58 protein-coding genes, 1 other RNA gene, 1 pseudogene and 1 riboswitch (1 of these 61 running past the window's edge) are annotated in these 57,671 nt (G+C 44.1%); of the genes and pseudogenes, 26 read left to right on the forward strand and 34 right to left on the reverse strand.

Going from position 1 to position 57,671, the window contains the following annotated elements:
• The 5 genes and pseudogenes from G519_RS0102890 to gloA2 all read left to right on the forward strand — a co-directional run.
• Positions 1-397: pseudogene (locus G519_RS0102890) on the forward strand (group II intron reverse transcriptase/maturase); the annotation flags it as partial.
• An 824-nt stretch (positions 398-1,221) separates the two neighbouring features.
• Positions 1,222-2,445, forward strand: coding sequence for an MDR family MFS transporter (locus G519_RS0102900; RefSeq protein ID WP_029193398.1), 1,224 nt, complete (start codon positions 1,222-1,224; stop codon positions 2,443-2,445).
• A gap of 110 nt (positions 2,446-2,555) precedes the next feature.
• Positions 2,556-2,650: riboswitch (cyclic di-GMP riboswitch) on the forward strand.
• A gap of 105 nt (positions 2,651-2,755) precedes the next feature.
• Positions 2,756-3,061 (forward strand): hypothetical protein, encoded by a 306-nt coding sequence (locus G519_RS41520; RefSeq protein WP_051253026.1) that lies wholly within the window; start codon positions 2,756-2,758, stop codon positions 3,059-3,061.
• 136 nt (positions 3,062-3,197) lie between these two features.
• The gene (locus tag G519_RS0102915; protein ID WP_029193399.1) at positions 3,198-4,112 is read left to right on the forward strand and encodes an exopolyphosphatase; all 915 of its coding nucleotides are present in this window, start codon (positions 3,198-3,200) and stop codon (positions 4,110-4,112) included.
• A gap of 76 nt (positions 4,113-4,188) precedes the next feature.
• The gene (gene gloA2, locus G519_RS0102920; protein WP_029193400.1) at positions 4,189-4,584 is read left to right on the forward strand and encodes an SMU1112c/YaeR family gloxylase I-like metalloprotein; all 396 of its coding nucleotides are present in this window, start codon (positions 4,189-4,191) and stop codon (positions 4,582-4,584) included.
• A gap of 193 nt (positions 4,585-4,777) precedes the next feature.
• Here gloA2 and G519_RS0102930 read toward each other — a convergent pair whose 3' ends face one another.
• A complete protein-coding gene (locus tag G519_RS0102930; RefSeq protein WP_029193401.1) occupies positions 4,778-5,929 on the reverse strand; it encodes a THUMP domain-containing class I SAM-dependent RNA methyltransferase in 1,152 nt (383 codons plus the stop codon).
• 135 nt (positions 5,930-6,064) lie between these two features.
• Between G519_RS0102930 and G519_RS0102935 the strand changes: the two genes are divergently transcribed.
• Positions 6,065-6,700 carry an O-methyltransferase gene (locus G519_RS0102935; protein ID WP_029193402.1) on the forward strand — a complete coding sequence of 212 codons (636 nt, stop codon included), beginning with the start codon at positions 6,065-6,067 and terminating at the stop codon, positions 6,698-6,700.
• A 237-nt stretch (positions 6,701-6,937) separates the two neighbouring features.
• Here the strand turns inward: G519_RS0102935 and G519_RS49875 are convergent, their stop codons facing one another.
• A complete protein-coding gene (locus G519_RS49875) occupies positions 6,938-7,156 on the reverse strand; it encodes a hypothetical protein (RefSeq protein WP_127527721.1) in 219 nt (72 codons plus the stop codon).
• A 92-nt stretch (positions 7,157-7,248) separates the two neighbouring features.
• Positions 7,249-8,022, reverse strand: coding sequence for a metallophosphoesterase family protein (locus G519_RS0102945; protein ID WP_029193403.1), 774 nt, complete (start codon positions 8,020-8,022; stop codon positions 7,249-7,251).
• 154 nt (positions 8,023-8,176) lie between these two features.
• Here G519_RS0102945 and G519_RS0102950 point away from each other — a divergent pair, with 154 nt between their 5' ends.
• Together G519_RS0102950 and G519_RS0102955 are read left to right on the forward strand one after the other, a co-directional pair.
• Positions 8,177-9,454 carry a CapA family protein gene (locus G519_RS0102950; RefSeq protein WP_029193404.1) on the forward strand — a complete coding sequence of 426 codons (1,278 nt, stop codon included), beginning with the start codon at positions 8,177-8,179 and terminating at the stop codon, positions 9,452-9,454.
• Between the two features lie 17 nt (positions 9,455-9,471).
• Positions 9,472-10,098: a fumarylacetoacetate hydrolase family protein gene (locus tag G519_RS0102955; protein WP_029193405.1), complete on the forward strand. Its 627-nt coding sequence runs from the start codon at positions 9,472-9,474 to the stop codon at positions 10,096-10,098.
• Between the two features lie 66 nt (positions 10,099-10,164).
• Here the strand turns inward: G519_RS0102955 and G519_RS0102960 are convergent, their stop codons facing one another.
• Complete coding sequence (locus G519_RS0102960; RefSeq protein WP_029193406.1) at positions 10,165-11,352, reverse strand: HD domain-containing phosphohydrolase; 1,188 nt, start codon at positions 11,350-11,352, stop codon at positions 10,165-10,167.
• 205 nt (positions 11,353-11,557) lie between these two features.
• Between G519_RS0102960 and G519_RS0102965 the strand changes: the two genes are divergently transcribed.
• Positions 11,558-12,370 (forward strand): DUF92 domain-containing protein, encoded by an 813-nt coding sequence (locus tag G519_RS0102965; protein WP_029193407.1) that lies wholly within the window; start codon positions 11,558-11,560, stop codon positions 12,368-12,370.
• Positions 12,371-12,504: 134 nt separating this feature from the next.
• Here G519_RS0102965 and G519_RS0102970 read toward each other — a convergent pair whose 3' ends face one another.
• The 5 genes from G519_RS0102970 to G519_RS0102990 all read right to left on the reverse strand — a co-directional run bounded on the left by G519_RS0102970 (position 12,505) and on the right by G519_RS0102990 (position 16,593).
• Positions 12,505-12,822, reverse strand: coding sequence for a LapA family protein (locus G519_RS0102970; RefSeq protein WP_029193408.1), 318 nt, complete (start codon positions 12,820-12,822; stop codon positions 12,505-12,507).
• Positions 12,823-12,981: 159 nt separating this feature from the next.
• Complete coding sequence (pepF, locus tag G519_RS0102975) at positions 12,982-14,772, reverse strand: oligoendopeptidase F (RefSeq protein ID WP_029193409.1); 1,791 nt, start codon at positions 14,770-14,772, stop codon at positions 12,982-12,984.
• 245 nt (positions 14,773-15,017) lie between these two features.
• Positions 15,018-15,200 (reverse strand): hypothetical protein, encoded by a 183-nt coding sequence (locus G519_RS0102980; RefSeq protein ID WP_029193410.1) that lies wholly within the window; start codon positions 15,198-15,200, stop codon positions 15,018-15,020.
• Between the two features lie 88 nt (positions 15,201-15,288).
• Entirely contained in the window at positions 15,289-16,128 is an 840-nt protein-coding gene (locus G519_RS0102985; protein ID WP_029193411.1) for a TerC family protein, read from the reverse strand.
• A gap of 273 nt (positions 16,129-16,401) precedes the next feature.
• A complete protein-coding gene (locus G519_RS0102990; protein WP_244279997.1) occupies positions 16,402-16,593 on the reverse strand; it encodes a hypothetical protein in 192 nt (63 codons plus the stop codon).
• A 254-nt stretch (positions 16,594-16,847) separates the two neighbouring features.
• On the opposite strand from G519_RS0102990, the gene G519_RS0102995 reads away from it, so the two are divergent.
• Positions 16,848-17,564, forward strand: a complete 717-nt coding sequence (locus tag G519_RS0102995) for a methyltransferase domain-containing protein (RefSeq protein ID WP_036631942.1) — start codon at positions 16,848-16,850, stop codon at positions 17,562-17,564.
• Between the two features lie 127 nt (positions 17,565-17,691).
• Positions 17,692-17,889, forward strand: coding sequence for a cold shock domain-containing protein (locus tag G519_RS0103000; protein WP_029193414.1), 198 nt, complete (start codon positions 17,692-17,694; stop codon positions 17,887-17,889).
• A gap of 177 nt (positions 17,890-18,066) precedes the next feature.
• Here the strand turns inward: G519_RS0103000 and G519_RS0103005 are convergent, their stop codons facing one another.
• The 7 genes from G519_RS0103005 to G519_RS0103035 form a co-directional block, all read right to left on the reverse strand.
• A complete protein-coding gene (locus G519_RS0103005) occupies positions 18,067-19,392 on the reverse strand; it encodes a GntP family permease (RefSeq protein WP_029193415.1) in 1,326 nt (441 codons plus the stop codon).
• Between the two features lie 80 nt (positions 19,393-19,472).
• Complete coding sequence (locus tag G519_RS0103010) at positions 19,473-20,186, reverse strand: GntR family transcriptional regulator (RefSeq protein ID WP_084160003.1); 714 nt, start codon at positions 20,184-20,186, stop codon at positions 19,473-19,475.
• Positions 20,187-20,197: 11 nt separating this feature from the next.
• The gene (locus G519_RS0103015; RefSeq protein ID WP_029193417.1) at positions 20,198-21,214 is read right to left on the reverse strand and encodes a sugar kinase; all 1,017 of its coding nucleotides are present in this window, start codon (positions 21,212-21,214) and stop codon (positions 20,198-20,200) included.
• Positions 21,207-21,962 carry a 2-dehydro-3-deoxy-phosphogluconate aldolase gene (gene dagF / locus G519_RS0103020; protein ID WP_029193418.1) on the reverse strand — a complete coding sequence of 252 codons (756 nt, stop codon included), beginning with the start codon at positions 21,960-21,962 and terminating at the stop codon, positions 21,207-21,209. The genes G519_RS0103015 and dagF overlap by 8 nt, the downstream gene beginning before the upstream one ends.
• 15 nt (positions 21,963-21,977) lie before the next feature.
• Positions 21,978-23,072 carry a DgaE family pyridoxal phosphate-dependent ammonia lyase gene (locus G519_RS0103025; protein WP_029193419.1) on the reverse strand — a complete coding sequence of 365 codons (1,095 nt, stop codon included), beginning with the start codon at positions 23,070-23,072 and terminating at the stop codon, positions 21,978-21,980.
• Positions 23,050-24,150 (reverse strand): amidohydrolase/deacetylase family metallohydrolase, encoded by a 1,101-nt coding sequence (locus tag G519_RS0103030; protein ID WP_029193420.1) that lies wholly within the window; start codon positions 24,148-24,150, stop codon positions 23,050-23,052. The genes G519_RS0103025 and G519_RS0103030 overlap by 23 nt, the downstream gene beginning before the upstream one ends.
• 258 nt (positions 24,151-24,408) lie before the next feature.
• On the reverse strand, positions 24,409-25,026 hold the full coding sequence (locus tag G519_RS0103035; protein WP_036631944.1) for a TetR/AcrR family transcriptional regulator: 618 nt from the start codon (positions 25,024-25,026) through the stop codon (positions 24,409-24,411).
• A 127-nt stretch (positions 25,027-25,153) separates the two neighbouring features.
• Here G519_RS0103035 and G519_RS0103040 point away from each other — a divergent pair, with 127 nt between their 5' ends.
• Positions 25,154-27,385, forward strand: coding sequence for an MMPL family transporter (locus G519_RS0103040; RefSeq protein ID WP_029193422.1), 2,232 nt, complete (start codon positions 25,154-25,156; stop codon positions 27,383-27,385).
• Positions 27,386-27,431: 46 nt separating this feature from the next.
• Here the strand turns inward: G519_RS0103040 and G519_RS0103045 are convergent, their stop codons facing one another.
• The 6 genes from G519_RS0103045 to G519_RS41525 form a co-directional block, all read right to left on the reverse strand.
• Positions 27,432-28,079: a nitroreductase family protein gene (locus tag G519_RS0103045; protein WP_029193423.1), complete on the reverse strand. Its 648-nt coding sequence runs from the start codon at positions 28,077-28,079 to the stop codon at positions 27,432-27,434.
• An 85-nt stretch (positions 28,080-28,164) separates the two neighbouring features.
• A complete protein-coding gene (locus tag G519_RS0103050) occupies positions 28,165-29,259 on the reverse strand; it encodes an efflux RND transporter periplasmic adaptor subunit (RefSeq protein WP_029193424.1) in 1,095 nt (364 codons plus the stop codon).
• A 13-nt stretch (positions 29,260-29,272) separates the two neighbouring features.
• Complete coding sequence (locus tag G519_RS0103055; protein WP_029193425.1) at positions 29,273-30,625, reverse strand: ABC transporter permease; 1,353 nt, start codon at positions 30,623-30,625, stop codon at positions 29,273-29,275.
• On the reverse strand, positions 30,622-31,311 hold the full coding sequence (locus G519_RS0103060; protein ID WP_029193426.1) for an ABC transporter ATP-binding protein: 690 nt from the start codon (positions 31,309-31,311) through the stop codon (positions 30,622-30,624). The genes G519_RS0103055 and G519_RS0103060 overlap by 4 nt, the downstream gene beginning before the upstream one ends.
• 25 nt (positions 31,312-31,336) lie before the next feature.
• Positions 31,337-32,521: an MFS transporter gene (locus G519_RS0103065; RefSeq protein ID WP_036631947.1), complete on the reverse strand. Its 1,185-nt coding sequence runs from the start codon at positions 32,519-32,521 to the stop codon at positions 31,337-31,339.
• A 22-nt stretch (positions 32,522-32,543) separates the two neighbouring features.
• Positions 32,544-33,878: a hypothetical protein gene (locus tag G519_RS41525; RefSeq protein WP_051253028.1), complete on the reverse strand. Its 1,335-nt coding sequence runs from the start codon at positions 33,876-33,878 to the stop codon at positions 32,544-32,546.
• A 226-nt stretch (positions 33,879-34,104) separates the two neighbouring features.
• On the opposite strand from G519_RS41525, the gene G519_RS0103075 reads away from it, so the two are divergent.
• The 5 genes from G519_RS0103075 (at position 34,105) to serS (ending at position 38,733) form a co-directional block, all read left to right on the forward strand.
• A complete protein-coding gene (locus tag G519_RS0103075) occupies positions 34,105-34,419 on the forward strand; it encodes a hypothetical protein (protein WP_029193428.1) in 315 nt (104 codons plus the stop codon).
• Between the two features lie 28 nt (positions 34,420-34,447).
• A complete protein-coding gene (locus tag G519_RS0103080; RefSeq protein WP_029193429.1) occupies positions 34,448-35,080 on the forward strand; it encodes a hypothetical protein in 633 nt (210 codons plus the stop codon).
• Between the two features lie 31 nt (positions 35,081-35,111).
• Positions 35,112-36,137: a tetraprenyl-beta-curcumene synthase family protein gene (locus G519_RS0103085; protein ID WP_084160004.1), complete on the forward strand. Its 1,026-nt coding sequence runs from the start codon at positions 35,112-35,114 to the stop codon at positions 36,135-36,137.
• Positions 36,138-36,173: 36 nt separating this feature from the next.
• Positions 36,174-37,142, forward strand: a complete 969-nt coding sequence (pfkA, locus tag G519_RS0103090) for a 6-phosphofructokinase (RefSeq protein ID WP_029193431.1) — start codon at positions 36,174-36,176, stop codon at positions 37,140-37,142.
• Positions 37,143-37,449: 307 nt separating this feature from the next.
• Positions 37,450-38,733 carry a serine--tRNA ligase gene (serS, locus tag G519_RS0103095; protein ID WP_029193432.1) on the forward strand — a complete coding sequence of 428 codons (1,284 nt, stop codon included), beginning with the start codon at positions 37,450-37,452 and terminating at the stop codon, positions 38,731-38,733.
• Between the two features lie 56 nt (positions 38,734-38,789).
• On the opposite strand, the gene G519_RS0103100 is transcribed toward serS, so the two are convergent.
• Positions 38,790-39,743, reverse strand: a complete 954-nt coding sequence (locus G519_RS0103100) for a D-2-hydroxyacid dehydrogenase (RefSeq protein WP_029193433.1) — start codon at positions 39,741-39,743, stop codon at positions 38,790-38,792.
• A gap of 172 nt (positions 39,744-39,915) precedes the next feature.
• On the reverse strand, positions 39,916-41,097 hold the full coding sequence (locus G519_RS0103105; RefSeq protein WP_029193434.1) for a putative glycoside hydrolase: 1,182 nt from the start codon (positions 41,095-41,097) through the stop codon (positions 39,916-39,918).
• A 109-nt stretch (positions 41,098-41,206) separates the two neighbouring features.
• On the opposite strand from G519_RS0103105, the gene G519_RS0103110 reads away from it, so the two are divergent.
• Positions 41,207-42,361, forward strand: a complete 1,155-nt coding sequence (locus G519_RS0103110) for an MFS transporter (protein WP_036631949.1) — start codon at positions 41,207-41,209, stop codon at positions 42,359-42,361.
• Positions 42,362-42,407: 46 nt separating this feature from the next.
• On the opposite strand, the gene G519_RS0103115 is transcribed toward G519_RS0103110, so the two are convergent.
• The 5 genes from G519_RS0103115 to G519_RS0103135 form a co-directional block, all read right to left on the reverse strand.
• Complete coding sequence (locus G519_RS0103115; RefSeq protein ID WP_029193436.1) at positions 42,408-42,644, reverse strand: Sec-independent protein translocase subunit TatA/TatB; 237 nt, start codon at positions 42,642-42,644, stop codon at positions 42,408-42,410.
• A gap of 124 nt (positions 42,645-42,768) precedes the next feature.
• Positions 42,769-42,963 carry a hypothetical protein gene (locus tag G519_RS0103120; protein ID WP_029193437.1) on the reverse strand — a complete coding sequence of 65 codons (195 nt, stop codon included), beginning with the start codon at positions 42,961-42,963 and terminating at the stop codon, positions 42,769-42,771.
• A 129-nt stretch (positions 42,964-43,092) separates the two neighbouring features.
• Positions 43,093-43,914, reverse strand: coding sequence for a YitT family protein (locus G519_RS0103125; protein WP_029193438.1), 822 nt, complete (start codon positions 43,912-43,914; stop codon positions 43,093-43,095).
• A gap of 177 nt (positions 43,915-44,091) precedes the next feature.
• Positions 44,092-44,784 carry a DUF4247 domain-containing protein gene (locus tag G519_RS0103130; RefSeq protein WP_029193439.1) on the reverse strand — a complete coding sequence of 231 codons (693 nt, stop codon included), beginning with the start codon at positions 44,782-44,784 and terminating at the stop codon, positions 44,092-44,094.
• Between the two features lie 50 nt (positions 44,785-44,834).
• Positions 44,835-45,371, reverse strand: coding sequence for a DUF4178 domain-containing protein (locus tag G519_RS0103135; protein ID WP_029193440.1), 537 nt, complete (start codon positions 45,369-45,371; stop codon positions 44,835-44,837).
• 280 nt (positions 45,372-45,651) lie between these two features.
• On the opposite strand from G519_RS0103135, the gene G519_RS0103140 reads away from it, so the two are divergent.
• From G519_RS0103140 to ssrS, 3 genes are all read left to right on the forward strand, one after another.
• Positions 45,652-47,256, forward strand: a complete 1,605-nt coding sequence (locus G519_RS0103140) for a DEAD/DEAH box helicase (protein ID WP_029193441.1) — start codon at positions 45,652-45,654, stop codon at positions 47,254-47,256.
• 368 nt (positions 47,257-47,624) lie between these two features.
• Positions 47,625-48,470, forward strand: coding sequence for a YesL family protein (locus tag G519_RS0103145; protein ID WP_029193442.1), 846 nt, complete (start codon positions 47,625-47,627; stop codon positions 48,468-48,470).
• Between the two features lie 50 nt (positions 48,471-48,520).
• A non-coding RNA gene (ssrS, locus tag G519_RS48375) (6S RNA) lies at positions 48,521-48,702 on the forward strand.
• A 54-nt stretch (positions 48,703-48,756) separates the two neighbouring features.
• Here ssrS and xylB read toward each other — a convergent pair.
• Entirely contained in the window at positions 48,757-50,286 is a 1,530-nt protein-coding gene (gene xylB, locus G519_RS0103150) for a xylulokinase (protein ID WP_029193443.1), read from the reverse strand.
• Positions 50,287-50,397: 111 nt separating this feature from the next.
• The gene (locus tag G519_RS0103155; protein ID WP_029193444.1) at positions 50,398-50,892 is read right to left on the reverse strand and encodes a GNAT family N-acetyltransferase; all 495 of its coding nucleotides are present in this window, start codon (positions 50,890-50,892) and stop codon (positions 50,398-50,400) included.
• A 157-nt stretch (positions 50,893-51,049) separates the two neighbouring features.
• Between G519_RS0103155 and G519_RS0103160 the strand changes: the two genes are divergently transcribed.
• Positions 51,050-52,396 (forward strand): Nramp family divalent metal transporter, encoded by a 1,347-nt coding sequence (locus tag G519_RS0103160; protein ID WP_029193445.1) that lies wholly within the window; start codon positions 51,050-51,052, stop codon positions 52,394-52,396.
• 151 nt (positions 52,397-52,547) lie between these two features.
• Positions 52,548-52,937, forward strand: coding sequence for a DUF1499 domain-containing protein (locus tag G519_RS0103165; protein ID WP_029193446.1), 390 nt, complete (start codon positions 52,548-52,550; stop codon positions 52,935-52,937).
• Positions 52,938-52,986: 49 nt separating this feature from the next.
• Here G519_RS0103165 and tpx read toward each other — a convergent pair whose 3' ends face one another.
• Positions 52,987-53,505: a thiol peroxidase gene (gene tpx, locus G519_RS0103170; RefSeq protein WP_029193447.1), complete on the reverse strand. Its 519-nt coding sequence runs from the start codon at positions 53,503-53,505 to the stop codon at positions 52,987-52,989.
• A gap of 161 nt (positions 53,506-53,666) precedes the next feature.
• Here tpx and G519_RS0103175 point away from each other — a divergent pair, with 161 nt between their 5' ends.
• A complete protein-coding gene (locus tag G519_RS0103175) occupies positions 53,667-54,551 on the forward strand; it encodes a LysR family transcriptional regulator (protein WP_029193448.1) in 885 nt (294 codons plus the stop codon).
• 54 nt (positions 54,552-54,605) lie between these two features.
• On the opposite strand, the gene G519_RS0103180 is transcribed toward G519_RS0103175, so the two are convergent.
• On the reverse strand, positions 54,606-55,295 hold the full coding sequence (locus tag G519_RS0103180) for a zinc metallopeptidase (protein WP_029193449.1): 690 nt from the start codon (positions 55,293-55,295) through the stop codon (positions 54,606-54,608).
• Between the two features lie 23 nt (positions 55,296-55,318).
• The gene (locus tag G519_RS0103185; RefSeq protein WP_029193450.1) at positions 55,319-55,759 is read right to left on the reverse strand and encodes a MerR family transcriptional regulator; all 441 of its coding nucleotides are present in this window, start codon (positions 55,757-55,759) and stop codon (positions 55,319-55,321) included.
• Positions 55,760-56,063: 304 nt separating this feature from the next.
• Between G519_RS0103185 and G519_RS0103190 the strand changes: the two genes are divergently transcribed.
• Together G519_RS0103190 and G519_RS0103195 are read left to right on the forward strand one after the other, a co-directional pair.
• The gene (locus G519_RS0103190; RefSeq protein WP_029193451.1) at positions 56,064-57,449 is read left to right on the forward strand and encodes an ammonium transporter; all 1,386 of its coding nucleotides are present in this window, start codon (positions 56,064-56,066) and stop codon (positions 57,447-57,449) included.
• 37 nt (positions 57,450-57,486) lie between these two features.
• Positions 57,487-57,671, forward strand: partial view of a DUF294 nucleotidyltransferase-like domain-containing protein gene (locus G519_RS0103195; RefSeq protein ID WP_029193452.1) — the 5' end (the start) only. The gene runs 898 nt beyond the window's last position; the window shows 185 of its 1,083 coding nt (coding positions 1-185); it begins with the start codon at positions 57,487-57,489; its stop codon lies off the right edge, out of view.

Here is a 57,671-nt window from a genome sequence, read left to right on the forward strand (position 1 = left end):
GAAACCTTTCGACTTCCTAGGGTTTACTCATTACTGGGGCAAAGGCAAGAGTGGACGTTCAAGACTCATGAGGAAAACGAGTGGAAAGAAATTTAGGGCGAAGGTGAAGGAATTCAAGACATGGATTCGGAGTAACCGACATACGTCAGAAGTTGAACTGATGAAAACCATACGAAGCAAGTTAGTGGGACACTACAATTACTATGGAGTGTCGGACAACTTCGACGGTGTAAGATCCTACTTAGACGCAATTAAACGACTGGTGTTAAAGTGGAGAAACCGAAGAAGCCAAAAGATAAGCTTCACGGAGGAAAAATTCGCTAAGTTCGTCGACCGTAACCCATTTCCGAAGCCCAAAATAACCGTGAATCTATTTGCAAAGAAAGCAACTCTGTAAGGTAGCATGAAGAGCCGTATGCCTTAATTGGGCACGTACGGATCTGTGAGGGGTAAGGGGCACAATCCGAGATGGAAAGGCCCCGCCTACTCGACTATTTTGCTCGAAAACGCGTATTTCATGGTTACGCGGAACGAGGATCCGCTAATTCACTTCACAGAGGCATAAAAACCTCAAAAACACCAAAATAGCGTCCCCACGTTCCGCATATTGGCTCAATATCGATATATTAACCGAAATAGAGGCTCCTCGTTCCCCACGAGCTTCAGAACAAGCTGATCGCCTTGCGGATCATATTGCTTCTTTTGGCGGCAGAAGGAGGCCGAGGCTTGCCACCTTTCAGTAGTTGATCCCAGCTTGTTCCCACAAATGGTGATATCTCTTACGCCGGACCCCACCATCTTACCCAATAGGACATTCTCGCCTCCCGCAGTCTGTAACTTGATGCAAAAAGTGCAGGTAATTTCTGCTCAAACTACCCCTTCGCTAGGCAGAAGCTGCAAAAACTACATCAAATTCAGACCGATTCAGGCTCAAAAGCCAGATTCAGTCTGAATTTGATGTACAAAATGCATGATTACTCGTCCAAAGTGTCACTTTTAACAAATTTTGATGTACTTTTTGCATCAATGCTTGTCGCGAAGCACCCCCACCCCCACCCCCACCCCCAACCAATCCAGCCACGAACCCGAACGCCCAATCTCCACAGTTTCGAAAATTAGAATAAATTGGAGACACATATCGTCATTTTTCGTGTATAATTGGAATTCGGTGTCGATTTCTTTGACCTACGGTAAATTAAGCTGCGATAGGAGTCCTTTCAAATGAATCGGTTACGTGGTTTTCTAAGTTCTTATCATCCCATTGTACATACGTTAATTCTTGGAACCGTAATGGCTAGGGCTGCATCCTCCATGAGCTTGCCTTTTCTCGCGATTTATTTATCTAGGCATACGTCGATGAGTGCGGTGATGATCGGAATTGTCATCGGTATGGGTTCCTTGGCTGGGACCGTAGGCGGTTTTATCGGGGGCACCTTGTCGGACCGATTCGGAAGGCGCATTATCATGCTGGCTGCTCTTTTTGGCTGGGCGTTCGTGTTCTTAGGCTTTGGCGTGGTTAAATTACCCATCCTGTTTATGCTGCTCAATATGCTGAACGGCTTGTGCCGCTCCTTTTATGAGCCGGTTTCACAGGCGTTGATGGCAGACCTTACAGAACCTGCGAAAAGACTTAAAGTATTTTCGATGCGGTATATGGCTATCAATGTTGGTGTTGCTGTGGGACCACTTTTGGGTGCTTTTTTCGCTACGATGAATGGTGCGCTGCCTTTTCTCATTACTGGAACCATTTATTTTATTTATGCGGTCACACTTTACGCACTGCTCATCGCTTTTGGCATCAAGAAAATCGAGGGTGAGAAGAAATCTTCGGTTACCTTTGGTTCTGCTTTGCGAGTGATTCGAAGTGATATGACTTTTCGCTTGTATATCCTTGGCGGTATTATTGGAGCTATCGGTTACTCACAGGTGATGGTGACACTTTCGCAATATTTGGAGCGCAACTTTGTAGATGGTGTGAAAATGTTTGCGATCTTAATGAGTGTGAATGCCATAGTGGTTATTGCCATGCAGATTCCACTTACTCGTTGGGCCGAAAAGTATACGCCACTTACTGCCATTATTGTTGGCAACCTAATGTTTGCGTTAGGGGATGTTGGCTTTGCCTTTTCCCACTCGTTGGTATGGCTTATTATTTCGATGGGTATTTTCACCCTTGGCGAGATTCTCAATTACCCCGCTGCTAATATGTTGATTGACAAATTAGCTCCCGAGCATATGCGGGGCACGTATTTTGGCGCTCAAACATTAACAAACATAGGCCACTTTATTGGACCTTGGGTAGGTGGGTTCTTGCTCGTTTCTTTTGGTGGAAATACATTGTATGTTCTTATGGCCGTTCTTACGATTGCCGGATCCATTTTCTACTGGAAAGGCAATATCCGTCAAATATCGGTGAAAAATACGTCGAAAAAAGAAAATTTTTGAAAAATATTGCAAAATTAGTTCTTTGGAACTATTCGATTTCAAAACGAGTTCCCGTATCCTTGAGAGAGTACGTATTTATTGCTTTAGCTCATCTGACATGTAGTAAGACATCTCGACAAAGGCAAAGCTGGCGAAAGCCAGTGACGCAAAGCTAAAGGGGCTTCCTTGTCCTGCAAACCGGACTCGCAGCCAGCCAGCCGCCGAACGATTGGGTATCAACATCAGAACCCCTCCGATCGGTTCACTATGGTGGGGTTTTTCTCTCTGTCATAACAAATTTATGTAAAAATAAAAAGGAGGATCCAGTAGCATGCAAACTGAAGGAATACTACAAGATGAACAAAAAGTAACTTCGCTGTGTGGTAATCATGTTGCCCGTTTGGTGCCTTCCTCGGATGGACCAAAGCTCATGATTAATCGGGAAGAATACGCGTTAAATGAAGCTTGTTGGGATGTTGAAATGTTTCACGGGAGAAACAATAGCATCTTGATTTTCTACTGGAAGGGCGAAGTTAAACTTTCTGTAAAAATGCCGCCGATGCCGCAAATTGAAGCATTTTTGACAAGGCTTTATCAATGTTTATCATCCAAATTAAGAACAGTACAGCCTATCTAGGCGTACTGTTTTTTTTGTTTCTAGCTGTAAGGAAAATGTAAAGACAAAATCATTGTCACAAATTGACAAGTGCTGATATAATGAAATTCATAGATTTAAGTAGTGCTTAGGAACTGTTATTAGGGGGATACATAGCATGAGATTAATCACACGTTCGGATTTTGACGGTTTAGTATGCGCGATGCTTTTCAAAAAGTTAAATATGGTGGATGAAATGAAATTCGTCCATCCCAAAGATATGCAGGACGGTTTGATTGAGGTCTCGGAAAACGATATTTTGGCCAATGTCCCTTATGTAGCGGGCTGTGGCTTGTGGTTCGATCATCATTCCAGTGAACTTGAGCGGATGGGTGAGAAGGTTGAATTCAAAGGGGAGACCCGAATCGCGCCAAGTGCGGCACGTGTTGTTTATGATTACTATGGAGGAAGGGAGACCTTCGGCGATATCGATGATATTATGTGCGGGGTGGATAAAGCGGATTCGGCACAATTTAGTAAAGAAGATATTTTGAATCCGAGCGGATGGGACCTATTATCTTTTATCATGGATGCTAGAACGGGCTTAGGGCGCTATCGCGATTATCGGATCAGCAATTATCAATTGATGGAAGAGCTTGTGGAGCACTGTGCAACGATGTCCGTTCGTGAGATCATGGAATTGCCGGATGTGAAAGAGCGTGTGGCGCGTTATTTTGAATTAGATGCCTTATATCGTGATATGCTTCAAACCTATACACGGACGGAAGGCAATGTTATTATTACAGACCTTCGTGATGTGGAAACCATCTATCCAGGGAACCGGTTCATGGTGTATGCGCTGTATCCGGAGCAAAATATCTCAATTTGGGTCGTAGATGGCCGAAATAAACAAAACTGCGTCTTTGCTTGTGGTCACAGCATTGTGAATCGTACGTCGAAAACGAATATTGGTAACTTGATGCTCCAAAATGGCGGAGGCGGTCATCATGCAGCTGGTACTTGCCAAGTTGACTATGTGCACGCTGAGGAAGTTTTGAAGAAAATTGTTGAAACGATGAGAACAGACGGATAAAATGAATGAAACGGACCGCAGGATGGGGAGTTCCCGGAATGCGGTTTTTCACTAAACGGGGACAGGGGGGAATGGAGTGGAGTTAGCACAAATTCATCATGTGGCAATCATTAGCTCAAATTATGAGCGATCGAAACACTTCTATGTCGATTTACTTGGATTAACGGTCATACACGAAACGTATCGTGTAGAACGTGACTCCTATAAATTGGATTTGCGCATCGGGAAGACCGAACAGCAGATCGAGTTGTTTTCATTTCCGAACCCTCCGCTGCGGATTAACCAGCCTGAGGCAAGGGGCCTTAGGCATTTGGCTTTTGTCGTACATAATATGGACCAAAGCGTTAAAGAACTAGAAAGCAAGGGCATTGCGGTAGAACCGGTGCGGATTGATCCCATTACCGGTGACCAATATACTTTTTTTGCAGATCCGGATGGGCTGCCCTTGGAGTTGGTGGAATATGCGAAATGATCACCAAGAAAGAACAGAACAGGAGCCGAAGCTGAGGTTTGCCAAAGGCTGCCTGTGGAGCATTATTGTGTCCATTCCTTTATGGGCGTTATTGATTTGGTTTTTGTTTATCAAATAAAATCCCTCACTAGCTTGGTCTGACCGCTGCATGCATGCAGTTCGGTCGGATGAGCCGTTGAGGGATTTTTATTTATTATTTGTCTGTGTGTCTGCGCGGTGGCAATGGTCCAAGATACTGGAACAGGTTACATTCGATCCGTCCATTAAATAGTTTGCGCTTCTTATCCGCGCGGCGGTTCATATAGTGCTCGAGCTGTGTGCTCGGGCTTAGGATGAACATGCTCCAGGAAGGCATGGGAGCAGTGAGAGCACCGAGCTGGCGCAGCGCCACCTCGACATCTTGCGCTTCACCAAGCCGCTCTCCATAGGGTGGATTGGTGATTAAGCAGCCGTAGTCGCCGCGCGGGCGGGCTTTGGCTACTGGTTCCACGAGCAGCTTGAACTGCTTCGTCAAGCCGGCGGCCTTCGCTGCAGCCTCTGCCACTTCGATGGCAGAGGGATCGATGTCACTGCCGATGATGTTCAGCGGAACATCATCTTTAACAGCGTCGAAGGCTTCGTCGCGAGCCTTGTCCCACAGCTTGCGCGGGATATTGCCCCACGCCTCGCTAGGGAAGCTGCGCCGCAGTCCTGGCGCGATGTTCCATCCGATCATAGCAGCCTCGATCGGGATCGTCCCAGACCCGCAGAACGGGTCGTAGAGCGGTCTGTCAACCTTCCAACGGCTGAGGAGGATCATCGCAGCCGCCATGGTTTCCTTCAGCGGCGCTTCGGTCACGAGCTTACGGTAGCCGCGCTTGTGCAGGCTGGCGCCGGTCGTGTCGATCGTCAGCGTTGCAATATCGTTCAGGAGTGCGACTTCGATGACGTAGCGTGCCCCGTTCTCAGGGAACCACTCTGTTCCGTAACGCAGCTTCAGCTTTTCGACAACGGCTTTCTTCACGATTCCTTGGCAAGCGGGCACGCTAGATAGTTGTGACTTATGGGAACGCCCTTCAACAGGGAATTCGGCATCGTTCGGAATCCAGTCCGGCCAAGCAAGCGCCTTGGTGCCTTCGAAAAGCTCATCGAAAGTAAGAGCCTTAAATTGGCCCATGAGTACCAAGATGCGATCGGCGGTTCTGAGCCAAAGATTGGCGCGGCAGATGGCCAGCTCGTCGCCAAGAAAACGGACACGTCCGTTCTCGACGGTGACCTCGTTGTAGCCAAGATCACGGATTTCGCGAGCAACGATAGCCTCAAGTCCCATTGGGCAAGTTGCGATTAATTCAATTTGTTGTGGCATGTTTTAATTCCTTCCATCCGGGTTGTGCATCGCTCATAAAACTCATACAATTAACAAGTATAGGACAAATAGGTTACACTTACAAACGAAACACGCAAAGTGAATGCTTTGATGCTTTTCTAAGGAGGAAAAAACATGGAAACCATAACAGCCGAGAGCTATATGGAGGGTTTATACGCAGAAGATACAGTTCTAGAGCGAGTGAAGGAAGTCATACGCACCCAGAATATGCCCGAAATATCGATTGCACCTGGATACGGCAGATTGCTTACTATGCTGGTCACGATGATTGGCGCAACGAAGGTGTTGGAAATTGGTGCTTTAGGCGGTTATAGCGGTATTTGTTTGGCGAGAGGCTTGAAAGAGGGCGGCAAACTTATTTCGCTTGAGTTAAAACAAGAATTTGCGGATGTAGCCAAGCAAAATCTGACCGAAGCGGGTCTTGGCGAGCTTGTTGAGTACCGGATTGGCGAAGCCCTCATTCACCTGAATGAGCTTCTTGAGCAGGGAGAACGATTTGATTTCTTTTTTATCGATGCGGATAAGGTGAATTATCCGATTTATTTGGAGCTCGCCATTAAACTGGCGAACCCTGGCGCTATTATTGCAGGAGATAACACGCTGATGCGAGGAAAAGTCGTTGACGCGAACCAAACCAAAGCCGCGGTCCAAGCGATGCGTACCTTCAACCAGCTGGTCGCCACCGATCCGCGTTTGGAAAGCACCATCCTGCCAGCTTATGATGGCTTGGCTTTAGCACGAGTGAAGTAGTACTCTTTTTACAACATCAATTGCGGACGCAAGACATATCGCTTCTAGAACTTCCACTTTATAAGTAATAGGGGCTGTCTCAAAACGATTTTTCTCATCTTCGTCTCTACTCAATAAGGTAGCCGAAGTGAATGAACGAGTCCCAAATAACATGCAAAAACGCCTCCAAAACCACTACTCAAGTGGGGATGGAGGCGTTTTTGATAGGAAAATTCATGACAGCCACTTTTCATTGCTTTAAGATGCTTTTTGGTCGGATATATGGAAGTCAGACTCGCTTAATTTGCCAGGAGTAATTGGTTTTATTTGCGTTAACGGGGGCACTGGTTGGGATGTGGTACTAGGGTGAGAGACTTCTTGCTTCTTGAAAGAAATAGCACTGATGCCGTTCCAATAAATAAATAATAACTCTGCGCACACGACGATCAAAACAATTTTACGCCAGTTCAGGCTCATGGATGGCATCCTCACTTTCAATGATACGCCTATATTATCATATAGTGGAAGAAATTCCCATGATTAATTTTGCCTGTTCTTTTGCCTAATCCTCATTTATGAACCAGACCTGTAGTAATCTCTAGCTCATACCTATGACTTTCCGGCATTTGTGCAGAGTAAGCCAAGCGAACAGCACGTTCAATATCATAAGGAACACGTACGAATTGAATCGCAAACCCTGCTTCCACTTGGACTTCAGCTTCCCCCTCCAAAACACAGTAGCAGGCTTGCGGAATGCCGTCATACGGTGTTCCTACACTTCCAACATTAAAGAGCATCAAACCGCTGCTGGCTTGCTTCACAGAGCGTTTCTCCGATGGATTTTTGATGGTTATAAGATAGGGAATATGAATGTCACCATAGCCGACAATATCAGGCTGCTTGCCATCTTCAGATTGACCTGTCATCTCCGTATTTTGAAACATGGCGAGGCGTTCTTGCTTGGAGGCCTTGCGTTTCACTCTATGATAGACACTCTGCGCAGAAGCGTGGAACAATCGGAACAATTTGCCGCTTACATTCAAATCAACAGAGAAAGGCAGCTGTTTCAAGTAAGCAAGCCTATCCTCACCAAGCTGCTGCTGATGCCACAATCCGGCAGGCTGTTCTTGCGGGAGGGTAATCCCTAAATCCCAGTTTCCTTGAACAACGGATTCACATACCTCCTTAACACGATCAACGACAGCAACGGAATCGGGCCCTTTACCCACAAGGTCGCCCAAACATATAATACGTTTTATTCTTCGGCGTTTAATATCTAAAAGCACAGCTTCCAGTGCAGGTAAATTTCCATGAATATCCGAAATGATTGCGATTTTCTCCAACGTTTTCGTTCCCTTTCTCTGATGAACTCGAATGACCATAGCCATGCTTCAGTTATACCACAAGGCATATGAATGTGAAAATGTGAGTCTCTTACTATTACCCAACCAGGGATTCTTCTGCTATAATTTGTAGGGGGAAAGGGGAATGTTTTGATTGGAATCCAGACAAGATCGTCACCGTAAACCGAAAAAAGAACGCTCTACGAACAAGAAGACCCCGCTCAAAGTAATTGGGGGACTAACACTCGCCGCAGCAGCTTGTTTTGCTATTGGCATAGGCGCTTCCTATTGGACATCGAACAGTAAATCAGCAGAAGAGCAAGATTCAGCATCATCACCAGTGGCTAGTGTTTCGCCTGTTCCAACCAAACCAACGAATACAGCTAGATCAGCTAGTGCGCAGCCTAGCGCAAAGCCTAGCCCAGAGTCTACGGCAAAAGCGGTTATCCCGACTCCTGCACCTACCGCATCGAGTGAGCCCACGAGCAGTGGCGGGCAAGTGAAGTTAACTTTTGTGGGTGATGTGTTGATGGCCTCCAAAGTGGAAGATATTTTAAAACAAAAAGGCTATGATTATCCTTATACGAATGTAAAAGACTTTCTGAGCAAGCCCGATTATACGATTGCTAATTTGGAAACACCCATAACGACTAGAGGTACAGTTCAAAAAAAGGATTATGTCTATCGTTCTTCACCGATGGCGTTGCCTGCTTTGAAAGCTTCCGGAATTGATATCGTTAATCTAGCGAATAACCATGTGATGGATTATGGGACGGAAGGTTTGCTGGACACGATGGATGCCCTTGATCAAGAGGGAGTTAAGCGAGTTGGAGCGGGCAAGGATTTGGAAGAAGCCTATCGACCGGTCATCGTGGAAAAAGATGGCGTGAAAATTGCCTTCTTCGGCTTCAGTCGAGTCGTTCCAGAAGCCTCATGGAAGGCAGGTCCTGGCCATGCCGGCGTAGCTGAAACCTATAGTTACAAGTTGCCAGTGGAAGCCATTCAGAAAGCAAAAGAAAGCGCTGACCTGGTTGTTGTTGTAACTCACTGGGGAGTGGAAAGAAGCGATAATCCGGATAATAATCAGAAAGACCTGGCTCATCGCTACATCGATGCTGGCGCTGATCTAATCGTAGGCGGTCATCCGCATGTCTTACAAGGCTTTGAGCAATACAAAGGCAAATGGATTGCTTATAGTTTAGGCAATTTCATTTTTACAACCAATGATACCCCGAAGACTTGGGAGACCGTTATTTTAGAAGCTGCATGTTCCAAAGATAAACAATGCGATATCCACCTTGTGCCAATTTTGACTAAAGCAGCACTGCCGACTCCGATGAGTACGGAAGATGGTGCAAAGCTCTTTCAGCGTTTGAGTAAAATCTCGATAGGCGCTCAAGTTGATGCGCAAGGAAATGTTAGCAAGAAATAAGATGAGGAGCAATCAACATGACAGAAGCTGTTCGCAATATCTACTGCGTAGGTCGCAACTACCGGGCACATGCCGCAGAATTGGGGAATGATGTTCCGGATCAACCGATGATTTTTACCAAGCCGACACATGCACTTGCCTCAATGAATGGGGAAGAGTTGACGCTTCCAGGTAATCAAGGTGAGATTCACTACGAAACCGAGCTTGTTTTACATATCGCTAAACCTTATACAGAAGGCATCCAAGTGGATGATATTGTCGACAAGTATGCACTCGGCATTGACTTCACGCTTCGAGATGTTCAGAACGTCATTAAGAAGAAGGGTCAACCATGGCTGCCTGCCAAAGGCTTTCTGAAGTCAGCGCCAATCAGTACATTCCGACCATTCCCAGGAGCTTCAAAGCTGGCAGAATCGAACTTCCAGCTTCGCCAGAATGGACAGGTTGTTCAGAACGGCAACATCAGCAATATGATCTTCGATTTACAAACCATCATTGATTACATTGCCAAGCATTATGGTTTAGGTGCTGGCGATATCATCTTTACGGGTACTCCGGAAGGGGTAGGTCCTGTGCATCAGGGTGATCGTTTGGAGCTGTTGTGGGGAGAAGAAGTATTCGGAGCTGTGACGATTAAGATGTAACAAATCAAAGGGCAGTCTCTTAAGGTCATTAATGACCTGAGAGAACTGCCCTTTCTCATTCCTTGATCAAACTTCAGTTGGATCCTCTAAAGCAGCATCCGAATATTGATCACGAACTTGAAGTATGGAAGGCAATTGTTGGAAAAATGCATCAACCACTTTGGGGTCAAAATGCTCGCCTTGCTCCTCTTTAAACAATTGCAAGATCCGATCGAGCTCCCAAGCTTTTTTGTAAACACGCTCACTGCCTAGTGCATCGAATACGTCTGCAATTGCTGTAATTCGGCCATAGATGTGGATCTCCTCGCCCTTGATTCCGCGTGGGTATCCGCGCCCGTTCCATTTCTCATGATGCTCGTAAGCGACAACAGCAGCCGTCTTCAGAATATGGCGATTGGAGTTTTTGAGCAAGTTATAGCCAATACGTGTATGATTCTGCATTAATTTGAATTCTTCATCCGTTAATTTGCCGGGTTTGGTTAAGATACTATCAGGGATTGCCACCTTACCGATATCATGCATGGGCGAAGCCATTTTCAACAATTCAGCTTCTTCTTGGCTCATACCTAATCCTAAAGCTAGCAGATAAGAATATTCTGCTACACGTTTCACATGATTTCCAGTCTCCTTGGACCTGCTCTCACCAATTTCCCCCATTCGGAAAATAATTTCTTTTTGCGTTTCCTCGATCTCATTCGTAAGCAAAGCAGATTCTAATGACTTACCCGCGTAGGAGGAAGCTAGTGTTAAATATTCCATGTCTTTATCTGAAAATTGTTCGCTTGCCGTCAGCTTATTAATAGCTTGGTAAGCACCCATAATTTCACCTTGGCTGTTTCGGAACGGAATAACCATGAGCGCTTTCGTGCGATAACCCGTTTGTTGGTCCGTTCGGAGAGCTCCATTCAGAAGATAGGACTTATACTCTTCATTTGAATATGCGTCATGTATAAATACAGCTTTATCATTCGTTACAGCATAGCCGACAAGTCCAGCCGTACTAGGAATGCGAATTTCGTCGAGACCGTGAGCCACTTTGGACCATAACTCATTTTTGTTCGTATCAAGCAACCAGACCGTACATCGATCAGAGACAATCATTTCTCGTCCCATATCGGCCATCAGCATAAGTACATTGTCGAGGATTCTTTCGTTCGCAATTTTGGCTGCATAGTCAAAGATGACACGCAGCATCTCTTGAGGATCTAGGTCACTTTTTAACTGGGACGTTGTATTGAATTGATCGTTCTCCATGTCAGCCTCCTAACATTCACCGAACTTAGTTTATCATAAATTTCATAAAAATTGGCTACATCCTGTCGAGTTAACCAAAATTTTAGATGACTTTGTCGTTCTTAACGAAAGGAATGTAAATGTATGGCCACGAATACGACTGTGTTACAATAAAAGAGATTTTTGAACGGTTAATAAAGGGGACGGAAGAATAGGAGTGCTGCATGTGGTGTGGATTTGGGGTTTAGCTGGAAGCTTGATAATCGCAGGAGCGGCCTATTGGAAGCGATCCTTATCCTTATCCGGCCTTGCTGCTGCTGTACTGCTCGGTACGTCGATGTTTGCATTGGGAAGCTTAGCTTGGTTTGGGACACTTATCGCCTTCTTCGTATCCTCTACCTTATTGTCTAAACTCAAGCATCAACGAAAATCCGCAGCAGAAAGCGGTTATGCCAAAGGTGGAAGACGCGATGCCGGACAAGTTGCTGCAAATGGCGGTCTCGGTTTATTGCTATGTATAGGGAATGTGGTATGGCCCAATCCAGCTTGGTGGATTGTATTTGTTGGGGTTATGGCAACTGTCAATGCGGACACGTGGGCTACGGAAATAGGCGGAATGAGTAAATCAACACCGCGTTCAATCATTAACGGCAAGCGTGTTCCGGCTGGCACATCGGGTGGTGTAACTGGATTAGGACTGCTGGCTTCATTGCTGGGAGGAGCATTCATTGGTTTGGTTAGTGGATGGTTCGGTCAAATAGGCGAGTTCGGACATGAGGTAGGGACACTTGCAGCACTAATCATACTGGGGGCATTATCAGGCTTGATTGGTTCTTTGGCTGACTCTTGGCTCGGGGCAACGTTTCAAGTGATGTATCGGTGTCATGTTTGCGGGAAAACCATCGAGAAACCATTTCATTGTGATCAGAAAGCCGCGCAGATTCGCGGTATGAGTTGGATGACCAATGATATCGTCAATGCCGTATCCTCGCTAGTCGGAGGCATGATGTGCTTAGCATTAATTAGTTGGCTATTTTAAAATACTACGAAACAATGGGCTGTCCCAATAATGGTAAATACATTAGAGGGGCAGCTTTTTCATGGATACAAGCATTTCAAGGTAGATACCTCTCAAGGTCTATAACCCTTTTGAGACATCCCCTTGTTGTTTGTTTAATGAATCGTCGAACCACTTGGTTCGGTTTGGTCTTTATCATTCGCTGGTTGCGGGGGAGCTGGGGGGAACAAGGCGTCCTGCAGTTGTTTTTCCAACTGACGCACTTTGCGCTGCAGCTTGTACTGACGTACGATCCCGAAGAGGCCAACAATCAGACCGCCTAACAAGGTTGAGGTTAAAATGACAAGGATCAAGGGTGTAGATGTTTGAGCAAACATGAAATTGACTTGAACCGGTTCGACATTAATGACGGCAAAAACAGCCGTTATGAGGGCGAATACTAAAGCAGATATGAGAATCCATTGCATCTTCATCCATCAATCATCCTTTCACCCAAAATAAACGGCAACGCCGTCCTTCATGGACGGATGCGTTTATCTAGAAATATAGCCGACTTTATCATGTGAAACTTATAAATTCTTATATTTTGAGAAAAGGTTGAAGGCGCACGCCCTCAACCTTTATCAGAACAATTACTTCGTTAACTCTTCCATTTGATCAAGCAGGGAGCTGAAGACACTCATCGCTTGCTTGATTGGTTCCGGTGTGGACATGTCGACACCGGCTTTTTTCAAGATGTTCAGCGAGTAGTCGCTGCCGCCGCTTTTTAAGAAGCCTAAGTAACGGTCTACAGCAGGCTGGCCTTCATCTAGAATTTGTTTCGCGAAGCTGGTAGCTGCCGAGAAGCCTGTTGCATATTTGTACACATAGAAGCTGTTATAGAAGTGAGGAATTCGAGCCCATTCCATCTCGATATCCTGATCCACGACCATGGAATTTCCATGATAAAGCTTATTCAAGCCATAGTAGATTTCACTGAATTCCTGTGGTGTCAGAGAATCTCCATTTTCTGATCTCTCATGTGTAATCATTTCGAACTCAGCAAACATCGTTTGACGGAATACCGTTGTTCTGAACTGATCCGCGTAGTAAGTAAGCAAGTAAAGCTTTTCTTTCGGATCAGTTACACGTTTCAATAAGTAATCCATGAGCAGTGCCTCATTAAGCGTTGAAGCGACTTCCGCAAGGAAAATCGTATACTGCGCATAACGGTACTCTTGGTTCTCATCAGACAAATACGAATGAATGGCGTGACCCATTTCGTGTGTCAATGTGAACATGCTGTTTAAGTTGTCCTTATGATTCAGAAGCACGTAAGGATGTGTGCCATAGGCACCCCAGCTATAAGCGCCGTTGCGCTTATTTTTGTTCTCATACACATCGATCCAGTGGTTATCGAAGCCGTCTTGAAGTATTTTCAAGTAATTTTCGCCTAATGGGGCTAAGCTTTTCTTAATTTCTTCTTTGGCTTGCTGGTAGGTGATGTCCATTTTAAACTCTTCAACAAGCGGAGCAAAAAGGTCATACATATGTAGTTCATCGACTTTAAGCAGCTTCTTGCGGAGCTTTAGATAACGCTGCAGCTGCGGCAAAGAATCGTGAATCGTGGAGATTAAGTTCGTATACACTTCTTTCTTAATATTGTCCCCAAACAGGGTGGATTCAAGAACGGAAGGGTATTTACGTGCCTTGGCATAGAAGATATTTTTATTAATATTCGCGCTAAGCGTTGCGCCAATTGTATTCTTATTGTTGCGATAAGTTTCGTAGACAGCATGGAAGGCGTTTTTTCGAACTTCGGCGTCGCGGCTCTCTAGGAATTGAATGTAACTTCCATGAGTCAGTTCGACTTCCTCGCCTTTTTCGTTCTTAATTTTTGGGAATTTCAAATCGGCATTGTTCAGCATACCGAAGATGGTGCTAGGCGCTCCGGCCATGTTGCCCGCTTGAGCAAGCAGGGCTTCCTGATCCTTGGATAGCGTATGCGGCTTCTGGCGAATCATTTCCTCGAGTGTGTCCTTATAGAAAGATAAAGAAGGATCGTTCACCAGCTGCTGAAGCTTTTCATCCGATAAACTGAGAATTTCGGGTGAAATAAAGGAGAGTGCTTCGCCTACTTCGACACTAATTTTTTTTGCTTTATCAGATAAGGCCTGGTAGGTTGGTTCTGCTGTATCTTCATGGTGTTTCATGTTGGCATACACATACAGTCTTTCTGTTTTCACAGAGACTTCATCTTCCAACTGGAAACACTGCTTTACCGTAGCGGAATCGCTGAGTTTTCCTTGGAAGGCACTGATTTTGCCAAGCGAGGTTTTCACATTCTGAAATTCCTGTTCCCAAGCTTTCTGATCGGGAAATAAATCCTCCAGATTCCATCGGTGCTCGGCCGGTACTTGCTTGCGTTCCAATATTTGAGTCATCGGAGCCCTCCTGTCCTTGTTTTGAGATTGGGGTCTGTTATCCTTTGCATGTAATTCGGCTGCTGGGATCGAGCTTAGAAGAAGTCCCATAGCCGCAGTCACATAAATCCAGCGCATTACGGTCACGCTCCCGGCATATTCCCACATGGGACGTGCTTGCTAAAATCCCATAACATGGTTTTCACCTAGTATGACCGTTAACCCATTCATTTATGATTATATGAAAAAGCTGGAAGGAAGTAAATTTACTTTCCGGCTCCAAAGAAGCTAATTAAGATGAGTACAAACGATAACGAGACCATAACAATCGCCAGTAAGGCTAGGTATCGTTTCATTTGTGCCGGAAGGCTGTCTTTTTTCATAATCAAAATGATGGCTAGGCAGAAGGATACGAGTACAAATGTGATGATAGATCCGGAATCGGTCATTGTTAAATCATCCTTATCCCTATAGAGTATGACACTTGCTAACTATCGCATGTTAGTATCTTTCGCTGTTCAAATGAAAACTCCTTTTTCAGCCGGCATGCGGCATCGTTTCATCCGGATTTTCATCATCGTCATCAGTCTTGACGAGTATGAATTTGCCGCGAGAATCCATTTTGACAGTAAACCGATCTTCGGCAGCAATCTGTGCTTCTTCACTTAATTCCTTAGGAAGTGTCAGCTGACCGCTGTCCCCAACTTCGACCTGGTAGCCAATCATTTTCGACCACTTGCCTGCTGCAAGGACAAGAACGATGAGTAAACCAATGAACAACCATTTGCCAAGCGGATTTGAGTTGAAGTAAGGGGCAAGGAAATTCTCGCCAGTAATCATTTTTCCTGCTGTTAATACGAGCACACCTGCACCGATATAAAGGATCGACGGATGCTTCTCAATCCATTTGATGAATAGCGTACTGCCCCAAACAACGATAGGCACACTAACCAGAAGCCCGATAATGACAAGTATGAAGTTGCCGTGAGCAGCGCCCGCTACAGCGATGACATTGTCGAGACCCATCACAGCATCTGCCACTATAATCGTACGAATGGCAGCCCAGATGCCGTCTTTGGCCTTAATGTCTCCGTGATTCTTCTTTTCACTAAGCAGTTTGTACGAAATCCAGAGGAGAAGGATACCGCCTGCCAGTAGAAGACCAGGAATTTTCAGAAGGGTAACTACGGCTACTGTTGCTAGAGCACGAATGACGATGGCGCCTATTGTACCCAAGAGGATGACTTGTTTTTGTGTTTCTTTTTTCAAATTACGAGCAGCCATACCGATAACGATTGCGTTATCTCCCGCAAGTACCAAATCAATGAGAATAATGCTGAGCAGTGAGACGAAGAAACCTGTTGATAACCAATCCATGAGCGAACACTCCCTTTAGCTGATTTTTGAAAAAAATAGAGCCTAGCACCGATGACCGGTGAAGGCTCTAATTCATCAAAAAAGACCTTCACCAATAAACATGGCAAAGGTCTTGCTAACAACGTTGTCGTTGCCAATAAAGCCGGGATCTGATGAGGATCCGAATTGACGACTTTACTGTATCAGCTACTCCCCTTTGGAGTAATACGTATGAACTTATAAATTAATTATAAGAAGGGGGGATGTGAAAGTCAAGGCATTTGGACCAAAGAATTAAACTTCTTTGAAAGCATCCATGATGGCTTGCCATTCTTCCTCTGTGCCTTCGAATTTGTCTTTGGCAAACCGCTCATTAGCCCAGTGTAACATAGCAGGTCGTCCGATGAATGTGTGGCACTCTTCGCCCCATTGATCGGTGATTTCGGTTAACACGATTTTACTGCCTTGTACCTCGACATTCAGCATGTTCCATTTATCTTTTTTGTAAATAACGTGTTTCTTAAAAGGGTGATTTGACACTTGTTTTCCTCGTTTCTGCATTGAGCTCAAAGATATATGCAATCGTACCACAAAAAGTGGTGATTTCCAAACAGGCAGCGGTCAATTTCTTGTTGCCTCCCATCAGGGTCCCATGATAAAATCCTCCTAATCCTTTCCATAGGGAATGGGCTATTAGGCAGTTAGGCAAGACCAATGAGTCGAGCAGAGGAGAGATGAGCATGGAACAAAAGCGTGTTTATGAACAGGTTGGGGTTGCGATGACCTCAAGATCGTACGCCGAATATGAGAAAATGTTTATGTTGCAGACAGAAAATTTAATAGGTAAACGAGTCTTAGACGTTGCCGGCGGTGCCTCTTCGTTTACGGCAGAAACGCGCCAGCTAGGTGTATTCTCAGAAGCGGCTGATCCTTTGTATGAGAAATCAGTCGAGGCGATTGCTAAGCATGGATTGCAAGAGATCGAGCTAGTTGCAGCCAAGATGGAAAAGTTAGTAGATGTGTATGATTGGACGTATTATGGTTCAGTTGCCAAACATAAAGCTGGTCGCGTCAAAGGCCTCAAGCAGTTTGTAAATGATTTCTCTAGTAAAGATGCTGCTTCCAGGTATCACGCTGCTTGTCTTCCATCACTTCCTTTTGAAGAAGCGAGCTTTGACCTTGTTTTATGCAGTCATTTTCTCTTTCTATATGAAGAACAATTCGACTATGCTTTTCATCAAGCGGCTGTTCGAGAACTGCTTCGTGTCTGTAAGCCAGGTGGCGGAGTGCGCATTTATCCCCTATTGAACTTTCAGCAAGCCGAATACAGCAAGCTGCCAGAATTAATAGATGAGCTCACAAATGAAGGATATTTGGTCCATAAAAGGGAAGCAGAACTGCCTTTTTTACCAAATTCTCATCAATATTTATGCATAATTAAACAGCCCTCTGCATAGTGGAAAACGTTGGTACATCAACAAATATTAGCTTATCCACCGTGTTTTTTTCGTTGATTTATCCCCTTGATAATGGTATAATTTCCTTATTCGTCATAGATGGCGATATTTTTAGGAGGTTGTTCATTTGAAGGGTACAGTTAAATGGTTTAATGCAGAAAAAGGCTACGGTTTCATTTCTGTTGATGGAGGCGACGATGTATTCGTTCACTTCTCCGCAATTCAGGGCGAAGGATTCAAAACATTAGAAGAAGGCCAATCCGTTGATTTTGATATTACTCAAGGCAACCGTGGTCCTCAAGCAGCTAACGTCACCAAATTATAAGAAACTGGGAGTTCCCACTTATAAATAGAGTGTCATAGCACAAACAACAAAAGGCAGTGCCCGTATCCACTCGGCACTGTCTTTTTTGCATTTTGACCACTTTACGATTGAAAATAACCTGTACACTTCCCAAGAGAAGATGTACAGGTTTATTTATTTTTAACGAACAGCTCAATGTTATACGAACATATCGACGATTAGCACGGTTCCAAAGGCAATAAACGAAAGCAGTGTCTCGAGTACCGTCCACGTTTTAAACGTTTCTTTGACCGTTAACCCTAGATATTCTTTGACCATCCAGAAGCCGGCGTCATTGACGTGGGAGAGCATGAGCGATCCTGCGCCTGTCGCGATAACGAGAAGCTCCAGATTCACGCCGGACATATGCTCGACAATCGGCGAAACAATACCAGCCGCTGTCGTCAATGCGACTGTTGCCGAACCTGTCGCGACGCGGATTAATCCAGCAACCATGAAAGCTAGAACAATAGGAGAAAGGGAGATATTCTCGGCCATCTGAGCAATGGATGTACCGACGCCGCTCGCGATAAGGATCTGTTTAAACCCGCCGCCAGCACCGATAATCAAGATAATCGAACCTACAGGCAATAGGCATTCATGGGATAGCTTGCTGATATAATTTTTGTTCATTCCTTGGCGGATGCCTAAGAAGTAGAAGGCTGCAAAACAAGAGATTAGAAGCGCAATCACCGAATTCCCAATAAAGACTAGGAATTTCATAACCCCGACTGGCAGTGATAAATAGGGTGCAACAACCGACAAAACCATCAGTAAAACAGGCAATAAGATAATGAAAAATGAGATACTGGCTCCAGGCAATTTTTCAGGCTCTGTGCTTGCGCTTAGCAGCTCTGGCTCATTCTCGGGAACCACACGTTTATGCACCCATTTAGCAAACAAAGGACCTGCAATAATCGCTGCTGGGATCGCAATGATTAGAGAGTAGATAAGAACTTTTCCGATATCAGCTTTGTAGATGCCGATGGCCGTCATAGCACCAGGATGCGGCGGCACAAGACCATGGACAATGGATAATCCGGCAATGACAGGGAGGCCGATTAACAAAATATTTTGTTTCGTTGATTTGTGAATGGAAATGACCAAAGGCAGCAGCATGACAATTCCGACGTCAAAAAATACAGGGATTCCAATAATAAAACCGGAGAGCAGCATGGCCCAAGGCAATCTTTTTTCACCAAAAACCCGAATGAAAAAATTGGCTACTTGTGTGCCAGCGCCTGAATCTGACATCATTTTTCCTAAAATCGTACCTAGCGCCAATATGCCAACTAAATGGCCTAAAACGTTTCCAACTCCTGTTTCATAAGCACCCACGATTTTATCCATGGATAACCCGGCCATAATCGCTAAGAATAAACTGGCAACGGTTAAGCTAATAAACGCATGCCATTTCCACCAAGCTACTCCTAAAATAACAATCACAATCGCTAACAATGTAACCATTAATAGATACAAATTCATCTATAATCCCTCTTCTCCATGGTGTAGTAAGCGTTATCAATCTGTAGACGAGAAAAGGAACTGCGTTTTCTCCATATTTCTTAACTGTCGTAATTGACTACATAGTTGTGCATGACCGTGCTGTAATAACCTTTACTGTATTCGATCAGATCGCCTCGTTCATCATACGAATAACGCAATCTTTTCAATAGAGGGGTTCCTTCTTTGACATGCAAGATTTCTTCCACATAAGAAGGAGCAGTGGCAGCAGCAAACTCATCTCGATATTTTTCTAAGGCAATTCCGTGCTCCTCAAGCAATTCATACAAGGATTGATCAGTCAAATCGGATAATTCGATATCTGACATTTGCATGGATAGATAGTGGGAGTAGTGAATATAGGGTGTGTCATTCAAGTGATAAAGACGCTCGATGAATAAGCAGCGCTCCCCAAATAATTGATAAGGTTCTGTGCCAACTTCATTCGTTACAACTTCGGCTCGCAACAACTGCTTGTGAATTTGATGGCCTTCTTCAACTAGAACTTCTGTGAAACGCTTCCATTTGGAAAGCTTGGATGTAGAAGCATTTCGAATAACCTTGGTCCCTTTACCGCTGCTCTTTTCCAAATATCCTTCTTGTGCAAGCTCCTTGATGGCATTTCGAATAGTGATCTTACTGACATCGAATTCCTGCTCTAGCTGTGGCTCTGACGGTATATTCGTTCCTAAAGGATACACACCGTGTAAGATGCGATCCTTCAAGATATTCATGATTTGTAAATATAAGGGTCTTTTATTGCGGGATAAATTCACCAATCCAATCACTACCTTTCTACATCGCCTACGGCTTCCGTCATCGCACGAAGAATATCGCTTTCTGATGACATTGGAGTATCGCCTACAATCGTATGCGCAAGCATGCCGGCGGCAGCTGCAAATCCGACTGTTTTCTCCGGTGAAAATCCTTGGATTTCTCCGTGTACGATACCGCTCGTGAAGGCATCTCCTGCACCAATTCTATCATAGATAGAAAACGTGAGCCGTTTAGAAAAGGTGAAGCTTTGGTCCTTAAAGATAAATCCCCGTAAGGAATGTGTATTATCGCCGTTGATGTTACGGTGTGTACCTGCGATGACCGAAATCTGATATTGCCCCGCAACCGCTGGAATCAGCTCCATCAGTTGTTCTTGACTTTCTATCTGATCGGTAGGCATGCCAAGGGTAAACATCGCATCTTTTTCGTTCATCATGACAATGTCAGCCAGCTGCAGCATTTCCTCATAATGCGGTTTCGCCTTCGAGTAGCCGCCTTCACCCCAATGGCCGGGGCGATAGTTACAATCGAAAACGACGGTGCCGCCATGTGCTTTGACCGCTCTCGCCAAATCTTTCATGTGCCGACGCACGTTATCATTCATGGCCAAGGTAATGCCGCAGAAATGGACGATATCAATATTTTTAGCAATTTCAGTAAAATTATAAGTACTTTCAGGTGCTGTGTTGAAGCTGCTCTCCTGACGGTTGGAATACGTCACGCGGCTGGGCCGCGCACCGAATCCATTTTCTAAAAAATACATGCCCAAGTAGTTACCGCCTCGAACAATGAACGATTGCATGATACCTAATTTTCGCAAATACGATTCCGCTGCATCGCCTACTGCATTAGTCGGCAATCGAGATATCAGATACCCCGTGTACCCTAAGCGCGCCAGTGCTGAGCTTACATTCACGCCTGTACCGGAGAAAGAGTAATTCAAACTGCTGGCTTGGGATAAGAGTTCATATCCCGGCACCTGCAAGCGCATCATGACCTCTCCAAAAGCAGCAATTCTTTTAGCCATGTTGATCAACCAGTTTCTTCATGATCTCCAGTAAGTTGCGTACATCTTGGGTTTTCGTCTTCCCAGTAGCTTTGTCGATGATCGATGAATACACGTGAGGGATAACTTGTGGAACCTTAGCTTCCAGCGCGATACTTAGAATCGTTTCGAAATTATCCATGTCGATGCCGCCAGTCGGTTCCAACGCAAAACCTTCTTCTCCGCATGCTTGCGCGACAGCGCGCAATTCGTCTTCACAGCTTAAGCCATTCATCGGGAAATATTTCAAGGCATTGCCGCCCATGTCGCGTACAAGCGCGATAGCTGTTTTCACAGGTACAATCGCATGCTCGGATTGCGCAGCACTCACTGGACCTGTTGAGATATTGACATAGCCAACGCGTCCGGTAGGGGACACCAGGCTGTTAATCCAGCTATCTTGATCGCCTAGATTGGCACGTGTTGCACCAACGGCAGGGAATACCTGGTTAATGTGGCTGCCAGGATAATGCTTCGCAATAGCTGCGACAACGGCAGCTTGACGATTATCGCCAGCGCCAAGTCCGATTGAGACAGCTTCGTCAATGGCTTTTCCGTATTCTTTCATCGCTTCTACAGTTAATTCAACCGTCGGGTAGTCTTTGGAAAGTACGCCGACAAGTACGTAACCTTCTGCTGCTTCAAATATCTCTTTCGCATTTTCTACACTATTAGCCAATACATTCAATGCCGCGCGGCCTTTATAGAAACGTTTTGCAATGTTGGACATGTTAATTGCCTCCTACTATATAAGTTTACGTATTTGTGCAACAATAACCTCAATATCATCGCCTTGAAGCGGACGTGGATCGATATCGAAATATCCCTGTCTTACGCCATAATCGCGCGTGTAGATAGCAATCTCACCGCTCTGCAGCGCTGATACAACTTCCTTGGCCGTAGTGCCTGCTAGCTCGGGATCAATTTGAATGCGTGCGCGGAAAATCGCACGACCGGCTTCATCCTGTACAATGGTTACTTTTAATCCTTTGATTTCACTGAGAGGCATTAATACTTGCAAAGCTGCTTTTTCTTGCTCGCTTTTGTCATCTTTGACGCCGTACTCATCAAGGGCTTGAAGTAAGCCGAAAGTGGTTTCTTTACCAACCTTCATACTTCTTCCAATCCCATGCAGCTGTACTTTGACCCAATCGATATAGCAACGCTTCCCGCCAATAATCCCTGAAGTTGGACCTTCAATGGCTTTTGAACCACTGTAGATGGCAAGATCTGAGTATTTTACGTACTTTTGAATATCTTCTTCTGCAGCTGCATCAACGATAAGCGGAACACCACCCCGCTGTGCAATCTCCCAGGCTTCTTCAACAGAAATCATATTTTTTTGGACGGCATGATGGGATTTCACATAAAGAATAGCAGCTGTATGGTCAGTAATCGCATCTTCGATATGCTCAGCTTTGCCCTCATTGGCGTAGCCAACTTCAACGAGCTTACCGCCTCCCAAGTAGATCATTGTTTCAACAGGTGCTCCGTATTGGACATTGTGACCTTTGAGCATGATGATTTCGCTTTTAGCAATAGGCTCTTGATGTAGACGTTCACTCATGCGGCGATTCCCTTTAGTCACAACAGCCGCGACAGAGAGTGCGATTCCGCTTGAGGCTGAATTGACGACAATCGCGGCTTCGGAACCAAGGATTTTGGCGATATAGTCGCCAGCTTTATCAACGAGATCCGCAATCTCAACGTAATTTTGCCCGCCATGCTTCATGGCTTCCATGACCGTATCTGTCGGAGCAGATACACCTAGAATGCTCATTCGTCCACTTGCATTGATGACACGCTTTAGACCATATTTAGCATTTAATAAGAGAGCCATTCACAACCACTCCTTTGGCTTGTATGATTTGATCTGCTATACGCTTGTCACCTTCAGAATCAACAAGAGTAGTCGGTTCATTTTCAACCGTAAACAGAGTTAGATTGGCAACGTCACCAATTTGAATTCGACCAAGTTCTGGCTTTTCAAGCCAATTTGCGGCATGTGTGGTGACAGCTGCGATGACCTCTTCAAGCGGGTAGCCTAAGTAAAGAAATTTCGTAAGTACATGGGACATGCTATAAACCGGACCGTTCAAACGGTTCCCGCGGTAGATGTCTGTACTGATGGTATCTAATCCGATATGATGTTGTTTCGCTGCTTCCGCAACTTGAAAAGAAAAGCTTGCAGTACCATGACCAACATCTAGATGCACGCCTCTTTGAATTGCTTCCGTAAATGCCTGTAACGGTTTACCATCCTTATCAAAAAGATTATTAGCTTTCCCATTCAGATAATGGGTAATGATATCTTTTTTCTCTAAAAGTGAAAGGATGTCTTCGATACTCGGCGGTCCAGAACCAATGTGAACCATTAAGGGGAGAGAGGTTTCATGAGAAAGTGCACGCGCAGCGATTAATGGTTCAATGCCGCAGTCACGAACAACACTTTTGCTTATTCTTGCCTTTAAACCAACTATGAAATCTTTATATTGATTTGCAGCTTGTACAGCCTTTTCCTTATCGATCCATGCCATGTTGGACAATTCATCGACTCTTTTCAAACCAATTCGTGAAATGTTCAAAAAGGCAAACAAGTTCGTTTGGGCTCGTTCCCTACTTGCCGCTAAGTCTGCAATTCGGTCCGCACCGCAGCTTCCAGCGTCTACAATCGTGGTTACACCTTGTTTGATTCCGATTTCATCGATTTCATCGCCGTAGGGATCGAAATCAGGAAAGGCATGGGTGTGCAGATCAATCCATCCACTCGAGACGTAAGCACCAGAATAATCAAAAATCTGGTTCCCTTGTCCACTCCCGGATCTGGTCAAATCAGCGATCATTCCGTCTTCAACGACGATATCGAGATTTTCACCATTCAAGTGCTTTACATTGTGCAATACGAATCTCTTTTGCATGCTTGTCACCTTTTTCTGGAACTCAAATTATTAACGCTTACATTTAAGATTGCCTAGATATCTCCTCACATACATAAATAAAGAATATAACGTTATAATGTTACAATAGCACAGAAAATTATCGAAGTAAATATAACGTTATAATGTTTAAAAAAATTAAATTTTTCCAAGAAATTAGCAATGGAATTTGATGATGAGAACATATAAGTAAAAGCCTATACAAGTCCTATGGGGGGGAATTGTATAGGCTTTAAATTATCACTGAGGGAATAAACCATGCCATAAGATGTCGATGATTTGTTTAGCTGCTTCACTTTCATGCGGGAACATTTTATTACCATCCCCATCACGAGCGTGTCCCATCATGAGTAGGGAGGTATAAGCGCGAGCGATAACACGCGCATTGATCGGTCCAATCTCACCGGAATCGGCCGATTTGCGGAACTCCCCCTCAAGAGCGTCAAGAATGCCTTGCTCCGATTTTCGCATAGCTTTCATTTGTTCATCGGAGAGTGTAGCCTCCATTTTACGCATGAAAGAATGTAGGTCGAAATCAATTGCCTTCAGGTGCGCTTCTGTGATGTCCAATAGCCTGTCACGAAGGGAAGTCGGCTGACTTAAACGCATTAAAGTAACACGTTTTACATTATCCATCAGTTGAATCATGGAGGCTGTCAGCAGGTCTGATTTGGAGGGATAATAATAATACAACGATGCTTTGGTAACCTGACATTCTTTGGCGATATCATCCATCGAAACAGACTCGTAGCCCTTGGATAGAAATAAAGGAATAGCTGTCTTTAGAATCTTCTGAGTAAGTGGGGGTTCCCCTTGTGAAGAGCGGGGTCTACCAAGTGGTTTGTTTTTTTTGTCCATACGTATCACTCCTGAAAAAAGAAAAATTAAAAAACTGCTTGATTAATTAACTGACCAGTATATATAATTATTTCAGTGCCTTACAACTAATAAAGAGATTAAATCCCTTTAGAAAAGAGGTTAGGATATGCATGAGAATTATTTATTCAGTAAGCTAGGTGCGATTGTCGCAGGTCGTCGCAGTAAATGGATGACAGTAATGGTTTGGGTTTTACTAACTGGAATTTTATCTGTCTTCTTACCTAACGTCAATTCACAGGAAAATAATACAGCTAGACAGATTCCAAAGGATTCTTGGTCACTTCAAGCAAGTGAAATGATGCGAGAGCAATTCCCTAGCGTTGAAGGGATCCCCGCGTTAGTTGTTTGGTATCGAGCAGCAGGTTTAACAGATCAGGATCTTGCCGGTGTGCAGAAGATCACGAAGCAGTTAACGGATTCTCCTTTATCCGCGCAAAAGGGGCTCCCACCACTGCACCAACTGCCAGCACCATCACTAAAAGGAAATCTGTCCAAAGACGGCACCTTGCTTGTGCTTCCCATTTCTTTTGAAGAGGGGACAGGGACTGAGATTTTGCAAGAAGACTTGAAAAAGCTGCAAGAGTTAACCATCGCACAGATAGGCAGCGATCCTTTCACAGCTAAGGTTAGTGAAGAAGGACTGCATGCTCGAATTACAGGCCCTGTGGGCATTCAAACGGATGCTACGGCTTTATTCAAGGGAGCGGACTTTGCCTTATTGCTTGCTACCGTACTCTTGGTTCTCATACTTCTATTCGTGCTTTATCGTTCGCCCATTCTTGCTATTATCCCACTTGTTGGGGTGGGGTTTGCCTATGGGATCATTTCGCCCATTCTTGGTTTTCTTGCCAAACAAGGCTGGATTACGGTAGACGCTCAGTCAATATCCATCATGACTGTTCTTCTATTCGGTGCTGGAACGGATTATTGCCTGTTCTTCGTGGCGAGATATCGTCAAGCTTTGATGGAAAAGAACGATAAATATGAAGCAATGCGCATATCCTTTGCTGGTTCCACTGGTGCTATTGGGATGAGTGGTTTAACGGTTATTGTCTCGCTATTAGGATTGTTATTTGCTAACTATGGTTCAAATCACCGCTTTGCTATTCCTTTCAGCGTTGCCATCTTGATTATGGCGATTGCTAGCTTAACATTAGTTCCAGCGCTGCTCGCGATCATTGGTCGCGCCTCATTTATCCCATTTATTCCGCTGACGCCCGACATGCGTGAAGAGAAGGAAGCTCGCAAAGGTAAACGAATACGTGAGCAAAAGGCTGTCAGCACTATAAGCGTAGCTCTAGGTCGTATTGTAACTGAAAAACCAAAGAGCGTACTTGTTATCAGCTTAATAGTACTCATTGCGCTTGCCGCTTTCGCATCTCAGATTAAGTTCACTTATAACATTTTGGAATCTTTCCCGTCCACGATGCCTTCTCGTGAAGGGTTTACACTACTTTCGGAGCATGTATCGCCAGGGTCATTGGCTCCGTTGAAAGTCATTGTTAATTCAGAAGGAAAGGAAGCAGATATACAAGGGGCCCTTTCTAAGCTGCCTTATGTAGAATCTATTTCTAAGCCTGCACAAAGTAGTAAAGATGTGAAGTATAGAGCGTATGAGCTCATTTTCAAACAAGATCCGTATGCTCTGGATTCCATCGACCGTATACCGGAAATTCGCAGTATGGTCGAGCAGAAGCTAATGGAGGCAGGTGTTTCTGTACCGCAAGTGTGGATTGGCGGCGAAACTGCTACGCAATATGATACGAAAACGGTGGTAGAGCGAGATACACGAATTGTCATCCCCATTGTCATCACTGTTATTGCCATACTGCTGCTTATTTATTTACGATCCATCGTTGCCATGGTCTATCTCATTGCAACTGTATTACTTTCTTATTTCTCCGCATTAGGAGCGGGATGGCTGATTCTGCATTACTTCATGGATACGTCGGCCATTCAGGGATTAATTCCGCTTTATGCGTTTGTTTTCCTCGTTGCCTTAGGAGAGGATTACAATATCTTCATGGTATCTAGCATATGGCAAGAGCGAAATCGCTTAAAGCTGAAGGATGCGATACGCCTAGGCGTCAGCCAAACGAGCAGTGTCATCACCTCTGCGGGATTAATTCTCGCTGGAACATTCGCAGTTTTAGCCTCACTGCCCATTCAAGTGCTTGTCCAATTCGGTGTTATCTGTGCAATCGGCGTTATCCTAGACACATTTATAGTTAGGCCTTTCCTCGTACCTTCGATTACGATGCTGCTTGGAGAGATGTCCTTCTGGCCGGGTAAAATCAAACAACAACCACAAGCCCAATATGAAAACAAACGCGCCTAAACAAAAGGAGCTGTCCGCGAATGCGGCAGCTCCTTATTCAATCCTATTAGTCAATAATTTGTAGAATATCATCGATTTCTTTGCGTGCGAGTTTGCCAGGACGATCCTTTGGATAACCGAGAGCGATGACCATATTAATCTGACATTCTTCTGGAATGTCCAAATAAGCTCGAATCTGATCTTGAGCGAGCAGGACAGGACCCGTCATCGGACAGGTTGCCAAGCCTCTTGCATGCGCGGCGAGCATCAGGTTCTGTGAGGCTAAGCAGGAGCTCTTAATGCCTTCTTCGGCCCAAACGGTGTCTTCGACGAGCTGAATCGGATCAAAAATACGATCACGGAACTTCGATTCGTAAGGCGTTGCTAAGCAAATGATAAGTACGGGTGCATCGGAGAATGCGGTAGCATAGGGACCGAAGGACTTCACCAATAAGCGGGCTTCTCGCGAAAGGCCTTTTTCCTCGGCAACTGCCGCACGGAGATGGAGTTGGTCCCAGGTCAATTGTTCAATATGTTTAATTTTCTCTGTATTTCTTATCGCAATGAACTTCCATGTTTGGGAATTCGTATCGCTGGGTGCATATCTGGCGCAGTCGATAATTTCACGAATATCGTTGGTGGCAATTTCTTGCTCTGTAAAGTTTCGAACACTGCGGCGCTCGAGGACAATCGTCTTAAAATCTTCATAATTCATAAAAAATAACTACCTGCCTTTGCTGCTTGAATTGTGCATATTTTGTTACTTGGTACTAAGACGTTATCTTATTATAAATCAGTTGCTATTGCAGCACAACCGTATCGCCTTCATTCAACCCTTTTAGTACTTCGGTTTTCTCAGGAGTTTCCAACCCAATCTCGATATCACGTCGTTCTACGCCTTGAGGAGTCTGCAGCATCACGTAATAAACTTCTTTCTCGTGCAGCACGGCTAACGTAGGTACGACAATGGTTTGTGGCTTTTTATCTGTTTCTATCGTTCCCGACAGGCTGAGACCGGCTATTAACTGCTCATTTGGTTCTAACGAAATAGTTACCTCGAATTGAGCTGAACTTGTGCCTTGGTCCGTGCCACTCTTGGCAAACTTGGATACTTTTTCAACCTTACCTTGAAGCTTCTTCTGTTTTAGCGCATCAACTTTTACTTGTACGAGCATATCTGGCTTAATACGAAACACATCAAATTCACCAACTGTGCAAACCAACTGTAATTTCGTCAAATCTACGATTTTGCCGATACGCACGCTTTCCTCAACAGACTTAGGAATTTTGGAGGAGTCTTCGAATAAGAAGATGCCATTCTCTGGCGCAACGAAGGAAGCCTGTTCCACTTTCTCTTGTTTCTTAGCCAATTGCAATTGAATGGATTGATCATTGACCGCATTTAACTGCTCTTGAATTTTACGTCCTTCTGACGCGGCAAAGCGCTGGCGGGCATCATCTTCACTAACAGCACCTGCAGCTACACTATCACCCCCAGGTCCAGCAGCTTTGAAATTAGCTAAGTCGGCTTCCAGCTTTTGTTTCTTCAAGTTAGATTGCAGAGCAGCAATTTCACTTCTTAGCGGTGTGGCATCAAGCTCAAACAATGGCTGTCCCTTTTTCACTTGTGCCCCGTCTGTTATGTGCCAAGCTTTTATTTCACCGCTGAAGGGTGCATATACGCGTGTCTCCTTCTCATAAGAAGATTTCCCTTTCACTTCAATGCTGTTAATTAGATCTTCTTTTGTAACTTTGAATTGTAAAGCATTGAAGGCACCTGCGTCGGCATTTTTTGTTTTCATTTGGCTAGGATGGCTTGATATGTATAGAAAGCTGCTAATGCCACAGACAATGACTGCCGTTAGAATTAGCATCCATGTTTTCTTTTTCCTCATGCTAAACAATCTCCTATTCTCGTTTAATTGCTGTTAGTGCATCGGTTCGAGAAGCTTTAACTGCCGGGTATAAACCCGAAAGAACGCCCGTCATAATCGCAAAAAACATACCGACTGGAAGAATCCATAGGCTTATAAATAAGATTTCAACAGGATCCCCTCGGTTATTGGAACTAAATTTGATAATGATCAAATTAATTCCCCAAATGACCCAATAAGAGAGCAATATACCAACAAAACCACCCAACATGCCCAGAAGCGAAGATTCCACGATAAACATATTGCGGATTTGTTTCAAATTTGCGCCAAGTACTTTCATGATTCCGATCTGTCTCCTGCGCTGATGAGTGGACATGGTCATCGCGACCACGATGGAAATGGAAGCTACGAAGAGAACAAAAAGTCCAACACCGGTGAGCAGCAATCTAACAATGGCGAACTCGCCTTTCATGCGATCTTCTTGATACAAATTAGTCTGCGTTGTGAGTTGTAGTTTTTTAATCATTTCATCTACTTGTTTTACATTCGTACTGTTATCTACTTTGACTCTAATTTCTGAATACTGAACATGGCTATTTGTTGAGGACTTATTTTGGGCTTGTAGAATTTTGAGACCTGTTTCAGGGGATACATAAGCGGTTTTATTCCCTTGCAGCATGGATTCTGGCAATCCATCAGGCTTCTTCAGTACACCAATGACGCGAACTGTCACCTCATTTGGTTGGATGGTTTTCGTTCCTGACTGGTTCCCCGGTTGATCTTGGTTATTATTCGATTTTAGCGAGATTTGCTTTTGATAGAGGGGGTAAGGAATAGCACCCATCTGACGGTAAGTTTCGGACTGTTCCTTGCTAGGATTTTGCTGCATAAGTTTATTACGTACTTCCGCCGTCTTTATATCCAGAACGCCAAGCGTAGCCCCATAATTGAGAACGATATTATTGATCTGATCACTAGCCCCACCCTGTTGGAACTTAGCGTCGAAGTCCTCTAAAGTACTCAACTCCGTAGCCTTGAGGTCTAGGTAGCTTTCTTTGCCGTCATCGACAGTGAATCTGAATTGTCCTAAATTTTGAAAACTAGCCACCGATTTAACATGAGGAAAAGTACGAATGAGATCGAGCTTACTTGTCGTAACTTTTGAAGGACTGCTAGGATCGCTGTTTGGGTCAACGATGGTGATTTCATCGGTTTTGAGATAGAAGCTCATTTGCTTCTGACTGTAGTGTTGAATCGATTCGCCAAAGCCAAGAGCAACCATAATGGAAGCCGAGCCAATGGCAATTCCGACCGTACAAAGCGCTGTCACAACCTTGCGTCGCTGCAGTTGGTCCCAGCCTAGACGAAGGTAATCCTTAAGTTTCATCCAGCTTCACCTTCCTGCTCATTTCCTTCCAGTAAATAACCATCGCGAAGCTGCAAAATGCGCTGCGTTCTGCGTGCAACTTCATGCTCATGGGTAACAATAACGAACGTAATGCCATTCTGGTTCAAATCAATGAGTAGATCGATGATCTCTTTCTCCGTTTTCGTATCCAGATTACCTGTTGGTTCATCGGCAAAGACGATAGCTGGATTCGTAATCAAGGATCGGGCAATACTGACGCGTTGTTGTTGTCCTCCAGATAACTGTGAAGGAAACATATCAGATTTATCCATGATACCGACTTGCTGTAAAAGAGCCAACGCTCTTTGTTTACGTTCATGACTTGCGACACTTTGGAAGACAAGTGGCAGTTCCACATTCTCGCGAACGGTTAAATGTGGTATTAATTCATAAGATTGGAAGATAAATCCGATATGAGTTCGCCGAAATTCCGCCAAGCGGTTTTCGCTCATTTTCTCTATGGCCTGTCCAGCGATTAAAATACTGCCACTGGTGGGCTTCATTAGGCCTGCCATTAAATTTAGCAGTGTTGATTTCCCAGAGCCTGAACTGCCGAGCAGAGCAACCATTTCTCCTTGCTCTACTCGGAAATTCAGTTCATGAAGAACGGGAGTTTCTTCTTGGCCTGTGCGGAAGCTGTGAGATAACCGTTCAATGGCTAACACGTGATCAATCCTTTCAATTTAAAACTTAGCGGCCACTTGGCATACTTTCACCTTCATCGCTTTGAAAAATATGAGTGCCCAGAAACCCAATAGCCGCGACGATCGATAAGCAAGCTGCAATGATATAGACTGTGCTTCCACCAGCTAAATCAAAAATCCAACCGCCCAGCGTGCCGCTAATTAGTCCTGCAATACTTGACCATGCCACAGCGAAGATGGCTTGCCCGGAAGAGCGATATTCATCAGGAATAATTTGGCTAATATAGCGATTAGCCGTGAATAAGAAGATACCGAATGTTAAACTGTGTAACAATTGAACCCCAATGACCCAAGCAGGATCTTGAATAGAACCCATAATGAAGAAACGAACGGCATATATGATTCCGGCGAAGGCAAGCAGGGGTAATTCTTTGAACCTATGTCCATGTTTGCTTAGAAAGAAAAACACCGGAATTTCACTCAGTGCCGAGGTCATCCAAGCATAGCCAATCAGGGAATCAGATGCCCCAAGTTGGCGCATGTACAAGGCTAGGAATCCATCGTTGAAACGATGTGAAACGGACATAATAATAATTAATACTAAGAACCAGACGAACTTCTTGGAACGAATGATATCGAGCATGCCTCCGAAGGCCATTTTCTTGCCACCTTGGCGCGCATCTTTTAGCAAAAAGATAATGACTAACGTGCAGCTGATGGTCAGCAGGCATAGTACTGGCGTTAGCCCTGTGCCGTAGTATCTAAGAATTAACCCAAAACCTCCGGCAGATACAGCGAAACCGATGGACCCCCAGACGCGGAAAGAGGCGTAGCTTTTACCGCTATCTCGAATACTTAGCATTAACTGGCTGTCATTCAATGAATTTACGGGCTGCTGGAAGAAGAAAAACATCGCTAAACATATGTATAGCAAGGAGAACCAGCCTGCGGTAAATACCAAGATGGCAGTGATCAGCTGCCCAATAATCAGGATGATCATGATTTTCTTTATCGTTTGGAAGCGATCACTAAGAAATCCCCACAGCAAGTTGGTTGCTATCCCAATCAGTGGCCCAATGGCATACAGCAAACCGATTTGAAGCTTGGAATATCCTTTGTAATCAAAGTAAAGCGGGAAAAAAGTAACAACAATCCCCATCGTCATAAAAAAGGAAAACGTGAACAATTTGAGTAGGTGGTCTTGTGGCTTTGTAGATATAGACGTTTTCATAAGTAGTTATCACTCGATTTCTTTACAAATTTTCTGTAGAAAAATTCGTTTGCCCGCTTTCGGACGTTCGTTTGAGTACAAAGAGCACGACTAGAAGCTCTGCCAGCATACCAACCGATTGCGCGAGAGCACCGATCAAGCCATTCCAACCGGGTGCATTGGCTATGACGATGAATAAGGTTAACACAGTAACGATAGCATTCGCAGTTTGAGAGAAAACCATGATTTTCGTTTGGCCTCTCAGCATAATAATGCCGTTCATGTAATCAAGCCACGGGAATACAATTGTCATGATCATAAATATACGCATGGCTAGTAAGCTTGCATGCATCAGTTCGGAATTAACACCCATGACATGTGTCATAAACCAAGGTCCGAGAGCTGTATAGGCAAGAATTGCGATTAATGCTCCTGGTATAAAGCTAAGAAGGATTACGAAACGTACGACACTTCTGGCATCTTTGCGATAGAAATTCAAAACAATTTGATGAATATAAGAGAAGAAGCTCAAAACCAATTGCGTCAAGGAACCGGCAATCGCATAAGAAGAGATCGCTAAATGAATATGCGTTGTTTTGCCTAATATGGCATTTATGGCTGGTCCAATGATGACGGCAATGATCGAAGAATACAGAAGGGGCTTATAGAAGCTGAAAATTTGTTGTTTGGTTTCAATCGGATGATTAGGGGCCTTTTCTGGTATGATGGTTCGAAGTAAGTTAGTTCCTTCCCATACAGCAACCATAGCTTCAATAATCATTCCCACTAAGAAAATAATGGCGCCAACACGGCCGCTAGAAACTTGATCTGTCGTAATAAAATATAACGATAACAAATACATGGCGATGATTCGCACACACATACCAATGGTCAACCATTTGGTCCTCATATTAAAAATAATGATACCGTGAAATAAGCACCGCAGTCCTGAGAAAATGCTCACGTACATCAAGATGCGATAAACACTAAGTGTAGTGTCTAACAGCTCACGTTCAACTCCAAAAAAATAAAGAAATACCCATTCCCCAACAGGTGTATAACATATAATGAGACCAATTAGGATGATACACGCGAATACATATGTACTAACTGCTGCCATGGCTCGAAATGAGATGCGATCTCTTACAAGTGCTGAGCATGCTTGCCGCAGCAAAACAACGGGTCTTTCGGTTAGTCCAAGTAAGCTTAAAGGCAGTGCATAGCTGGCAATGACCACTTCCGAATTATCGGCTCTGGCCAAGGTGCTGTTGATAATAACATGCGAGAGGGTAACTAGTGTTGCGGAAAGGCCGAGGGGGAGGAAAAAGGAGATAAGCTGTTTCCATGTGATGTTTTCTTTGATTGTCTTAGCGGTCATCCAAATCGCACTCCTTAGAGTTTTGCTCGAGCAAAACTAGCTTCGTAAGAGGAACTCTTACTAAATATTCCCTTTTAAAAACGTTATTTAAGTATACCAGAAAATGAAATCAGGTTGACATACAATTTTAACTGGAAACCCAAGGTTTGAAGTGATACATTTAAAGGTAGAATGTTTCTTGAACAAGTCGCAGCATGTTTTTACTGCAAGGAGGTTTAACAGAAGAATGAGCTGCTATTTCCAGTATGATGACAGGCTCGGAATTGAGATTCCTGTGTTAGAAGAAGAGTGGGATTCTTATCCGCCCAGTGTGCGTGTTGATATTCTATTACATTGGGAACAAATTCGCGGTGCCATACCTGACCGTATTATGAAGTTAGAAACGACGATTATTTACAAACAAAATCAGCTGGACAAGGAAGACGATTTTCCCACATCATGTCGTTTGAATTCCGAAATTGCTGACGTAGCTTCTATCATAAATGATCTTCATCTTTGGTTCCGGGCGAATCAGGAATTGGAATCGAAAACCCACCAATAATGGTTGTCAATGAAGGGAGAATGACTGCATGCATAGCAATAAGGATGGGGATAACTGGCTGGAAGCTATTGCAAAGCCGCTCTTGGAGCATCTGCCTGCTTTATATCCAATTGAAGAATGGGATGGAAGCATGGATGCACGCATTGAAGCGCTTGTCCCAGCTATGATGACTCAAGGCAGTCCGGGGCAAGAGTCTTATGGATTGGCGATTAAAGCGGGTCTTTTTTTACTGAATGAGAGTTTAGATAAATCCCATGATATTGCCCAGGAAATCACGAATGCAACAGGCAGCTACTGGCATGCTTTGATGCATCGGATGGAGGGGGACTACAGCAATGCGAAGTATTGGTTCAACGATGTTGGTCATCATCCCATTTTCTCTAACTTACTACAATTTGTGAGTGAATATTTGTCAGTAAAAGACTTTGCGGATTTGGACAATGAAGCCCTTCGTCAGAAGCTTGAAGTGCTTATTACTTCTCCGGAATGGATCCCTTGTGTCTTCATCGATATCGTCGAGTTACAAGTATCCCTGGTTCAAAATCCTATTGTTGATCAATGGTTGCGGCATATTCAACGATATGAAATGCAGTTATTGTTGCAGTATTGCTATGAACAAAGTTGTGGAGGAAGTCTGCTTGAAGCAATTGAACAGAAGTAGCACAAAGGTTCCACAAGGCCCAATACGATTAATGGTCAGGGTGTACCGATATATTTTACCGGATGTAAGCGATCAGCTTTCCATGTGGAAAACAAAGGCGGAAAATATCCCGGATAGCGAGCTGCGTACCCAAGCACTAGCCAGCATCGCTACGAAGCAATTTCATTGTCAAGGTGGCGCTGTTTATGCGGCTGCTAATTTATCGATGCGTCATGTACTCATCCCGCTCATTGTTGCGTTTCAAACGATTAGCGATTATTTAGATAATCTATGTGACCGAAGCACATCCTTGGATCCCCAGGATTTCCGTCAATTGCACCAATCGATGTTGGATGCTGTTGATCCTTCTAAGCCTTTGAACGATTACTATGCATACAGACAAGAGAAAGAGGACGGAGACTACTTAAGAGATCTCGTCCAAAAGTGTCAGTCTTGTATTAGTCTGCTTCCGTCCTATACACAAGTAGCCGATCAGGTGCGAGAATTCGTGGCCTTATACTGCGATTTACAGGTGTACAAGCATATTCGCAAGGATATGCGGGAGCCTGAGCTTCATCAGTGGTGGGATCAACATCATCATAGGTATAGCCAAATTTCTTGGAATGAATTTGCAGCAGCCACAGGTTCAACATTAGGCATGTTTATGCTTTTCCTTGCGGCTTGTGATCCTCATTTGAGTGAAAAGCAGGTCGATTCGATACGGGAGGCTTATTTCCCTTATGTGTGCGGGCTGCATATTCTACTTGATTATTTAATCGATCAGGAAGAAGATATCTTGGGTGGAGACCTGAACTTTTGCAGTTATTATGAATCTATGGAAGCAACCGTAGAGAGAATTGCCTTTATCGTGCAAGAGGCTCGCAGCAAAATTTTGTTCTTGGAACATCCGCGATTTCATCGTATGATAATCGAAGGTTTGCTTGCGCTCTATTTGTCGGATCCTAAGGTCAACGGCCAACAGCAAGTGAAGAAAGTATCGAAGCGTCTTATGAAAAATAGTCCGTTAACCCGGTTATTTTTCTGGCTAAATAGCATGTACATCCGTACGTCATCATGAATGACATTCAGAAGAATTTGAAGGAGGATATGAAAAATGTCAGCAGTAAAATCAATAGCCGTTCTAACAAGCGGCGGAGACTCTCAGGGAATGAACGCGGCCGTCCGTGCGGTTGTAAGAAGCGCATTATTCCATGGTCTCGAAGTCTATGCCGTACAACGTGGATACCATGGTTTAATTAACGATGATATTCGCCAAATGGATTTGCGCAGTGTTGGAGATATCATTCAACGCGGGGGAACCATTCTACAAACGGCACGTTGTAAAGAGTTTTTAACGCCTGAAGGTCAGCAAATTGCAGCTGAAAACCTACGTAAACGCGGCATCGATGGTTTAGTCGTTATTGGTGGAGATGGATCTTATCAAGGTGCCAATAAGCTAAGCAAGTTAGGCATCAAAACGATGGGTCTGCCGGGTACAATCGACAATGATATCCCATTCACAGACTTTACGATCGGTTTTGATACAGCAGTAAGCATTGTTGTGGATGCGATTAACAAGCTTCGTGATACGATGACATCGCATGAACGTTCATCCGTAGTAGAAGTCATGGGGCGTCATTGCGGTGAGATCGCACTATACGCAGGATTAGCTAGCGGTGCTGAAACGATTATCGTTCCTGAGGTTGAGGTCGACATTAATGAAGTGGCTAACCGTATGAAAGATAACTTCTCCCATGGCAAACGTCATAGTATCATTCTCGTTGCAGAAGGAGCGGGATCCGGTGATGGGATCGCTAAGCAGATTACCGAGTATGTTGGTATTGAGCCTCGTGTAACTGTTCTTGGTCATATTCAACGCGGAGGAGCTCCTACGCACAATGACCGAATCTTGGCAAGCCGTCTTGGTGATTTCGCTGTACGTAAGCTCATGGAAGGCGATTCTTCCAAAGCATGCGGTGTGATCAAAGGCGAATTAGTAGCTACCGATATTGATTTAGTTGTAAATACAAAGCGTCCTTTCAATACAGAACTTTATGAATTGGCAAGTCGTTTATCCCAGTAGGACTATATTGGAACAAACGCTATTGACCTGTATCATATATTCGTTTATAATATCGTTCAATATACAAAGCGACATTAGGTCTGTGAAGAGCATCCAACTCGGAGACGTTCATGATCGGTAAGGCGCAAAATATAACGCCTTACTCTAAATAAACCGGCACCGCCCGTTATCGCGGAACCAAGCGGATGATGACATGTTGATGTCGTCATCAAGTTGGGTGGCACCGCGAGCAGAACGCTCCTCGTCCCAATCGGACAGGGGCGTTCTTTGTCTTTTTCAAATCAAAGAAAGGGAAGCGGTGAGTGGTATGTTGGATATCAAATGGATTCGAATGCATCAGGATCAAGTGAAGGAAGCGGCTCAAAATAAAGGTGTAGAATGTCCATTGGATGAGCTGCTTGAGGTAGATGAGAAGAAAAGGCTGCTGCTTCATCAAGTGGATCAGCTGCGCACAGAACGCAATCGTGCATCCGTTCAGATTGCCCAGTGTATGGCTGAGCAGAACAAGAGAGAAGCCGAGGCTTTAAAAGATCAGGTTCGCGGCTGGAATCGAACATTAACGGAGTACGAAGAGGGGCTTGCGAAACTGGAGGAGCGGTTCAAGGGACTAATGCTTACGGTACCGAATCTGGCTTCACCTGATACGCCACTTGGGGCTACGGATCAAGATAATGTTGTACAGAAAGTAGTGGGTCAGCCAACCTCGTTAAAATTTGAACCTCGTGATCATATGCAAATCGGGGAGGCGTTGGATTTATTCGATTTCCCTCGCGGAGTGAAGGTGGCTGGAAGCCGGAATTACTATCTCAAGGGGATGGGGCTATACTTACACAGGGCTGTTCAGCAGCTTGCTCTTGATTTGCTATCTGACCGAGGTTTTACGGTGATGGATGTTCCGCTGATGGTGCGGGAAGAGACGCTGCAGAATGCGGGCTTTTTCCCCGCTGGGAAGGACCAGACCTACGAATTGCAAGATGAACATAAATGGTTAGTTGGCACATCGGAAGCTCCATTGGTTTCGTATTATGCGGATGAAATTATTGATTTATCAAAAGGGCCGGTACAACTGGCAGCCGTATCGAATTGTTTCCGTAAAGAAGCCGGTTCAGCAGGTAGAGATGTACGCGGATTATATCGTGTGCATCAATTTGCCAAAGTCGAGCAGGTGATTCTTTGTGAGAATGATCCCGCCACTGCTGATCAAATGCTAGATCAAATTACACAGAATGCGGAAGATATTCTAGGTTTACTTGAGCTTCCTTATCGTGTTGTTGCCGTATGTACGGGAGATATGGGCGCCAAAAACTACAAGCAATATGACATTGAGACATGGATGCCAAGCCGTAATGCTTATGGCGAAACACACTCGTCATCAAGCCTTCTTGACTTTCAAGCTCGCCGCAGCGGCTTGCGATATCGAGATAAGAATGGTGAGCTGCGTTATTGCTATACCCTCAATAATACAGCTGTCGCCACACCCAGAATTCTAATTCCATTACTAGAGAATCATCAGCAAGCAGATGGTTCGATTTATCTGCCAGCCGCTCTGAGACCGTATATGAGAGGGCTCACTGCCATACCGAATAAATAAAATAACGTACCGCATCCTTAGGAGTTCAACTTTGGGATGCGGTACGTTATCGTATGTTAATAGCCTTCTGTTAAATCAACAACATTCATCATTTCGGTGCCATCTAAAATAGCTCTCAAATTATGATAAAAAATCGTGGAAACTCGCTCTGTATAGTGAACGGAAGCTCCAGCGATATGCGGAGTAAGAATAACATTATCCATGCTCCATAGGGGAGAAGTTAACGGTAATGGCTCCTGCTCAAAAACATCGAGCGCAGCGCCTGCCAGCTTGCCTTCTTGCAGCGCATGGATCAAATCCTCTTCATCAATGACATCACCGCGAGCCAAATTGATTAAAAAAGCACTTGGTTTCATTAAGCGAAGATGTTCTTTGGTCAAGAAGCCTCGCGTCTTAGCTGTGCTAGGAAGTAGAAGAACGACGAAATCACTTTGTGAAAGCAAAGACGTTAAACCTTCTTCTCCGCTAACCGTCGAATCAAAGGCAGGCCCTTGCGAACCGGAACGATTCAGCCCAATGACAGTCATATCAAAAGCCTTAGCTTTGCGAGCAACCGCTTCGCCGATTGCGCCAGCACCAATAATGCCAATTGTTTTACCATAAAGTTCACCGAAACTGACTTGGTTGTTCCATACTTTACTTTGCTGACGCTCATGGAGAAGATTCGCCTTACGAACCCATTGCAGCATGAGACTTAACGTAAATTCACTCATCTGGATCGTATGTACCCCACGGGCATTGGTTAGTATGACATTACGCCGTGCTAACTCTTGGAGAGGAAGCTTATCAACGCCAGCCGATATGGTTTGCATCCATTTCAGCTTATCCGCCTTCTTGAGGATGTCCGGATTCATGAGGCCAGCCGTGATCATTACATCTGCATCTGCTATGTATTCCCCAGCTTCACTTGAAGATTTAAACCAATGAAATTGGCAGCGTTCCTTCAAGTCTTGCGGCATCTGCTTTTGCATGGAAGTCAAATCCATTCCAGTTATGGCGACAATATTCATTGCATTCAACTCCTTTTATATCTTTGAGAATAATAAAGTCAATCTATAAGATTCTTTGATTGTACATATCTCCGGTAATTCTGGTAACATGAATCCTGATTACATGATAAATCAAACCGAAAACGAAAGTAAACACCCCGAGAGCTCTTAGTGCTCCCAGGGTGTCACCATGTTAGTATTTCACATCAGGTGTGTAGTTGTTATTGGCGTTCCATAGCAGGAACTCATTGACGCCGTTTTCTTTCAAAGCCCGTATTTGTTCTTCCACTTCATGTTTGCCGTACTTGATATAACCAGGTACCCAAGAAGCGGTGAAATCTTGAATCCAAGGGCGAACTATCGGCTTCCAACCTTTTTTATCAATGGCTTCTAACTTCTTGGTTGTATCCTTAGATGCTCCATCGATAGTGACAAAAGGCGCAGCATCCGGCACTTTGGAGCCAAACCAGCCTGTGCTGTAATGACTTGGATAAATCATAGGAGCGATGACATCGACATTTTGAGAGATTTTCTCGAAATCTTGACCAATGCCTTCGGCTGCCGGAACTGAGGCCGCATAACCAAAAATATCAACAGATACACGTACACCAAGTGGCTGCAATTGTTCTTTGGCATATTTGACGAAGGAAGCGACAGCATCAATACGTGAACGTTCATCCTTTGTATATTTGAGAATGTCAGCTCTTTTTTCGAAGCCTTCCGGGAACCGGACGTAGTCGAATTGAATTTCTTTAAATCCAGCTTTTACGGCTTCTTTTGCTACGGCAATATTGTAATCCCATACTTCTTTGTTATATGGATTTACGAAGCTGTCCGGTGGGTTCTTACCGTTGCCCCACAGAGTTCCATCTGGATTGACGAAAGACCATTCTGGTTTCTTCTTGGCAAGAACCGTGTCCTTGAATACAACGATACGGCCGATTGGATAAATATGATGTTCATTCAAGGTACTCATTAAACCAGGCATATTACCAATAATTTTCTGTGTTGTTCCCATCGCCTCAAGCTCTGCGTTCCCAGTTTGCCAAGTGATGTAACCCCAATCATCCTTAACATCGATTACCATTGAGTTAAGTTCTGTGTCGTCCAGAAGCTTGAGCAGTGTGTTTAGGCGAGAACCTCCAGCACTATGGGCTGTTGCGTAAATACCTTTAACAACGGGGGCATCCTTCTGTGGGTCTTGTTTGTTGACTGGAGCGAGTGGATCCGTCTCTTGGGACGGATTGGGTTGAACAATCGCAACAGCATTCTTCGCATTCAGAGAAGCTTGCACGAGCTGTTCAAAGCTGGCATCCGGGTTAGCGGCTGTTACGTTGCCCCAGATTAGGGCGAGTGAAGCAAGTAATATTTCCATGATGTATAAGTCCTCTCCAATCATTGTTTCTAGCTTTTATTATAAAGCAAGCGGGAAACTACGCACAGAGGAAATTTGTAGAGGTTTGTAGAAAGAAGGTAGTCGCTCATTGAAACTTGATAAACAAATTATTTCATTATCTGGCGTGAATTTTTTTTACTATGCTTCTAGTGCCATTTTATTGCCCTATTTACCTTTATATTTGAATAGTAAAGGCTATTCAGCTAGTGAGATTGGACTCTTAATGATGATTGGTCCGTTTATCTCCATTTTCGCTCAGCCATTTTGGGGATATGTCAGCGACCGGTTCAACTCCGTGAGGAACATCGTATTTTTACTTTGGAGCCTTTCCTTACTGGGAAGTTTTGGACTGTTTTTAACAAAAGGCTTCGGGCTTACACTTGGATTTATTTTACTGCTTTACTTCTTCTTACTGCCATCCATTCCACTCATCGACAATTTGGTTGTTAAATCAACGGCGCAGCGTGGGATGTCTTATGGATCCGTACGATTATGGGGTTCTATTGGATTCTCGGGTGTTGCTCTAGTTTCAGGTCTTTTACTCAATGAATTAGGGGGAGTAGCCAACATACCTTATTTTTATTGGGCGTTGTGGATCTTCCCATTTCTATTGCTAGCTTTTATCAAAGACGAGAAGGGCAGCGGACAGCGAATAACATTACGTGCGATCGGTACGATTTTCAAAAATAAAAACTTCTTATGGTTTATGATCATGGTTCTGATAATATCTATTCCGCATCGTATGAACGATGCACTATTAGGTTTATATTTGAATAAATTAGGTGCTACGGACTCAATGGTCAGCTGGGCTTGGGCCATTGCGGCATGCACTGAAATTCCGGTATTTGCGTATATCAATCGGTACATACATCGTTATCACGAACTGACCATCTTAGGTATCGTTTCAGTCTTATACACAATCCGTTGGTTACTCTACACGCTCTTCAGCGATGCATGGGTGCTAATTGGTTTACAGACAACGCATATGGTCACCTTTGCTGTTCTGTGGATCGTTGCGGTACAGTATGTCGTGCGTCTGCTTCCGGAGCAATTTGGCTCAACGGGTCAATCCATTCTTGCGATGGTGTTCATGGGGCTTGCAGGTATTATCGGCGGTTCAGTGGGCGGATGGTTGAGCGAGCAGTGGGGAGGCGCAAGCATGTATGTGTTTGCGTCAGTGATGTCGGCAATAGCAGCAGGTATGTTTTTCGGAACTCAAGCCGTAATGCGTAGAAAAAGCTAATAATAAATAAAAACACCCGGTAGCCAAATTAGCCGGGTGTTTGCACTTACTTGTGAACTTGTCCTGATTCTGTATTCGTGACCTCTGAAGGATTAATCTCTTTACGAACCGGTACTGGCTGATCATCGGCAGATGAATTACCGCCATTTCCATTCGTTGCATCTTTAAATTCACGAAACATTTTGCCAAAACCTCTGCCAAGTTCAGGCAGTTTATTAGGCCCAAACAAGAGAAGGGCAACAATTGCAATTAAGATGATGTGCCAAGGAGATAATGCTCCCATTCCAGACACCTCCATTAGTTTATCTTAGCTCTAGTATACCATGTTCTTATCATAACCTATATACCCTAATTATTACAAACTCAATAACATTATCTGAATAAAGTTGACCAGAAAAAGACGCCCCTTAATGATACAGGGCGTCTTTATGATGTTCCGTAATACTGAACTGAATAATTTCCATGACATCTTCTGCTTCGAGCGCCTCAATGCCAAATCGGAGGACGATCTCGGAGTCCAGCTCATAGCTGGTTAAGAAGGGATACAACTCGGGTGTTAATTTCATTACAATCCTGGATAATTTGACTGTCTCCACAAGCATCACCCTTCCAATCAAAAGATTAGAATAAGAACTACGCCTGAACCACTCACGATGAAACCAGAACTATATGAAATTAGTTTCATTATAACACAATTCAACTTGGAATAAAGAGGCTGATTGCACGATTAATCATTTAAGCTTGCGGAATTCGCCGACGACACCAACGGTTTCCACGATATTCACGAATGCTTTCGGGTCTATCTTCTTAATGATTCGCTTTAATTCTACGAGTTCATAGCGTGTTGTGACGGTCATTAACATATCATGCTGCTGTTTCGTATAAGCGCCTTCCGTCTTAACTAAAGTAACACCTCTAGGCAGCAGAAGCAGCTCGTTAATCAACTCATCCTTTTGTTTCGTTACAATGAAGGCGGTCACTTTGACGTGGCGAATATGTATGGTATCGACAACTTTCCCGCTAATATAGATGGCAAGCATTGAGTAAAGAGCAAGGTCCCAATTATGCTTGAAATAGCCAAGTGCAACAATGACCACACCGTTCATGGCTGAAAGAACGGTACCGAGAGGGAAGTCAAATTTTCGGGTTAAAATCAAGCCAACAATATCAAAGCCTCCACTCGAGCCACCTATACGCAACGTGATACCGCTTCCTATACCGATAAGGACTCCCCCAAAGACAGCACCAAGCATGGAATCCTGAGCGACATAGCTTGTAGGCAAAATTTGCATAAGCCATGCTGTTAATATGACCGACGCTACACTGATCATAATAAATCTACGTCCAATTGAAACCAATCCCCAAATCATCAATGGCAGGTTAAACAATAAATACAAGAAACCAATGTTAAAATTCGTAAAATAACCAATAATCATGGCAAATCCTGAAACCCCGCCGCTAAGCAGTTGGTGAGGAATGAGGAACATGTTGAAGCCGACTGCGACAAGCAGTGCGCCAACTAGAATAATGAAAGCATCTAGCGCCTTTTTCAAAACAAATCACCTCTAAAATAGTATGCAGCATAAAGCAAGTATAATTCATTCTTCTAAAACTTCAATCTTAATTTACCTCAGGTCAATTAAATGGACTTTAATGGAAATGAGTTAATCCTTTAAAATGAAAAAAAGCTGTGTCCACTTTATGGAACACAGCTTTTTTAGAGGAAATAATTAGCGTCTTTTGAAAGAGCCCGTCTTCTTAGAAGTACTTGGCGAACTGGTAGAAGGTTTCGTTACCTTATTCGTAGTTGAACCGTCGTTTTTACGTGTTGTGGAGCTGCTGCCTGAATTTGGTGTGCCTGTACCGCTCTTGAAGCTGCCCGTTCGATCTGACGTAGTTGGTTTCTTATCCTTCGAAACATCCGTTGTTGGCGTAGTCGCCTTACCGCTACCTGCATTATAAGTCGGTGTCCGGGTGTAGCCTCTATAGTCGTCGTAAGGCCGTTTATTATTGAACCAACCTCCACCGAATAAGGATTGAAGCAGAGTGGCTGTTAAATAACCTTGTAGGAACGAGGAGTCGTAATGCGATTTGGCATATTCAATACTATCGATCTGAACAAGCGTGTTTTTGCTATCGCTGGGGTCCTTTTGGACGTTAATGACTTTATCAGTATAAACAAGGAACATTTGATCGTCGGATTCTTTGCTCTTTTCCTTCGGTGACTCTTTTGCTGCTAGCTCAGTTGCCACAGCAGGGACGCTTTTGTTTTCAACTAAATAAACCTTGGAGAGATTGCTTCCTTTGCCGTCAACACTAACTAACGGATACTGATCTTTAATATAACGTCCGGCATCAGCGCCACACGCGGTTAGAAGGGCGATGATCAATAAGAAAGAAACCCATGAAGTCCATCTTTTCACTTTTCAGTAATCCCTCCTTTCCAAACATTACTAATGATAACATAGGTTGTCTAGGGCGTCGATTTCAAAAATTTGATCTGATTGCCCGGTGTGCGCTCTCCTTCAAGAGCAATAAATTTGCCATCCTGCCATTGGAGGAAGAAGAATCTACGGTCCGGTCCGAAATATCTCCAAAAGATGATGTCGTCTCCGCTGCGGAAGTCTGTATTTCCTTCAGTCCTAGAGACGTCATTGCGATGAAACTCCAAATCAAATGTAACATCTTCGTCAAGCTCCAAACGAGTAGGAACATCATTAGGATCATCAAGAGCACCTTCGACAAAGCTGCAAAGGAAGCAGTCGTAAGTTCGCCCTTTTTCCACAATCAAACACTGAATATTTTTGCCGCTTTGTAAATAATAAGCATAACGATGTGGAGCAAACCCGCGGTCAAAATAAATGACCTTGCCGGAAACAACATACTCCTCTAGATCAACATTAACAATATCTCCAACTCGAGCATCTTCAAGGGGATTACCTATAGGTGTTGTTGTTGGTTCTTGTTTTTGACTTCGCAGGATGCTGCTGACTCGTTTAAATATGGACATTGGAAACTCTCCTCTATTCCGTTTATTGTTCTAACTTGTAATACGTATAGCTTATGCGTTAGGTTTCGTTCTCATTATGTAAGACGCCACTGGAAATGTGTGTATGACTTGTGCTATAATATTTTAGATGTTCTTAAGGGCGGCCAGTTGGATCATGGAAGATGTTAAATCAAAAGTGTATTCCACCAATAAAACTATAGACACGGATAGGAAGTCGTACTTAAGGGTAAAAAAGATACAAGGCATTAGCCTGCCCTGTACAAAAGGAGATTGAATATATTTGAAAACATTTCAGGAGTTTGGTTTAGAGCCGGCGATTTTACGCGCTGTTACGGAGATGGGCTTTGAAGAATCCACACCAATCCAAGAAAAAACGATCCCATTGGCTATGGAAGGCCGGGATTTGATTGGTCAAGCACAAACAGGAACTGGTAAAACAGCTGCTTTCGGTATTCCGCTTATTCACAAAATCAATACAAAAGAAGAGCGCATTTCTGCTCTTATCATGTGTCCTACACGGGAACTTGCCATCCAGGTTGCGGAAGAGATTGAGAAACTCGGTCGTTTCAAAGGCATTCGTTCCTTGCCCATCTATGGTGGACAGGATATCGTTAAACAAATTCGTGCTTTGAAGAAAAAACCGCAAATCATTATCGGTACACCGGGACGTCTACTTGACCATATTAACCGTAAAACAATCAAATTAGACGATGTACAAACAGTGGTTCTGGATGAAGCGGATGAAATGCTTGACATGGGCTTCATGGATGATATCCAATCCATTTTGAAATTGGTTCCAGAAGAGCGTCATACGATGTTGTTCTCTGCAACAATGCCAGCAAATATTCAAAAATTGGCACAACAGTTTCTTCGTAATCCTGAGCACGTATCGGTTATCCCGAAACAAGTTAGTGCTCCTTTGATTGACCAAGCATATATCGAATTGCACGAAAAACAAAAATTCGAAGCGCTTAGCCGTTTGATCGACATGGAAGCTCCAGATCTAGCCATCATCTTCGGTCGTACAAAACGTCGCGTTGATGAATTGGCAGAAGCTCTTCAAAAAAGAGGCTATGCAGCTGAAGGTCTTCATGGCGACTTGTCCCAAAATCAACGTGATAACGTGATGAGAAAATTCCGTGACGGCAGCATTGATGTCCTTGTAGCTACAGACGTTGCTGCGCGTGGTTTGGATGTATCCGGCGTTACTCACGTAATTAACTTTGACCTACCGCAAGATCCAGAAAGCTATGTTCACCGTATCGGTCGTACAGGCCGCGCTGGTAAAGAAGGTACAGCTTGGACCTTCGTAACACCAAGAGAAATCGATCACTTGCACTTTATTGAGAAAGTTACTCGTCACAAAATCAACAAAAAACCATTACCTAGCTTGGCTGAAGCCATTGAAGGTAAACAAAAAATGACAGCTGAGCGTATTCTTGATGTGCTTCAAAATGATACACAAGCTGAATTCAAAGGTCTAGCTATTCAAATGTTAGAACAGTATGATTCCGTAAATCTTCTTGCAGCAGCTATGAAGCTGTTGACTGGTGACAAAAAGGAAACGAATATTGAGTTAACACCAGAAGATCCGATTCGTGCAAGAAAGAAAAAATTCGATGTACGCAGCTCAGGTAGACGAGTTGGCGGCGGTTATGGCTCAGGATCAGGAGAACGTCGTCAAGGCGGCGGTTACAGCTCAGGTACTGGTTCCAGCAGCTCAAACTCCCGTTACCCGCGTAAAGATAGCAGAGATTATGGTTCAAACAGAGAAGGTGGAAGCAGTTCATCTTCCAGAAACCGTGAATACGGAAGCAACAACTCCGGTAACCGTGATCGTTCCAGAGCTCCTCGTAAGAGCGAAGAAACGCTAGTGAATAAATAAGGTTTTAACCCCAATAAAGAAAGGCGGAGATCCAGTAGGATCTTCGCCTTTTTAGCATGAGTATATGTGATTTACAGTACGAAAGTGCAAGTGATGATTACAAGCAAGATGAAGAGCACCAAAATGGCACCTGCGGACATTCCCACTGGATGAGACACTAGGATCAACCTCCTGAAAAATGATTTGGGGGTAGTTCTTTTTGATAATACTATACTATGTAAAAGAACCTAGAAAGACTAGACGTCTACCTATATGTTGAAAAATAGGCTATAATTAAACCAATGAAAAAGTAAGACAACTTAAGATGTATGCGTTTTAACAATCAACGTAGAAAGTTTCCCAAAGGAAACGCTAAGGAGGAAGCAGTTTTGGAGTTTAGAGGAGTTATGGGAGGACTGTACAGAATATCGGAGTGGATTATGCGTTTATCGGTCATTAATCTGCTTTGGATGTTATGTTCGATTCCGGTTTTCTTTTTTACTTTTATGGGCTTGGTGAGTCCATCGGTTGATGCATTGAAGGCATCGCTACCCATTATCGCCATTTTGGCACCGTTTACTTTATTTCCTGCAACTTCCGCGATGTTTGCTGTAGCTCGGAAATGGGTTACAGGTGAAGAAGATGTACCACTTTTGAAAACTTTTTTCCGTGGATATAAAGAAAACTACCTACAAAGCATGGTTGGTGGCATTTTCTTCGTAATCATTTTCGTTATCATTGCGGTGAACTACTTCTTTTATTTAAAGCAGGGAAGTTCACTGAAATTATTGGCCGTATTATTTATCGCTTTCACGGTCATTATTATCATTTCTTTGTTCAATTTCTTCTCGATTATGGTTCATTTGCATATGAAGGTTTTACAAATCTTGAAGAATGCCGTATTGATTACCATTGGTAATCCAATTAACTCGATTGTTCTGTTGCTTTGTAACGGAGCTATCCTTTACATTTGTGTGACCAAATTTAATTTCTTCCTTGTTGTTTTCTTTATGGGAAGTATTATGGCGACTTTCTCGTTCTGGCAGTTTAATCGCAGCTTCACTAAACTTCAAACGAAGCAGCAAGAGCTAGAAGAGAAGGAACAACAGAGGCTGGCTGAAGCGCAAGAAGAGGAAGCTCAAAATCATGCAGAAGCTATAACTGACGGTGAAGAAGACAGTAAGTCCGAAATTAGTTTGCATAAAAAAGATGAGAATGAAAAGACTAGAGACTAAACATACCAGTTGATAATCAACCGGTACGGCACTATAATAAGAAATACAAAAGAATCCTGCGATGTTCGTAACGGTTTTAAGTTGTTTTAAACCAATGACTGTTTCTAGGGAGACCTACATTGAAGTGTGGCTGACATGCCCTCGAAAGGGGACCTCAAATACACCTCTGCGGACACCCACCTGCGAGAGCGGGTTTGAAGCACCAAAATCGGACGGCATAGGCGGGTTTTTTTTGTATTAAAAAGAGGCTGATCAGGTAGATACCTGTTCAACCTCTTTTTAATGTTCAATGACCAGCTAAATCACTTAGCTGATGGAATGTGTTCTGAAGAGTTCCATAAAGACTACGATATATTTGATAGTAGGCTTCATACTGTTTTTGATTATCAACATTTGGTTCTGCGCGATCGGTGACATGAATCCATTTCTCGCAAAGCGTAGCAATATCTTCTTGCAGTACGCCGGAAGCGGCCATAATCGCAGCGCCATACGCAGGGCCGTCTGTGGAATTAACGGTAACCACAGGGATTCCGAAGATGTCTGCAATCATTTGACGCCAGAACGTACTCCTGGCGCCGCCGCCATTCACGCGAAGTTCGGTGACTTCAATGCCGGACTCGCGGATTAGTTGCAGAGAGTCGCGAAGCCCGAAGGTAATGCCTTCGAGAACGGCACGGGTGAGATGTGCTTTCTCGTGCCGTAGGTTGAGGCCGATGAAGGCGCCACGAGCTTTCGGATCGGGGTGCGGCGTCCGCTCTCCGGATAGGTAAGGCAGGAATAGCAAGCCTTCGCTCCCGAGGGGAGCTGTGGCTGCTGCAGACGTCAGGATCTCGTAGACGTCTTTGCCTTCCTGCTGCGCACGCTCAAGCTCCTCGTGCGCGAAGTGGTTGCGCCACCACTGGAACGAGCCGCCGGCGGCCAGCATGACCCCCATGCGGTGCCACTTGCCAGGCACACCGTGACAGAAGGAATGAAGCCGATAAGCTTCATCCACTTGATAGGTGTCGTCGTGAACGAAGACGACACCGGACGTGCCGAGCGCCACGGAGGCGATGCCTTGGCGTACGACGCCAACACCTACGGCGCCGCAAGCTTGGTCGCCGCCGCCAGCGACGACCTTGGTGCCTGCGGCTAGGCCGGTAAGGCTGGCTGCTTCCGGCAGCAGCTGTCCGGCCACGTCGCCGGACTCATAGAGCGGCGGCAGCCATTCCATAGGAATGTCCAGCCGCTCAGTGACGGTCTGCGACCAGCTGCGGTGCGCGACGTCCAGCAGCAGGGTGCCGCTTGCGTCGGCCATGTCCATGCCGAACGCTCCCGTCAGGCGCAGCCTGACGTAGTCCTTCGGCAGCAGCAGATGCCGAACGCGCGCGTAGTTCTCCGGCTCATGCTGCCGGAGCCAAATGACCTTGGGCGCGGTGAAGCCGGTCAGCGCCCGGTTGCCCGTTAGTCGACCAAGCTCGGCTTCGCCGACGGTCGACTCGATGTAAGCGCACTGCTCCGCGGTGCGCTGGTCACACCAAAGCAGCGCAGGACGGATCACCTGCTGCGCTTCGTCCAAGAACACCGACCCGTGCATCTGGCCGGAGAAGCCAATGCCAGCGACGGCTTCGCCAGCGACGCTTGTTTTCTCTAACAGAGCGCGGATTCCCTTGACTGTGGCGTTCCACCAATCCTCTGGATGTTGCTCTGCCCATCCGGGGTGGGGCTGCTGAAGCGGATATTCAACGCTATGGCTGCCAATTACTTGACCGGAGTCATCGACAAGAATGCATTTGACTGCAGAAGTTCCTAAATCTATGCCCATGAAATATGACATAAAGTTTCCCCCTTGTTAAGCTGTTGTCATCTTTGTTTGTTTAATAAATATACAAAGATTATTCATTATTATATTCGGAAGATAGAACGGAATTCCTGCTTGAGGCAATATTTATTTCCATAATAAATTCATTTCATGCCACTTGATGCCAGCGTGCTGAGAAGCCGATGGAGCTACATAAAGAAATCCATGTTTTTCGTAAAATGAAATTAAATGCTCTTCACACATTAAAACAATACCATTTAAGCCATCTTTTCTGGCTATTTCGATGATACGTTGGAGAAGTTTAGTGGCAACCCCGCGTCGTTGGTAGGATGGGTGCACGGCTATGGTCAAGATACAGAGGTATTGTCCATCTTCAGCGTGCTGTGTCACTTGCTTGATACTATCATCGGCCAATTCTTTATCATGTAACTTTATGCTATTGGTTACGCCGATAATTTGATGGTCTAGCTCATTTTCTGCCACAAGAAAATAAGCTCCAAATAGCTGTTTTCTCATTTGAAAAGCTTCTAGTGCAGCAGCTGCCTCTTTTGAAAAAACGGAAGTTTCGATTTCATAAGCCTTAATGATGTCTTGGTTACTTTCAACTGGGCGAATCAACATCCCTACATACCTCCTTGTAAAAACTTTCCTGAGGGAAAAATTTTTTTATATGCACATGTTTGTTTACCTATAGCATAAGATAGGGCTATATAGTATAATTACAAATAAAGTTTCCTTTGAACAACATTATTGGTCTTGCGAAAGATGAGGTAATCGTATGGGAATAGCATATAAAAAAGTTGAGCAAGAGCCCAACGGATGGAAAGGCAAGTCACCAATGCCTAGTCTGCCTGAAGTCCATCAAAGTATGCGCGTGCCAAAGAAAGCGGGTTTTTTCCGTAAACTTCTTGCTTTTGTAGGCCCGGGCTATCTCGTAGCTGTAGGGTATATGGATCCGGGAAATTGGGCAACTGATTTAGCAGGTGGCTCCAAATTCGGATATACATTGCTTTCTGTTATTTTAATTTCAAATTTGATGGCGATTCTGCTGCAAGCATTGTCTGGCCGTCTAGGAATTGTTACAGGTCGAGACTTAGCGCAAGCTTGTCGTGATCATTATAGTAAGCCTGTTTCATTCGGACTATGGGTGTTATGTGAGCTAGCTATTGCAGCATGTGACCTGGCAGAAGTTATAGGTGCCGCGATTGCGTTACAGTTATTATTCGGTATACCGCTTATTTATGGCGTCATTCTTACTTCGTTAGATGTTCTTTTGGTTCTTATGCTGCAAAAGAAAGGCTTCCGATACATCGAGGCCATGGTGATTAGTTTAATCGCTCTAATTACTTTTTGCTTCGTGATGGAACTTATTTTCTCAAGACCTGATTTTGCTGCTGTTGCCGTTGGTTTTATTCCTAAAACAGAAATTGTAACGAACCCAGCTATGTTATATATAGCACTTGGTATTCTGGGAGCAACTGTCATGCCTCACAATTTATATTTGCATTCTTCTATCGTACAAACGCGCAAAATCGAGCCGACAGTAGAAGGTAAACGTGAAGCAATTAAATTCGCCACGATAGATTCGACTGTAGCTTTAATGCTGGCTTTGTTCGTCAATGCCGCGATACTCATTCTTTCTGCAGCAGCCTTTCACTCGGCAGGTAAAGAGGTAGCGGAAATACAAGATGCTTATCACCTTCTGGGGCCTATGCTGGGCACGGGTGCCGCTAGTATTCTATTTGCAGTGGCGCTGCTAGCTTCAGGACAAAATTCTACACTTACAGGTACATTGGCCGGTCAGATTGTGATGGAGGGCTTCCTGAATATTAGACTCACTCCTTGGCTGCGCCGATTAATTACACGAATGATTGCTATCGTGCCTGCGGTTATTGTTATTGGCATATATGGAGAGAGCGGCGCTACTGATTTACTTGTTCTCAGTCAGGTTATTTTATCTTTGCAGCTTTCTTTTGCCGTTATTCCGCTTGTTACGTTTACTTCGGACCGCAAGAAGATGGGTGAGCTTGTAACACCAAAGTGGATGATTGTCCTAAGTTGGTTTGTAGCAATTCTGATTGCAGGCTTAAATGCTTACTTGCTTTACACGACTTTTTTTGGGTAATAAAATAGGGCATACAAATGGAAAATCGGAGGAGCCATCCTCCGATTTTTATTTCCCCTCTTTTTCTTAAGCCTAAACAATGGTAAGATAGAGAGCAGTGTAGAGAAATAGCAAGTGGTCTATATGTACTCATTGAAGGGGGAAAAGGCTTTTGCTTAAGAGAACTTTAATCGGATTACTTCGCAGTCATGAAACGACCGGAGATAAAGCCAAAGATCCTTTGCTTAAAACAAGATATTATAAGCTTCCTAAAGAACAAGTATGGGAAGAAGTCACTGCCGTTCTGAAAAAAACGCCGGGCTATAAACTTCTCCACGAAGTTCAAAACGTAGGTGAAATTCTCGCGGAACGTAAAACAATGACTGGGCGAACACAGGATGTTACGTTAACGCTATTTGGGATTAATCCCGTGAAAACCGCGGTAGACATTTATTCAGCATCCCGAGGCTCGATGGGGGATTTGGGTTCCAATTATCGTACAATTATAGATATTTATAAACAATTAGACAGAAAGCTTGCTCCATATAAGATTGAAGGATGACAAAAACAGCAGGGAAGCTAGGCCTCCTTGCTGTTTTATTTTGTGCGGATTAAACTAATTTTTTGACAGCTTCTACAGCTGTTTCATAATTAGGGTGAGCCGTCATTTCGCCAAGGTACTCCACGTATTGAACGGTATCATTTGCATCGAGTACGAAAATGGCACGCATATCAAGTTGAAGCTCTTTGATTAATACGCCATAGGCTTCGCCGAAAGATTTTGTTTTGTAATCGGACAAAGTGATTACTTTGTCAATTCCAGCCGCACCACACCAGCGGGATTGTGCGAAAGGAAGATCAACGCTGATCGTCAGAACAGCAACATTATCGCCTAGACCTGCTGCTTCTTCATTGAAGCGGCGAGTTTGTGCGTCACAAACGCCTGTATCCAAAGATGGAACAACGCTGATCAGCTTTACTTTACCAGCATAATCTGAGAGGGAAACTTGAGTCATCAAATCTTTGTTGACTGTGAAGTTAGGTGCTTTATCACCCACTTTAATTTCTGGTCCTACCAAAGTAATCGGATTGCCTTTAATGGTTGCAACACCAGTACGTTCTTGTGCCATATGAACTGTTTCCTCCTTTATTTTCCTGCTGAATAACAACTTAATTATTATAAGCTTTTTGAACTTAGGTTGTCCAATCGTTACTGTAAGGCTATAATTTAAAATGTTTAAAGATTTTGTAAGCTTGTAATCATGGAAGAAAAGTCGGAGGATTTATCCAAGTGGAATTAAGACAACTGCAGTACTTTGTAAAAGTAGCTAGAAAGCAGCATGTGACACAAGCAGCGGAAGAAATGCATGTTGCGCAGTCAGCTGTTAGCCGGCAAATTCATCTTTTAGAGGAAGAGCTGGGCATTAATTTGTTCGTGCAAAAAGGTCGTAATCTTCATCTTACCTCCGTAGGTCATTTATTCTTAAGCAGGGTCGAAGGAATACTGACAGACTTAGAACGCGCTGTTGGCGAAATACATGAATTTCTTGACCCGGAAGCTGGGGAAATTCGTATTGGGTTCCCGCATAGCCTGGTCATCAATTTGCTCCCTGCTGTCGTTGCAGCCTTTAAAAAAGATCACCCTAACGTTAAATTCAGGCTTCGTCAAGGAACATATACGTCCTTAATCCGAGATGTCTCTAAGGGAGAGATCGATCTGGCTTTCATTTCACCGTTTCCAGAATCACATGAACATGTTGCGGGTGAAATTTTGTTAACCGAAGAATTGTATGCGATTATTCCCTCCAACCATATCCTTGCGGATTACACATCGATACGACTGGAACAGTTAAAGAACGAGCCATTCGTTATGTTTAGAGAAGAATATACGCTGCGTACGATTGTGATGGAGGCTTGCTTGAAAGCTGGCTTCATTCCGAAGATTGAGTTCGAAGGTGAAGAAACAGATACCATTCGTGGACTCGTAGCCGCGGGTATGGGGGTCAGTCTGCTTCCTTCCATGGCTTTAATGGAAAGCGGTCAAATGCAGCCGGTCAAGATTCGTGTGACTGATCCTGCGGTTACTAGAACTGTCGGTTTAATTTGCCGAAAAGATGAAAAGCTGCCTTTGGTGGCTGAAGTTTTCAGGCGGTTTCTATGTGAATATTTTCAATGAAAAAAGCTCATCTTGGGTGTTTGAATGACACCTTACAAGATGAGCTTTTTTTGATTAGTCGTCACTATTACGGCCGCTAAATATCATAATATATTTCACAAGTTCAAGAACGGAGATTAAGGCGGCTGCGACATACGTAAGAGCAGCTGCATTTAATACCTTGGCTACCCCGCGTTCTTCTTCATTAGAAATGAAGCCTTCAGCGACCATTAAATCTCGGGCTCTTGAGCTGGCGTTAAATTCTACTGGCAATGTAACTAATTGAAAAGCAACGGCTGCTGCGAAAAAGATAATGCCTAGACCGAGTAACCATGGGATCTGTTGGAATAAGAAGCCGGCTAGTATGAGCAAGGGAGCTACACCGGAAGCGAAATTAACAACCGGGAACATGTGATGCCTTGCGACAAGCATGGGATAATGAACTTGGTGTTGAATGGCGTGACCTACCTCGTGACAGGCGACAGCGACTGCAGATATGGAGTTTTGATAGTAGACTGACTCAGATAAACGTACGACTCGGGCTGTCGGATCATAGTGATCGGATAGGGTTCCGGGTACAGCCTCAACAGGGACATCATACAGTCCATTGGCATCGAGCATGCGTCTTGCTGCCTGAGCGCCTGTCATTCCTGAATAAATGGGAACCTCTGACCACTTGTTGAATGTTCCCCGAACTCGAAACGAGGCCCACAACGAAAGTCCGAATGCAATAATAATGAGAAAATCCATGGGATGAAAAAACATTTTGACATTCCTCCGTATTTTCGTTACGAGAACGGATTTTTACCTAGAAGAACAATGAGCGCTTCAATACAGGCCGCTGTTGGCTGTGTAAGTATACGGGAAAGCTTCTTCATTTGATTTGGCTTCAACTGTTGGATAATGGGTCCCAGCTCTTTAGCTTCTTTCATTAACTGTTCTAAATGAAGCTGGATAGATGTCAGCTTATCTCTCACTGTATCATCTGGGGACACTTTACTCCATTGTTGTAAATTCGCTTTGATTTCCTCTAAGGTATATTTCTCGTTCTTCATAGATTCAATACGTTTAAGTCGAGTTAAAGTTTCATCACTATAAAGGCGGTAATTTGTATCTGATCTTTTCTCGGGCTCAATCAAGTTTAACTTGGTGTAGTAATCAATGGTTCGAGAACTGACATCGGCAAGTTTAGCTAGTTCTCCGATTTTATAAAGCTTCTCTTTCCCCAAATAAATTCACCTCTACTCCAATGTTATGTTTGATTTCTTCTATATATTAATGATACCTGATTACAAACCGTACAGTCAAACGTAATACTTTTCAAAGCTGACATTGCATTAAGGATAGGAATTGTAACATTTTGCTCGATCTATGAACGAAAACACGAATTATGCCTGTTTGATGTGAGGTTATTTTTCGTTTTTTCAATTTTATTGAAGAAAATCCTATTGTCAAACCCAATTAACCTGTATATAATGACATTAAGAGTTTCATTGCATGTTATTTAATCTAACATTAAAAGGAAGTGGTCGTATGGTTAAGAAGTTGTTGTTAGCTTTCGGCGTTATGGCATTATTGTTCCCTACTCTCGCATTTGCTGCAGATGAAACGACAGTACCCCAACTTCAAAGTGCAATTGATGCCGTGTGGGTTATGTTAGCTGCTATCTTGGTTATCTTCATGCAAGCTGGTTTTGCTTTATTAGAAGCGGGGTCTACTAGAATGAAAAATGCCGGTCACGTAGCTGGTAAAACAATTTTAACTTTTGGCTTATGCGCCATCGCTTTCTGGGCTGTAGGTTTCGGTTTCGCCTTCGGTGACGGAAATGCTTTCTTCGGAACGACAGGGTTCTTCGTTACAGGATTAGAAGATCAAGCGGCAGCGTCATTCGGCTCCCTTTCTTTCTCGGATGTACCTATTGGTATTAAATTCTTGTTCCAATTAGCTTTCGCAGGTGTATCCTTAGCAATTGCATGGGGCGGATTTGCAGAAAGAGCAAAACTTCCCGTTTACTTCATCTTCGGAATTTTGTTTACAGTCGTGATTTATCCAATCGTTGCTCACTGGGTATGGGGCGGCGGCTGGTTGAGCAAGCTTGGTATGCAAGATTTCGCAGGATCAACGGTTGTTCACTTACAAGGTGCAACAGCAGCGCTTGTAGCTACTATCTTGTTAAAACCACGTATTGGCAAATATAATAAAGATAAAACGCCAAACTTGATTCCTGGTCACAACCAAGTGTTGTCTGTCCTCGGTGTTATCATTCTCTGGATCGGTTGGTTCGGGTTCAACCCAGGTAGTACACTAAGTGCAATGGGTGATGGGTTCTTTGGATATATCGCTCTGACAACGAACATGGCTGCTGCGGCAGGCGGAGTTGCGGCTTTGGTTATTTCTTGGATGTACTTCGGTAAAGCAGATATTCCTAGTATGTTGAACGGTGTTCTTGCAGCGCTTGTTGCCATCACTGCAGCTTGTGCTTTCGTAGACACGTGGGCGGCAATTGTCATCGGTGCGGTAGCTGGTATTGTTACATTCTTCACTGCACAATGGTTTGAAAGAGCTGGCATCGACGATCCGATCTACGCGTTCTCTGTTCATGGTATTGCTGGTATCTGGGGCACGCTTTCCACTGGTTTGTTCGCTACACCTGAGCTTTCAGCGAAGGTTGGTGTTGGCGGTGCTGGGTTGTTCTACGGTGGTGGTTTACACCAATTAGGTATTCAAGCGCTAGGGGTATTCGGAGCTCTTGCATTCGTACTTGTACTATCCTTCATTATCCTTGGTATTCTGAAAGCTACAATTGGTCTTCGTGTAACAGAAGAAGAAGAGATTATAGGTCTGGATTTGTCTGAACATGGTTCATACGGATATCCGGAACAAATGAAAAAAGCAGCTCAAAACGGCGTGTCCGTTTAATCCTATAGACTTTCTACTAGAGCAAAGGGGATGCAACATGAATCATCTCTCAATGGAACAGATCCTGGAACGCATCTATCAATTGGAACAGTTCGATGAGATGCGAATAACCAGAGATCAGGTGCATGAGATGGTTCGGGAGCATCTCCTTTTCTCTCATTCACCTGAAATTGGGCGAAAAGTAAATCAAATTCACGATGCTTTTATTCACAGGACGATAGA

This window comes from Paenibacillus alginolyticus DSM 5050 = NBRC 15375 (assembly GCF_000422905.1).
GTDB classification, from domain to species: domain Bacteria; phylum Bacillota; class Bacilli; order Paenibacillales; family NBRC-103111; genus Paenibacillus_E; species Paenibacillus_E alginolyticus.

Bases quoted from the DNA above. Each gene is read 5' to 3' on its own strand.
- G519_RS0103190 (WP_029193451.1), top strand. From the start codon at position 56,064: ATGGTTAAGAAGTTGTTGTTAGCTTTCGGCGTTATGGCATTATTGTTC.
- G519_RS0102970 (WP_029193408.1), bottom strand. From the start codon at position 12,822: ATGAAGATGCAATGGATTCTCATATCTGCTTTAGTATTCGCCCTCATA.
- G519_RS0103180 (WP_029193449.1), bottom strand. From the start codon at position 55,295: ATGTTTTTTCATCCCATGGATTTTCTCATTATTATTGCATTCGGACTT.
- G519_RS0103005 (WP_029193415.1), bottom strand. From the start codon at position 19,392: ATGAATTTGTATCTATTAATGGTTACATTGTTAGCGATTGTGATTGTT.
- G519_RS0103085 (WP_084160004.1), top strand. From the start codon at position 35,112: ATGGTCAGGGTGTACCGATATATTTTACCGGATGTAAGCGATCAGCTT.
- G519_RS0103075 (WP_029193428.1), top strand. From the start codon at position 34,105: ATGAGCTGCTATTTCCAGTATGATGACAGGCTCGGAATTGAGATTCCT.
- G519_RS0102900 (WP_029193398.1), top strand. From the start codon at position 1,222: ATGAATCGGTTACGTGGTTTTCTAAGTTCTTATCATCCCATTGTACAT.
- pfkA (WP_029193431.1), top strand. From the start codon at position 36,174: ATGTCAGCAGTAAAATCAATAGCCGTTCTAACAAGCGGCGGAGACTCT.
- G519_RS0102995 (WP_036631942.1), top strand. From the start codon at position 16,848: ATGGAACAAAAGCGTGTTTATGAACAGGTTGGGGTTGCGATGACCTCA.
- G519_RS0103025 (WP_029193419.1), bottom strand. From the start codon at position 23,072: ATGGCTCTCTTATTAAATGCTAAATATGGTCTAAAGCGTGTCATCAAT.
- G519_RS0102960 (WP_029193406.1), bottom strand. From the start codon at position 11,352: ATGGAGAACGATCAATTCAATACAACGTCCCAGTTAAAAAGTGACCTA.
- tpx (WP_029193447.1), bottom strand. From the start codon at position 53,505: ATGGCACAAGAACGTACTGGTGTTGCAACCATTAAAGGCAATCCGATT.
- G519_RS0103155 (WP_029193444.1), bottom strand. From the start codon at position 50,892: ATGTTGATTCGCCCAGTTGAAAGTAACCAAGACATCATTAAGGCTTAT.
- G519_RS0103120 (WP_029193437.1), bottom strand. From the start codon at position 42,963: ATGCTTGTGGAGACAGTCAAATTATCCAGGATTGTAATGAAATTAACA.
- G519_RS41520 (WP_051253026.1), top strand. From the start codon at position 2,756: ATGCAAACTGAAGGAATACTACAAGATGAACAAAAAGTAACTTCGCTG.
- G519_RS0103115 (WP_029193436.1), bottom strand. From the start codon at position 42,644: ATGGGAGCATTATCTCCTTGGCACATCATCTTAATTGCAATTGTTGCC.
- G519_RS0102985 (WP_029193411.1), bottom strand. From the start codon at position 16,128: ATGGATTGGTTATCAACAGGTTTCTTCGTCTCACTGCTCAGCATTATT.
- G519_RS0103135 (WP_029193440.1), bottom strand. From the start codon at position 45,371: ATGTCCATATTTAAACGAGTCAGCAGCATCCTGCGAAGTCAAAAACAA.
- G519_RS0103055 (WP_029193425.1), bottom strand. From the start codon at position 30,625: ATGAAACTTAAGGATTACCTTCGTCTAGGCTGGGACCAACTGCAGCGA.
- G519_RS49875 (WP_127527721.1), bottom strand. From the start codon at position 7,156: ATGAGCCTGAACTGGCGTAAAATTGTTTTGATCGTCGTGTGCGCAGAG.
- G519_RS0103105 (WP_029193434.1), bottom strand. From the start codon at position 41,097: ATGGAAATATTACTTGCTTCACTCGCCCTAATCTGGGGCAACGTAACA.
- G519_RS0103160 (WP_029193445.1), top strand. From the start codon at position 51,050: ATGGGAATAGCATATAAAAAAGTTGAGCAAGAGCCCAACGGATGGAAA.
- G519_RS0103100 (WP_029193433.1), bottom strand. From the start codon at position 39,743: ATGAATATTGTCGCCATAACTGGAATGGATTTGACTTCCATGCAAAAG.
- G519_RS0103050 (WP_029193424.1), bottom strand. From the start codon at position 29,259: ATGAGGAAAAAGAAAACATGGATGCTAATTCTAACGGCAGTCATTGTC.
- G519_RS0102935 (WP_029193402.1), top strand. From the start codon at position 6,065: ATGGAAACCATAACAGCCGAGAGCTATATGGAGGGTTTATACGCAGAA.
- pepF (WP_029193409.1), bottom strand. From the start codon at position 14,772: ATGACTCAAATATTGGAACGCAAGCAAGTACCGGCCGAGCACCGATGG.
- xylB (WP_029193443.1), bottom strand. From the start codon at position 50,286: ATGTCATATTTCATGGGCATAGATTTAGGAACTTCTGCAGTCAAATGC.
- G519_RS0102915 (WP_029193399.1), top strand. From the start codon at position 3,198: ATGAGATTAATCACACGTTCGGATTTTGACGGTTTAGTATGCGCGATG.
- G519_RS0102955 (WP_029193405.1), top strand. From the start codon at position 9,472: ATGACAGAAGCTGTTCGCAATATCTACTGCGTAGGTCGCAACTACCGG.
- G519_RS0103080 (WP_029193429.1), top strand. From the start codon at position 34,448: ATGCATAGCAATAAGGATGGGGATAACTGGCTGGAAGCTATTGCAAAG.
- G519_RS0102930 (WP_029193401.1), bottom strand. From the start codon at position 5,929: ATGCCACAACAAATTGAATTAATCGCAACTTGCCCAATGGGACTTGAG.
- serS (WP_029193432.1), top strand. From the start codon at position 37,450: ATGTTGGATATCAAATGGATTCGAATGCATCAGGATCAAGTGAAGGAA.
- G519_RS0103015 (WP_029193417.1), bottom strand. From the start codon at position 21,214: ATGGCTAAAAGAATTGCTGCTTTTGGAGAGGTCATGATGCGCTTGCAG.
- G519_RS0102980 (WP_029193410.1), bottom strand. From the start codon at position 15,200: ATGACCGATTCCGGATCTATCATCACATTTGTACTCGTATCCTTCTGC.
- G519_RS41525 (WP_051253028.1), bottom strand. From the start codon at position 33,878: ATGACCGCTAAGACAATCAAAGAAAACATCACATGGAAACAGCTTATC.
- G519_RS0102990 (WP_244279997.1), bottom strand. From the start codon at position 16,593: ATGCTGAATGTCGAGGTACAAGGCAGTAAAATCGTGTTAACCGAAATC.
- G519_RS0103065 (WP_036631947.1), bottom strand. From the start codon at position 32,521: ATGAAAACGTCTATATCTACAAAGCCACAAGACCACCTACTCAAATTG.
- G519_RS0103045 (WP_029193423.1), bottom strand. From the start codon at position 28,079: ATGAATTATGAAGATTTTAAGACGATTGTCCTCGAGCGCCGCAGTGTT.
- dagF (WP_029193418.1), bottom strand. From the start codon at position 21,962: ATGTCCAACATTGCAAAACGTTTCTATAAAGGCCGCGCGGCATTGAAT.
- G519_RS0103040 (WP_029193422.1), top strand. From the start codon at position 25,154: ATGCATGAGAATTATTTATTCAGTAAGCTAGGTGCGATTGTCGCAGGT.
- G519_RS0103030 (WP_029193420.1), bottom strand. From the start codon at position 24,150: ATGCAAAAGAGATTCGTATTGCACAATGTAAAGCACTTGAATGGTGAA.
- G519_RS0103035 (WP_036631944.1), bottom strand. From the start codon at position 25,026: ATGGACAAAAAAAACAAACCACTTGGTAGACCCCGCTCTTCACAAGGG.